Here is a 56,100-nt window from a genome sequence, read left to right as displayed (position 1 = left end):
TCCGTTCCGTCAAGCTGCGCCATCACCGAGGGCCGGTCTTCACCGTGCCTTTCGGCTCGCTTGGCGCCGTCCAGAACATGAGCCGCGACTGGGTGATCGACAAGTTCAGGATCAACGTCGCCTACGACACCGATGTCGCCAAGGTTAAGAAGGTAGTGAAGGGCGTCGGCGCCACGCTTCTCGAGGACCCGGAACTTGCACCCCTGATCCTCGAAACCGTCAAGATGAAGGGCGTCGAGCAATTTGGCGACTACGGCATCACCTTGAGCTTCGCGATGAAGACGAAGCCGGGGACGCAGACGCAGGTGAGGCGCCGAGCCCAGGCCCTGATCAAGGAGGCCTTCGCCGCCAACGGACTCCATTTCGCGTCGCCCACCGTTCAGGTGGCCGGCGACGACAAACACGCGACGGCGGCTGCAGCCGCAAACCGGGATGCGATCGACAGGAAGAACGCCGCCGCGGCGAAGGAGAGCGGGGAAGCCGCTGCGGAGTAGCCGGCACAGATGCCGCCGGCCGGCATTGCAAGAAACACGTCGCGGCTGTACCGTTTGGAGTTACGGACAGCTGCGCAACGTGCTCGGTGTTTCAACCCCTTGCATGAGTAGCCGTGAACATGGAACTTGTGGTCGCCCTCGGTCTGATTGCCTTCAAGGTCGCGTTGCTGATCGCGATCCTGCTGTTGCTCCCTTTGCCGCTGACCTGGATGGAACGAAAGATCGCCGGTCACATGCAGCAGCGGATGGGGCCGATGCGCGTCGGTTGGCACGGGTTGCTGCAGCCGATGGCGGACGGGATCAAGCTCTTGACCAAGGAGGACCACATCCCGACCGAGGCCGACCGCTTCCTCTTCAAGCTGGCGCCGATCCTGGCCATGGTCCCTCCCTTCGTGGTCTTCGTCGCGATACCCTTCGGCGAGACGGTCTCGGTCCTCGGCGCCGAGATCACGCTCTACGTCTCCAACATGAATGTGGCGCTGCTCTTCGTCTTCGCGGTGATCGGTCTCGAGGTCTATGGGGTCATCTTCGGCGGCTGGGCCGCCAACAGCAAATATGCGCTCCTCGGCAGCCTCCGGACCTGCGCGCAGATGATCAGCTACGAGATCCCGATGGGGTTTGCAGTCATCGGCGTTGTCATGCTGGCGCAATCGATGAGCCTCCTCGACATCGTGCGGGCGCAAGCCGGCCTTTGGAACGTCGTCTACCAGCCGGTCGGCTTCTTCGTGTTCTTCGTCGCCGGACTTGCCGAAGCGCAGCGCATTCCCTTCGATCTGGCGGAGGCGGAAGGCGATCTGGGCGCGGGGTTCCACACCGAATACAGCGGCATCCGCTTCGCCTTCTTCATGGTCAGCGAATACGTGATCATGGTGCTGGTATCGGTCCTGGTGGTGATCCTCTTCTTCGGCGGCTGGAACGGCGTGCTGATCCCCCTGCCGCCGCTACTCTGGTTTCTCCTGAAGGTCGCCTTCTTCGTCTATTTGTTCATGTGGTTCCGTTTCACCTTCCCCCGCTACCGCTACGATCAGCTGATGACCATCGGCTGGAAAGTCTTGCTTCCTCTGTCGTTGGCGAACATAATCATAACAGGCATTTTGTTATCTTAGGCCGCAGCGAGGCGACGATGTCGCGCGCACTCGACAGAGCTGGATCATGGGTCGGCTGGGCTTTCTTCGCCGATCTCGCGAGCGCGCTCGGCCTGACCTTCGGCTACATGTTCTCCAGATCCGTGACCATGCAGTATCCGGACAAGGAGAAATGGCTGCCCTATGCGCGCTATCGCGGGCATCATTTCCTCAAGCGCGACGCAGAGGGCGAAATCAAATGCGTCGCCTGCGAACTCTGCGCGCGCATCTGCCCCTGCGACTGCATCGAAGTCGTTCCCTATGAGGATGAGAAAGGGAACCGGCGCCCGGCAATATTCGAAATCGACACGGCGCGCTGCCTGTTCTGCGGGCTCTGCGAGGACGCCTGCCCGGCGGACGCGATCGCGCTTGGCCAGCAATACGAATTCTCGAGTTTCTCCTCGCAGGACCTGGTGATCGGCCGCGACGATCTGCTCCTGAAGCCGGGCAAGGCCGCGACCGGCGGTGGCGTGGTCGCCGCTCGCCTGCACACGGAGGAGACCGGGCTGGTCGAGGCAAACGAGCCGCGGGGATACAACTGGTGGCGCAATATCCGGCGAACATGAAGCGCGCCAGCTGTCAAACCGGAGCCTCGCATGTTTCCTTAGATCGGCTCCGATTTAAGGAAACATGCGGCGATTGGAAGGGCTGCAACGACCTTCATGTGTCCGAGGTGACGCACGGCGCTGCAGGAGAGGAGGCGTGGAGATGTTTGTCGGCGAAATCGTAAAGGGCAAGGGATCCGGAGTGGTCTCGGTCACGCCCGATCAGTCAATGGTGGAGGTCCTGCGGCTGTTTCGCGATAGGAATATCGGCTTCGTGGTCGTCAGCGGCGGGCCCGGACAGTATATGGGCACCCTGTCGGAACGCGATTGCTGCAATGCGGTGGCGGCGCACGGGGCGGAGGCGGTCCTGATGCCCGCCGCCGACATCATGACCCGCAGCGTGGCGACCTGTTCGACAAACGATATGCTGCCTTTCGTGATGGCGATCATGACCGAGCGGCGCACGCGCCATGTGCTCGTCAGGGATGGCGAGGATGTTGTCGGCGTCGTCAGCATCGGCGACGTGGTCAAGCACCGGCTCGACGAGGCGCTGCGCACGGAGCAGGACCTGCACGACTACATCTGCGGCACGAATTATCGCTGACGGGATCAGGGCGAGCCGGCCACGCCGCCGCCGAAATCTTGAGGCTTGGCCGAGCCGGCCAGAGGAGCAATGCCATCGCTGGCGCCGGCGGCGCGAACCTCCACCGGGCAGGGATATTCACCCCGCCGCATCAGGCTGTTGAGGCACAGCGCCCGATAATTCTCGGGAACAAACACGAGGCCCCGCGGAAAGCGCCTGTTGACCTTCAGCTTCGCCGTCAGTTCGCCCCGAGCGGATTGCACCACCACCGGATCGCAATCCGAAAGGCCAAGTTCGGCAGCGTCCTCTGCACTCATCTCGACATAGGGATCATCCGCAACCGTGTTCAGGATTTCCGAGCGTTCGGATTCATAGCCATTGTGGAACAGGCAATTGCCGGTGATCAGCATCAGCCGGTCGGCCGTCGCCGGGGCAGGCGGCATCGCAAAGAAGGTGGCCGGCGGCGGCTCCAAGGCCGATCTGGTGAATGCGCCGTCGGCGCCGAGCCCGTCCGGCGTCAGTCTCGCATAGGCCGGAACCAGCCGGGCGATCTCGCCAAAGACCTCGTCCTCGGTCGAGGGCTGCAGCGGCCGATTGCCGAGCGCCGCGACGAAATCGAAGATTGCGAGATTGTTCCGCGCCTCGAAGGCGGGCTGGCGGAATTTGCGGACCCTCTGGGTTCGGCCTTCGTTGTTGGTGAAGGTGCCCGCTTCCTCGCCGTAACCCGCCGCCGGCAGCACCACATCGGCAAGGCCCACGGTCTCGGTCAGGAACGCGTCCTGCACGATCAGGAGATCGGCGGCATCAAGGGCCCGCCGCACGAATTCCCGGTCCGGATAGGAAATCAGCGGGTCGGTTCCGACGATGTAGAGGGCGCCCATGCTCCCGCCGGCACAAATTTCCAGCATAGCGTCGAAATCCACGCCCGGTTCAGGCGGGATTTCCGATCCCCAGACCCGTTCGAACGTTGGGGGCGCCTGACCGTCGGCGAGCGCCTGCAGCCCCGGCAGCACCTTCGGCAGAACCCCCATGTCCCAGGCGCCCAGCTGGTTCGCACGATCGAAGAGGAACTGCATCGCCGGGCCTTTGCCGAGCAGACGGAGAAGCTGCAGCAGATTGGCAAGCTGCTCAAGTGTCGCGCGCGCCTCCGGGGATCGCAGCAGGTCGACACTCACCAGCACGGCGACGCTGCGACTTTCCGCAAGCGCGCTCGCCATCCGGTCGATCCCCGCACCGGAATCTTCCGCCGGCCCGCCGATTGCCGAGCGGATCTCGGCAAGCCCCCCGCCCGGCAAGCTCTCACCCCCTGCGAGCGCCGCCGCCAAAGAGGCGAGGCTCCGGGCCTCAGCGCCCGGCCGCAGCCGAACGACCGCCTGGGCATCGGCGTCCAGCCGCGATGGCCGCGCCGAGAGCATCAGCAATCTGGTGCGCCGCCGCGCGGCGTCACGCAGCAGATATTCGGTGACCGGGTTTTCCTCGGTCACATTGCCGCCGATCACAAGCACGGTGTCATTGCCGATCACCTCTTCGAGCGGCGCACGGCTGTAGAAGCCTGCCATCAGCGGGACCAGGGTGTCGACCGGGGTGGACCAGCGCGATGAGCAGTCGATATTGTTGGTATGGAATACCGTCCGCATCAACTTCTGGAACCGATAGAGCACCTCGTTCGGCAGACGCGGCGAAATGAGTCCGCCCGCTGCCTTCCCGTTGAGAGCCGCGAGGCGCCGGGCCAGATAGTCGCCCGCCTCCATCCAGGAAACCGGCGTGAGCGTGCCGTCCCGGCGGATCATCGGCCGCTTGATGCGGTCGCGGCCCTCGATGAAATCGAGCCCAAAGCGGCCGCGCACGCAGAGCGTTTCACGGTTGACGCCGTGCTCCCAGTCCGAGCGGACCCGCAGGAACTCGCCTTTTCGGGCCCCCACGGTGAGCTGGCAGCCGGTGCCGCAATGCGGGCAGATCGTATCGGTCTCCTGGAGGTCCCAGGGTCGCGCCTTGTAGCGATAGGGAAAGCTCATCAGCGCGCCGACCGGACAGACCTCGACGCAGTTGCCGCACTGGTCGCAGCTCGCGAGACTGCCCTCAAAACCGGTGACGGCGGTATCCATGCCCTTTTCGACCGTGCCCAGCGCCACCGCACCGACGACATCCTCGCACATGCGCACACAGCGCTGGCACTGGATACAGCGGTTGACATTCATGATGATAACGGGGCTCAGACGAAGGTCCTTCGAGTGGAACACGCGTTTTGGGTCGCGGAATTGGCTTTCGCGCGGCCCGTAGGCCATCACCATGTCCTGAAGCTCGCACTCGCCGCCCTTGTCGCAGATCGGGCAGTCGAGCGGGTGGTTGGCGAGCAGCATGTCGAGCATGGACGAGCGCGTTTCCTCGATCAGGGGCGTGTTCGACCGCACCACCATGCCGTCCGCGACCACGGTAGCGCAGGACGGCTGCAGCCGACGCAGCCCCTCGATCTCCACCAGGCACATGCGGCAGGAGGCGAGCGGCGGCAGCCGCTTCCAATAGCAGAAGGTCGGAATCTCGATGCCCAGACGCTCGGCGGCCTGGAGCACCGTGGAGCCGGCCGCGACTTCGAGAACCTGTCCGTCGATCGTAACGCTAACCATGCTTCCTCCTAATGCATGTCTCCTTAAATCGACTTCGATTTAAGGACAAAGACATGCAGCAATTCAAAGTACTACAGCGATCTTTGCGCGTCTGATAAGACGCGCGGCGCTGTAGAGCTTGCGCCGCCTCGTCAGTGGAACGGGCACCTGCGCTCCTCGATATGGGCGACGAACTCGTCGCGGAAATGCTTGAGTGCTGCCCGCAGCCCCATCGCCGCGCCGTCACCGAGCGCACAGAAGGTGTTGCCGAAAATGCCATTGCAGAGCATGTCCAATTGCTCCAGATCGCCGGCCGTGCCCTCCCCCGCCTCAATCCGGCGCAAAACCTTGACGGCCCAGTTCAATCCTTCCCGGCACGGCGTGCACTTGCCGCAGGACTCATGGTGGAAGAACTCGACGATCCGGGTGGCGACCTTGACCATGCAGGTCGTATCGTCGACCACGATTACGCCCGCTGAGCCGAGCATGGAGCCCACGGCGGCGAGCGAGTCGAAATCCATCCCCACCTCCAGCCCAACCTCGGGTATGACCGGCGCGGAGACGCCGCCCGGGATCACCGCCTTGACCTTTCGGCCCGGCAGCGTTCCGCCGGCATGCTCCTCGACCAGTTCGCGCAAGGCGATGCCCATCGGCAGCTCATAGAGGCCGGGTCTGCGCACCTGGCCGCTCACGCAGTAGAGCTTCGGGCCTGGGCTCTTGTCCGGCCCGATGCCGCGAAACCAGTCCGCGCCCCGGGTGACGATATGCGGCACGCAGGCGAGCGTCTCGACATTGTTGATCACCGTCGGGCTCGCATAGAGCCCGGCCACGGCCGGAAATGGCGGTTTCAGCCGCGGTTGCGCCCGCCTGCCCTCGAGCGATTCCAGCATCGCAGTCTCTTCGCCGCAGATATAGGCGCCGGCGCCGCAATGAATATGTACATCGAAATTGAAGTCCGAACCGAGGACGCCCCTTCCGAGATAACCCGCATCCCGGGCCTCTGCGATCGCCTGTTCCAGGCGGCGGATCGCCGTCACATATTCTCCACGGATATAGACATAGGCGGTTTCCGCCCCGATCGCATAGCCGCTGACCGCCAGCCCCTCAATGAGCTGGTGCGGGTCGCGCTCCATGATGATCCGGTCCTTGAAGGTGCCGGGCTCGCCCTCGTCGGCGTTGCAGCACAGATATTTCAGCTTGTCCGATTGCTTCGGCACGAAACTCCATTTCATTCCCGTCGGGAAGCCGGCGCCGCCGCGACCGCGCAGGTTGGACTGTTTGACGAGTTCGACGACCTCATCGGGCGTATGCTCACGAAGCACCTTCGCAAGCGCCTCGTAGCCGCCGCCGGCCGCGTAGGTCCGCAGCAAATGGCCGTCCGGCAGATCGACATTCTTCAGGAGGACCCGCTCGAACATGGCACTATTCTCCCGCAGGCCGGGCGGAAGCAGGCGCGGGATTTGCAGCCTGCCCGGCCGCCATCGCCCGAAAGTCTTTCAGGAGAGCCTTCAGCCGCGCCACATCGAGGTTGCCGTGGTAGTCGTCGCCGACCTGCATCACCGGTGCCATCTCGCAGGCGCCGAGGCACTCGACCGTATCGAGTGTGAACAACCCGTCCGGCGTGGTCTCGCCCTTGCCGATGCCGAGTGCCGCCTCCAGATACTCGAGCAACGCCTCGGCGCCGCAAAGCATGCAGGAGACATTGTCGCAGAGTTGCAGGTGAAACAGCCCCACCGGCTCCGTATGGAAGAGCGTATAGAAGGTCGCAAGCTCGTAGACCCAGATTCGCTCGACGCCCAGAATATCGGCGACCTCTTCCAGCACCGGGCCGGGCAGATGACCATACTCCCTCTGCGCGATCAGCAGCGCGGGCATGATCGCCGAGCGCCGGCTGGGATACCGCGCCGCCACCGCTTCGATATCTTCGCGCATCGTCATCGCATCCGAGCCCCTTCTACTTGTCCACCTCGGCCATCACCGGATCGAGACTGCCGAGGACGGCGATCATGTCGGCGAGGTAGCGAGCATTGCTCACGCCGAACAGCGCCTGAAGATTGACGAAGGAGGGGGCCCTGACCTTCATGCGGAACGGCTTCGGCGACCCGTCGCTGAGGATGTAGAAGCCGAGTTCCCCCTTCGGAGCCTCGATCGCCGAATAGACCTCTCCTTTGGGGACGTTGAAACCGTAAGCCGAGAGGTCGAAATGCTGGATTAGTGCCTCCATGGAGCAGTGCACCTTCTCCTTATCCACGGGGAAAGCGATGGTCGGCATGTCGATCTGGAACGGCCCTTCGGGCATCTGTTCGGTGCATTGTTCGATGATGCGGATGCTTTGGCGCATCTCGTCGACCCGACACTGCCAACGTGCGTAGCAATCGCCTTCGCCGCGGGTGATGACGTCGAAGTCCAGCCGGTCGTAGATTTCGTAGGGTTCGTCGCGCCGGATGTCCCAGTCGACACCGGAAGCGCGCAGGTTCGGGCCGCTCAGGCCCAGATCGATGGCGTCCTCGGCGGAGATCACGCCGATCCCCTGCGTGCGACTGAGGAACACGCGGTTCTTCTCGATCAGCCGCTCATAGTCGCGGATCCGGTTCGGAAAAATGCCGCAGAACTCGCGGACCTTCTCCATGAACCCATCCGGCAAGTCCTCCCGCACGCCGCCGACCCTGCAGTAGGAGGTGTGCATGCGCGCGCCGGTGAGCATTTCCAGGAGATCCATGATCATCTCGCGCTCGCGCATGGCGTAGAGCAACGCGGTCATGGCGCCGAGATCCATCGGCAAAGCGCCGGTGATCAGGAGATGGCCAGAGATCCGCGCGAGCTCCGCCGTCATAACGCGGATATATTGCGCCCGGATCGGCGCCTCTATGCCGAGGAGTTTCTCCACGGCAATCGCGAAGGCGAGATTGTTCGAGGGCGGACAGAGATAGTCGAGCCGGTCCGTCAGCGGAAAGATTTGCGTGTAGGTGAAGCTTTCCGCCAGTTTCTCGGTGCCGCGGTGGAGGTAGCCGATATGCGGGTCGACGCGCTCGACAAACTCGCCATCCAGTTCGAGGACGAGCCGGAGAACCCCATGGGTGCTGGGGTGCTGGGGTCCGAGATTGAGAAGCACTTCCTTGGTATCGAGCGCTTCGCCCTCCGGTCTGATGAGCTCGGTGACTTCGGTCATATCAAGGGTCCAATCTGAAAGCGGCCTCCTTTATGGGATGTCCCTGGTGGCAAGATCGGGCTGCGTCGGCGGCGGGCCTTCGGCGCCAAATGGGTTCAGCTTGTCCTTGTAGCCCCGCAACGGGAAATCCTTGCGCTGGGGAAAGCCCTCGAAACCTTCCCACATGTAGATCCGGCGCAGGTCCGGGTGCCCGGTAAAGCGGATGCCGTACATGTCCCAGGCCTCGCGTTCGTGCCAATTGGCAGTGCGCCAGACGCCGGTGACCGAGGGAACCTCGGGCGGATCGCCAAGCCGGCACTTAATGCGGACCCGCCATTTGTTCGGCAGCGAATAGAGGTGGTACACGGCCTCGAAACGCGGCGTTTCGGGGTGGTGATCGACCCCGCAAATATCCGACAGGAAATTGAACCGAAACGCCGGATGGTCTTTCAGGAAACGGCAGACCTCGACGATCGTCTCCGGCGGAACGGCAAAGGCGTGAATGCCGTGTGCGTTGCCCAGATCCTCGATTGCTCCCTCGAAGCGCTTCATGATCAAGGCGCGGTCGAGGGGCTCGCCGCTCATGATGCCACAACCCGATCGAGAGGCGTCCCTGCCAAGGCGCGGGTTCTCTTGATCTTCTCTTGCAGCATGAGGAAGCCGTGCATCAGCGCCTCTGGGCGCGGCGGACAGCCGGGCACATGCACGTCGACGGGTACGAAGGTTTCCGATCCCTGCACCACCGCATAGGTATTGTAGACCCCACCGGAAATCGCGCAGGTTCCCATTGCGATCACCCAGCGCGGTTCCGGCATCTGATCGTAGAGCCGCCGTACCACGGGGGCGAATTTTCGGGTGACGGTTCCGGCGATGATCATCACGTCCGATTGCCGCGGCGACGGGCGAAATACCACGCCGAACCGGTCGAGGTCGTAGCGCGCGCAGCCGGCGGAGATCATCTCGATGGCACAGCAGGCGATGCCGAAGGTCTCCGGCCATAAGGCCGACCTCCGACTCCAACTGATGACGCTATCAGCCGTGGTGAACAATACGCTGTCGCGGATCGCGTTGCCTATTCCTCCCATTCCAACGCTCCCTTCAGCCAGGCATAGGCAAAACCCACAAGCAGCAGCGCTATGAAGACGAACATCTCGACATAGCCGACTAGGCCGATGTCCTTAAGCACGACAGCCCAGGGAAAGAGGAACATCGCCTCGACATCGAAGATCACCAAGAGGATCGCGACGATGAAAAACGGCACCCGGAAGCGCCCCCCGGCAGCCTCACCCGCCGGGTCCATGCCGCACTCATAGGGCATGTTCTTCTCGGGGTAGGGATTGGACGGGCGCAGCAGCGTAGAAACGAAAAGCGTGCCCACCGCCACCAGAACGATTCCGGCGACCATGAAAAGAACCGGCAGGAACTCCATTGCCGTCATAGCACTCGCCTCGCAATCCGCGAGGGGCTTTGCTCAGGCCGCGACCACTCCATTCGGGCCGAAAATGCCGTCGCCTCGGGAGGCGGCTTGGGCAATCCTTTCTCTGGTTAGGACTCTATTCCGTCGTACGGATCATTGCAAACTCAATCGAGCGGCGCCCGTATCTGGAGCGCACGCAAGCGGGCCGTTCCCGGAGCGCGGCGCCCGCGCATCGGCCTGAAAATCGGAACCGATTTTTGGAAGCGCGAAGCGCAATTCAAAGAGTTTCAGCGACTTTTGCGCCTGTGAATAGACGCGCAGCGCTGTGGAGCACTTAAATTGCTGCATGCCTTTTTCCTTAAATCGAGGTCGATCTAAGTTGGCATGCAGCATTCCGATATGAGGGCCCCTAAACCTCCGTATAGGTCATCCCCTGCTCGTTGGTACCCGATCGTTCCTCCTGCTCAATAGTCAGGGCGGGAGGCCCGCTGCTATCGTGAGCATAATCTTCCCGCGGAGCCGTTTCGCAATGAAGTGCAGAGCCGCCTGGGAATGCGGAGGCGCTGCTTGCAGCGGCTCAAGAACTCGATCGAAGGGGAGCTTCGTAAGCGAAGCAGCCCTATTCACCGTCGAGGTGCGGATCATGAGCAGTCCAAGGACTACTCTTTTTGTACTCGCCATCGCTGGGCCCGCAGCGGCGCATGACGTAACGCCGACAGCGGCACAGCCGAACGGATGGACGTATCCGTTTTCATGTTGCAGCGGGATGGACTGCCGCGAGATCAAGAGCCAAGCGGTTCTCGAAGGCCCTCGCGGATATGTCATCAAGCTTACCGGGGAGCTGATCACGCCGCACGACACGCGCATCAAGAACAGCCCGGATGGGCAGTTTCATCACTGCACGGTAGCAGGCGAGCCCGCGGGCCGCACCATCTGTCTCTTTGTTCCCCCACGTTCCTTTTGAGGATTGCCGCCATGACACAGGAACACAGCCGCATCGAAATCAATCTGGTCCCATTGGAGCTGTTTTCCGAGAGCGCGTCGGAGGGCTGGATGATGGTGCCGGGCAATCCGGTCCAAATGTCGCAAGACTATTCGTCGCGGCCGAATTTCGGTTTCGAGGAGCATCTGATGGCGTTTTCCGTCACGCCACGAGAGACAGCGGCACCTCTCGGAGGGCAAGTTCTGCAATTCAAGCAATCTGCATTTACGCTGTACGTGACAGGACAATTGTTCGGTCTTTCGCTCTACTCGTTCGAGCTTGTTCGCCTCCTGGAGGATTTCGACGAGCTTTGTCCATCGGAGTATTCCCGGACCGTCCATTGAAGGATAACTCCGAAGTTCTTTTGCCATGAACATCAGCTCGGCGGCCGAGGCGGCGGCGAATGGCATCGCCGCCGAACGCGGCTCGAATCGAGGTCAGCTTACTGCTGTTCGGTGCTGGCGTCGGGTTCTGGAGTGGTGCTGCCGGTGGTGGCGGTTGTGTCGGTCATATTCGCCGGCGGATTGATCAGCATGAGGACCCTGTTGCCATCCTCCGTCTGCGCTTGGACCAGGTAAGCGGCGTCGAGGACCGTTACCTCCTTGAAGCCGGCGTTGGAGAGCTGCGTCTTCAGCTTCTCAGCCGTCATGGCCATGACCTGGTCCTGCTGGCCGGTCCCGGTCGCCGGTGTATCACCGGACTGAGCGAAGGCGGGCATGGCGAATGCCGCGATCGTGAGGGAAAGAAGTAAGGCTTTCATCTAGGTTCTCCTTGCGGTTTGATGGTCAACGCCAACGCCGGCCGGATGGATCGGCGGTGGAGCCTTGGCCCTTGCGGGCCGGTGCTCGCCGAAGGCGCACGCCTGCCGACGAACTTCTTCGCCAGCCCTCTGACGAAGCCTGTCCGAGGGGCTTGAGGGCTCCTCGATCTACGGCGCCGCGCGTCCTTCCGGGACGTACTACGGACGCCGTGACTCTTTGAACCTAGCCGACGCGCTAGCGCCGCGGCGCGGTCAGTCGCGCTCGATCACGCCACAGGCAATGGGGTCGCCGCCAGTTCCCGCTGGTTGCGACCGGTAGTCGTCGGCTGTGGCATGGACGACAAGAGCCGCACCGTCGTCGTCGAAGAGCGACATCTCACCGTCGAAGCTCACCCGTTCGTTGAAGACTTCGACAAGCATCGTTCCGTCGTCGCGAGCGGTCTGGTTGGCCAGGTCACCGGCATGCGGTCCTTCCTCGACCATGAAACCATGCGGTCCCGAGCCGAGGTGGCCGCCGGCCGACTCGAAGCCAGTCGCGGGGTCGCATGTTCCGACCTCATGGATGTGGAAACCGTGGATTCCGGGCGGCAGGTTCGCGAGCTTCGCCTCGATCAGCACGCCGTTCGGCGTTGACTTCAAAGTCGCCGTGCCGATCGACTCGCCCGACGTGTTCAGGAATACTGCGCGCGCGACACTCGGCGCAGTCGTGGCCTGCTCCTGCCCGGCTGCGGGACCGGCGAGAGCAAATAGGAAGGCAAAGACAACTCGCATCTTCGAGCTCCTCCGTTTGCTGGGCGGCGCTGCTCGAAAAGCAGGCCCTTTATTTCGGGCCACCCAACTGCGGGGTCCGACGAGTGTTCCAGAGGAAATCGAAAAAACAACGGATCGGCGCGATCGACCGCCATAGCTGCCGTGAGCGGCTGCACACGCCATCTCTCTTTGCGCGCTGTAGCCCGAAAATGGGCGTCAAAAACGAAGAATTCGCACCGGTTCGGTTGCGCTGCCAGGACGTCCGGGGGTTCTTGAATTTGCCTCCCCGGCCACCAAATATCTCTCGGTGTGCAATCCCATTGACGGCATAGGAAGGAGGAAAAAATGCTTCTCAATGAGATTCCCTGGACAATTCCTCTCACGGTGCGACTTGCCAATGGCCTGACACGCACCTTCACCTCGGTCTATGAGGCCGTCGATTTTCTCGAGAACGAGTGGCCGCTGCGTAAGGGAGAGCGTTACGAGCGCGCGGTGCGAACCTGCCGGCGGGCGCTGAACCGTATGACCCCGGCGGCCGTGGCGCGGGAAGCTTTCGTTTCCGCTTGCCTTGAGGCGGGAATGGCGTTGGTGATGACCTCGCCGGCTCCTGGACCGCAAGGTGCCGAAAATACCACTCGATCTTCGGCGACCACCCGCGCATGAACGCTGCGGCGCCCGCTCACGGGCGCTCGGCAAAGCGCGGCAAGCCGGTCTACGACGGCTCCGGACGCCGAAAAGGCATCCGGAGCCCGCTCGTTGTCGATCGACCGTAGATGTGCCGCGGGCCCCTCCTGCTTCCCGGCATATCCCCGGAACCTATCCGGCGCATTCAGGTTGGAACGGAGAGCTTCCTCAGGAACTTAACTCCCGAAGGGATTTCAGCATGGCGTCGGCGGCGCCGCGGGCCGTCAACCGGGTGTAGCGAAATGGAGCTGGGATTTGACCTCGAGCGACTGAATCAGGATCTGATCAAGGTCATGATCGCCTTCGCATTAGCCCTCCCGATCGGATGGGAACGGGGCCGCGGCCGCTACAGCGTCGGCTTCAGGACTCTTCCGATTGTCTCCGTGGCGGCTTGCGGATTCGCGCTCGTCGCTGGCACTGACTTCCCGGGGAACGCGGAAGCCCAGGCGCGCGTGCTCCAAGGCGTTGTGACCGGCATCGGTTTCATTGGGGGAGGTGCGATCGTCAAGCTGCGGCACAATGTGAAAGGTCTCGTTACCGCCGCCAGTATCTGGAACGCCGGCGCCATCGGCGCGGCCGTCGGGCTGGGAAACCTGAACATAGCGGTCGTTCTGAGCATCATCAATCTGACCAGTCTGGTGGTCCTGGCTTATCTCAATGCCGACGGCGATGATGATGAGAGCAGCCAGAGCTAGACCATGTTTCAGCGATGGAAAGCCTTCCAGGGACCGTAACTGTCGGCATCACACCATGTGCATTTCTGAGATCGCCGCCGCGGGTACGGCAACACGGCGAAGGCCGACGCAGCCGGCTGCTTTGTCTCGAGGCTGACGGATCCCTCGGCCTCGTACCACATGACGTCCCGCGGCAAGCTCGGCAACCGGTGGAAGGGAGAGTGACATGGCACCATCGCCTGATCCGCAACAGGAAGGTTCTCCCGATCAGCATGAGCGCTGGGAGGTCCTAAGACAGCTGGAAGAGTCGCTCGAAAGGCCAATGCTAGTTCTCTCGTTCCTCTGGCTGACATTGGTGCTCGTCGAACTGGCGTGGAAGACGTCGGGCGTCTTCGAGCTGCTTGGAACCATCATCTGGATCATCTTCATACTCGAGTTTCTTTTGCGCTTCGCGCTCGCACCGCGCAAATGGCCGTTCTTGCGGAGCAATCCGGTCACGGTGATCGCCCTTGCCGCACCAGCGTTCCGCTTCCTCAACGCGCTGCGCTTCCTGCGCATCGCACGGGGCCTACGATTGGTCCGCATAGTGGGCACGGCCAATAGAGGGCTGATGGCCCTGCGCAAGAGTTTCGACCGGCGGGGATTGGGCTATGTGCTCCTGGCGACGGTGATCGTCGTGCTGCTTGGTGCGGGCGGAATGCTCGCTTTCGAGCCGGCACCGGTTGTAGAGGACGGCTTCCGCGGCTATGGCGATGCGCTCTGGTGGACGGCGATGCTGATCACCACGATGGGATCCGACTTCTGGCCGGAAACGGCGGAGGGAAGGGTCTTGGCCCTGCTGCTCTCCCTGTATGGACTGGCCATGTTCGGCTACATCACCGCGAGTTTTGCCACTTTCTTCGTCGGTCAAGAGGCCCAGGCGGCCGACGGCGAGATCGCCGGCTCCGTCGAAATCGCCGACCTCAGGAGAGAGATAGCACTCCTTCGAAGCGAGTTGCGAAAGGCCGCAACAGGCGATGAAGAAGAGTGAATCTGTAGCCGGCGAATCGTGGCGCGAAGAAGGCGTTTGGTTCGAGGTGATCAGAACTCCAAAATCGCATAGGGCCGCCCGGTCGGCTTCTCGACATGGGCGGCTACGTTGTAGACGGGCGCGCCGCCGGGTGTCTTTCCCCTGAAGGTGCCCCTGTGGGCGTGGCCGTGAACGACGGCACTCACACGAAAGCGGTCGATGGTTTCGGCAAAGCGCGAGCAACCGAGAAACGGATAGATCGCCTCCGGCTCTCCGGCGACCGTTTCCGCGATCGGGGCATAGTGGAGCACCACGACGGAGTGCTGCGCACTGGTCTTTCGCAAGGCGTTCTCCAGGCGCATCGCCTCGTCGACGGTCTCGGAGACCATCGTTTTGATGGCGGGCTCGCCGAAGGAGCCGAGCATGTATCGGCCGAAGCCGCCCAAGAAGCCTTTCGTGCCGGCAAAGCCGACGCCGGCGATTTCTACCGCCTGTCCGTTGAGGAGGTGAACGCCGGCCTTCATCAAGATCGCCGATATCTCCTCGACCGCATTGCATTGGTGATCGTGATTGCCGAGCACCGCCACCACCGGAACCGTGCAGGACTTCAGCTCGGCGGCGAGAAGTTCGGCTTCCGCCGGTTTGCCCAGGTCGGTGAGGTCGCCGGCAATCACAAGCACGTCTGCCACGCGCGAGATCTCTGAAAACAGCTCCGTGTAGGAGACCGAGCCGTCCTCCTTCACGTGAAGATCCGCGACCGCTGCCACTTTCGTCTTGCTCATCGCGCTACTCCTTGCTTCCTGTGCGCATCTCGACATCGCCGCCGACGTCGGCAAAACCCCATTCCGTGACGTCCACTTCATAATCAGCTCGCGAGTACATTCGTCCGCGGCAGATCTTCGTCTGCGGCAGCGGCAGTTCCCGCTGCGAGGCCAGCCGACGCAGGAGCTCGTCGATCAGCCACGGCGGAACCCGGTCGCGTTCGGAAGGATAAATCCACCGGAAATTGAGCACATGGACCAGCAGGACCTCCCAATGCGCGTCCATGTAGTTGAGCAGCCTGCGCCAATCGATCTGATCGTGGGTCTTGAGGATCATGTGCGCCACGTCGGCGCCATCGTAGCGCTCGCGAAGCTGAATGAAGGATTTCGACCAGACCAGTTCCGTCGGTGCGACAATCGGAACGGAGCTGGCATTGATCTTCACCGTCAGCGCATGTTCGAACCAGGCATCGCTGACAAACATCGTGCCGTTCGAGGAGGAGAATATGACGTCGAAGAAGAGCTTGCCCTTGTAAACCTTGCCCAGCCAGCGTTCGTCCTCGATCTCGGCGGTATAGCCCAGCGACTGGAAATGGTTGAGTATGCGGGTGTAATCGCCGGCCTTGCAAAATATGTCCAGGTCCTTGGTCAGGCGCGAGATGCCCGTATAGGCGCTGACGGCGAAGGTGCCGGCGACCAGGAACGGGATTTTCGACTTCACGAGCTCGGTGATGGCAGTCGCGACGAAGTCCTCGGCCTCCGCACCGGCCAGTCGGGGCAGGGCCAGCGGAGGCCGGGCGCCGCGAGCGGATTTCTGCTGCGATGACCTCGCCATGTTCTTGCCTCCGACGACGGAATTCCTACGAGAACAGTCGAGAACTCGAGTAAGTTCCCCTCGCTTGGACTCTGGACCCGCCAACTGCTGGGCAACCCGGTGAGAGGCACAAGGTCGCTGCAGCACTTTCAGCCGCCCTCTCCGCGCAAAATCTGGAAAAGCCAGCGCGTTGCAGCCGTTGCTTCCCCGCCATGCACAAAAAGCATTTACCCTCGCCGACGTTTTCTCGAAGGGGAATACCGGAATCGCGGAATCAGACCTTCCTTTCCGATCAAACCACAGATAGCGTCTCTGCGTAGCTGCATCTGTAGGCTACGTCCCCGCTTCCAACGAAGGCAACAGGAGGCGGGACTTGCCCCGCCATCGCGCGGGGCTTTTTCGTCGCTCGTGGGAGAGCTGGTTTTGTTCAAGCGGCGCGTCTGTTGTTCACTGCGAAAGCGCCAGTGGTAAGCTCACTCAGGCAGAGTCCAACGTCGTCGAACGAGGGTACTTCGCCGCCCTGGAGATGCGCCGCCCAGTGCTTCACCGCGTCGACATTCTCCTTCACAAATTCGATTGCTCACTCCCGCCACCTGCCAGGGCTCATGGAGCGGCGCCCGTCAGCAGGTTATGAACCGCAACGGCGGCAATCTCCCCATGCGCCATGGCCACGCCGAGTTGATTGAGGCCGGTTACGACATCACCCGCCGCGTAGAACCGCTCGACGTTGGTGCGCTGATGAGCGTCGGTGGGGATCCGCCCTTCTTCGTCAAGTTTGACCCCGACGCTGGCGGCAAGGCTGGAGCGGGGCCTATAGCCGAGCGCGGAATAGACCGCCACAGGCTCCAGCCGCCTGCCCTCCGCCAATTCCAGCGAAAGGCGATCGTCGGCCGTCGGGCCGTGGGACAGCAATGGGGACGTGGCGAGGCGCAAGGGCTCCCGCACCTCGGCGGCACTGATATCCTGCAACTCGGCTCCCAAGGTCGCCAGCGTCACATCATCCGTGAACGAGAGGAGGAATTCTGCTTCCTTCAGCGCGTGCCGCGTATGGCCGATGACGACGACAGCAGCACCGTTGATCTCGTAACCATCGCAGATGGGGCAGATCCGCAGATTACCTTTTCTTACCAGCTCCGGTGCATCGCGCCACGGCGGGAGGATGTCCACGAGACCGGTCGCGCAGATCACCGCGCGGCTATCGACAATGCGTTCCGCGACCGTGCATTGGAAGCCACCGCCCACCTGCTCGACCCGATCCGCACAGTTGGCGATGTGCTCGACGCCGAGCTTTTGGATTTGCGCATGCATTCTAGTGAGCAGGTCTCGTCCAGGAATACCGTCCGGGAACGCCGGATGGTTGAATGATCGCGGGATAAGGGAAGCGCGGCTTCGCCCGCCGTCCGCTATGATCACCCGTCGATTGAGCCGCGCAAGATAGATGCCCGCGACGAGCCCTGCGGGGCCGCCGCCCAGAATGACGCAATCATACATCGGTGACTCCGCTTGGCTGACGAGGGCTCAGGCGTGGAAGTCGAGCCGGACGCTATCGGATCGCCGGGATGCTGCCAGACCGCGGAACCGTCGAGGTGTTCCCGGAAACGCGCAGCGGGGATGTCCAGTTCCTCGACACCCCTCCCGTATTCACGATTACGCCACTGCTTTTGTGCCGCTGCATGCGCAGATTCAAAAGCTACAGCGACCTTTGCGGATCTGAAAGTGCGCGGCACTGGGGCCATTTGATGCATCTCTCGGTGACGCCTGCGAGCGGGAAGAGGCCGCGGCGGCGCGTCGCGAGGCGCTGAGCAGGCTCTCTCGACAATCCGCTATTCGCTATCCAAGGAACATGTTCCATCCGGCACCTGTTGGAACGGTGAAGTGCAAGAACGCGGGCAATGGCCGCAGCGGTGCGGTCGCGTGCTCGCCAGTGACCGAAGGATAGACGATGAGAGTGCTTGTGGTAGGGGCTACCGGCCTGATCGGCTCGGCCATTTGCGCGAAGCTTCTTGAGCGTGGCATGACGGCGGTGCGCGTGGTTCGTCCGGGCTCTTCCCGGTCATGGACCGGCGAAGCCGTGGAACTCGATCTTACGCGGGCCGTCCGGCCTGAAGACTGGCTGCCCCATCTGTCGAACATAGCCGCCGTCGTAAACTGTGCAGGCACGCTTCAGGACGGGCCGCGCGAGGATACAACCGGCGTCCACATCCGCGGTCCCTCGGCGCTGTTTCAGGCTTGTGAACAGGCAGGCGTGCGCCGCGTCATACATTTCTCCGCGATGGGGGTCGAAAAGGAGCAGCCCTCCTCGTTTTCGCGCACCAAGTTCGAAGGCGACAAGGCGCTGATGGCCCGCGACCTGGACTGGGTCATTCTGCGCCCCTCCGTCGTCCTCGGCCCCGGCGCCTTTGGCGCCAGTGCGCTCTTCCGCGGTCTCGCGGCCCTTCCCGTCCTGCCGCTCATGCCGAATACAGGTCTCCTTCAGGTCGTGCGCCTCGAAGACGTTGTTCACACCGTCGAGATACTCGTCCAGCCGAGCGCCCCCAAGCGGCTGATCCTGGAGGTCGCGGGGCCAGAGGCCCTGTCCTTCGAAGATGTCGTAGGCGCTTACCGGCGCTGGTTCGGCTGGCGCCCTGCCCGCCCCCTCGACATTCCTGCTCCGCTCGCTCATCTCCTCTATAAGCTCAGCGACCTTGCCGGAGCACTCGGCTGGCGTCCCCCAACGCGGAGTACGGCGCAAAAAGAGATCGCCCGCGGCGCCACGGGCGACATCCGGGCCTGGTCGGAGAGCACGCAGATAGAACCGATATCGCTCTCGGCGGCGCTGGCGAGAACGCCGGTTTCCGTTCAGGAAAGATGGTTTGCCAAGCTCTACCTCCTGAAGCCGGTCGTCATTGTCGTATTGTCGCTGTTTTGGATCAGCACCGGCATCATATCGCTGACGGCCGGATACCAGATCGGCATCGATCTCATGGAGCGCACCGGCGCTGGTGTCCTCGCCGGCCCCAGTGTCATCGCCGGAGCGATCGCAGACATCGTCATCGGACTTGCCATTGCGGTTCGTCGAACCAGCCGCGCCGGGCTCTACGGTGCCATTGGCCTCTCCCTCTTCTATGCCGTGGCCGGGACAATCCTGCTTCCCGAATTGTGGAAAGAGCCGCTCGGCCCGCTCATGAAGATCTGGCCGATCATCGTGCTTCACCTCGCCGTCCTGGCGATCCTGGAGGAGCGGTGATGCTCTATCTCGCCCTCAAGTATCTGCACATCATCGGCGCCTCCGTGCTGCTGGGGACGGGCGCGGGAATTGCGTTCTTCATGCTTGTGGCGCATCGGACCGGGCGCGCCGATACCATCGCGGCCGTGGCGCGCATCGTTGTCCTCGCGGACTTCCTGTTCACGGCCACCGCCGTCGTCCTGCAGCCGATAACGGGGAGCGCGCTCGCCTGGCATCTCGGTTATGCGTTGACGGAGGGATGGATTTTGCTGTCGATCCTCCTGTACCTGATAGCCGGTGCATTCTGGCTGCCGGTCGTATGGATGCAGATGGAGATGCGCAGGCTCGCCGAGGCCGCCTATAAGAGCGGTCGGCCCTTGCCCAAACGCTACCACCGGCTCTTTCATCTGTGGTTCGCCTTCGGCTTTCCGGCCTTTGCCGCGGTCCTTGGGATTTTTTGGCTGATGATCGCCCGACCCGAATTAGAGTGGTAGGCGCACCATGCCGCATGACCGGTGCGGAAACATTTCGTTCATTTCCTCGTTCGTATTCTGGGTTCGGCGAGCGATCACCGGTTGAACCCCGAGACATGAACCTGCAACCACCGCAGAATGGCAGGTCTTCCCTTCGAAATTCGACACGGGAGGTGAAGGAATGGATTTTCTATCCAGGCTGGAACGCGAGATTGAGCTACTTCCGGAGTGGGTCTTGAGCGCGGCAGTGCTTGCCGCTTTCATATCCGCGGGCCTTCTTGTCCATCGGCTCGCTTTCAGCGTTTTGCAACGGCTCGTCGGCCCCAAGGATCTATTCTGGCGATCGCTCGTCACGCGCACGCAACGGCCGGCAAAAATGGTGGCGGTCGTGTTCGGCCTCTATGCCGGCGCCTCGGTTGCACCACTCACGTCGAGCCAGGCCGGCACTTTACGCCAGGTCCTTCTGATTTGTTGCATCATCCTGGTGGCTTGGATCATGCACACTGCGATGCACATCTGGTCCATCGTCTATCTCAGGCGATTCGAACTCGATGCCGAGGACAACCTGCTCGCACGGAAGCACGTCACCCAATTCCGGATTATGCGCCGCATCGCCAATTCCCTGCTTATCGTGCTGGCGGCAGCGGCTGTGTTGATGACCTTCGAAAACGTGAGACAATATGGGGTGAGCCTTCTTGCGTCGGCCGGGGCCGCCGGCATCGTCGTGGGTCTCGCCTTGCAACCGGTCCTGAAGAACCTCCTGGCGGGCGTACAGCTTGCGATTACACAGCCCATCCGCATCGACGACGCCATCCTCGTCGAGGGAGAATTCGGACGAGTCGAAGAGATCACCTCCACCTATGTTGTCGTGAAACTCTGGGACTGGCGCAGGCTCATTCTTCCATTGAACTATTTCATGGAGCATCCCTTCCAGAACTGGACACGCGAGAGCGCTCCGCTGATCGGTTCGATGATGGTCTACCTCGACTACACGATGCCCGTTGATGTCGTTCGCAGAAAGGTGGAGGAGATTGCGTCCCGATCGGTCAATTTCGATGGCAAAGTCCTGAACGTGGCGGTAACGGATTTGCGCGAAAACGTCATGCAGATCCGCGTCCTCGCCTCGGCCGCCGACTCCGGCCGCGCCTTCGATCTGCGCTGCGAAATGCGCGAGCAGCTTATCGATTTCGTGCAGCAGAAGTTTCCGAACGCGCTGCCGAGGTTGCGTCTGGAGGAGACGCCCTCCACGCCGGCGAGTCCGCATCATTGACCACATGAATTAGAACGGACCTGTCGTGCAGCTCTGCCCTGAGCGATAGCGATTACGACAATACACTGGCCATTACCTCAGGAATCGGAGGCGATGCTCGCTGCCGTCTTGCCGTGCGCGCGCATGCCAGCGACGTCGGAGACGTCGCTACGCGATGGCGATGATTTCAAGCTCTTGGTTGCCTACGCTCACGACGTCCCCGACAGCTTTGCCCATCAGCATCTTTGCGACCGGGGATACGTAGGAAATGGTTCCGCCTTTGGGATCCGCTTCATCCTCTCCCACGATGCGGTATTTCTGCACCCTTCCATCGTCACGGCTGAAGGTCACCGTGCTCCCGAAGGCAACGGTATCAATTGACGTGGGGTCGGGGACGACCTGGGCCGTGCGAATTCTTTCCGCAAAGTAGCGGAGGTCGCGCACCGGACTTGCTGCCTGCCGCCGCCTTTCATTCACGTCTTCGATCGTGGCGGTCGCGTCATAGGCCTGGCGCGCTTGTTGGAGCTGCAATTCCAAGGCCTTCAATCCCGCTTCCGTAACAAGGTTCGGATGAGGCGAGACGGGGCGGTCGGGCAACAGGGTTTCCGAAGCCGTTTCGGCACTTTCTTCCTTGGTGAAGGCGACGCTCAATTTCGAACTCCGTTCAGACGCGGTGCACTCTTAGCGCATCGGTACCCGAAAATCGGACAGACGCACGACACCGATGCAGTAAAATTAGTCGGTATCGGAAACGAAGCAAGGCGGTTTGCCGTCGTGATCTCCACGGTCGCGAAGAAACGCAGCCGCGTGCTCTGCCGGCGCGTGACGGGTCACCGCAACACCTGGGTCTCCGGGTGCTCGGAACGAGTGGGATGCCAGCGGTTCTCCCTGTCAACGGTGGTCAGCCGTTCCATCGACTGAACTGCTGTGTCAGCCTGAGCCGCCGTGGCTTTCTCACGGCGATGACGGACAAGGAGAACGTGCTGACCGGGCTCAGGGCAGGCGCGGCCGATTTTCTGACCAAGCCCATCGATCTCGACATCCTGATGGCCAAGATCGCCGGCTGCGTGATGCAGATCGAGAATAACAAGAAGACGGGCCGGGCATTCTGAATGCTAGCAGCCGGAGGGGTACTGTGACGAGCGCAACGAACTCCGCCCTTCCACAGCGCCAGACGCTGCTGCTTATCGGAAACGTGGCGCTGAGGCTGGGATCGGCGATCGACCGCCATACGGGCGGGGAGCGCCTGGGCCTCGTACGAGCGGAAGACGGGCGCGCTGGCCTGGCTCTCGCCGATACTGGTTGCGCGCTGCATCTCATCATCCTCGACATGACCCTGCCGGACATGAGTGCAGTCGAATTTTGTCGAACCCTGCGCGAAGACCCCGCGGCTCCGGCGCTGCCGATCATCGTCGTTGCCCCTGCGGAAGACGTCGAGCTGAGGATCGCCGCTTTTGCCGCAGGATGCACCGATTGCGTTGCGCCTGCGACACCGATCGCTGAGCTTTTGGCCCGCATCGACGCCCATATCGCCACGAGCGGAGCCCACACGCAGCTGCTACAGCGCAACGAACAGCTTCACACCGCCCTTGCCAGCCTCGGTCACGGCGTTTGCTTCTTCGATCGGGACGGGCGGCTGATCTTCTCAAACAGGCGCTATGCCGAAGTATACGGGCTCGATCCCTCCGTCATCCGTCGCGGCCAAACTCTCGAAGAAATCCTTGCTCTGCGCCGTCAGGTGGATTCCTGCCCTCGCATGACGGTGGCGGAATACCTTTCATGGGCGGAGGAGACCAATGCCGGCGACAAGCCGCAGACCTGGGTGCTGGAATTGAAATCCGGTAAGGTCGTTCGCGGCCACCATCAGCGGACCGCCGATGGGGGTTGGGTGTCGACCCATGAAGACATAACGCAGGCATGGAAGGCCGAAAAGGCGCTGGCGGAAGCGCACGCCCAGGCCGCGCACGCCGAGCAGCAGGCACGGGCGGCGCATGCTCGACTTCTCGATGCCTTCGAAGTCGTGCCCGAGGGGTTGGCGCTGTTCGACGCCGAGGATCGGTTCGTCCTCTGGAACCGCCGCTATGAGCAGATCTACACCGAAAGCGGCAGTCAGATCTTCAAGGGGATGTCCTTCGAGGATCGCCTGCGCGCCGGTTTGAAGCATGGCCAATATCCCGAGGCCGTCGGCCGCGAAGAGCAAAGGCTGGCGGAGCGGCTGGCGCTTCACGCCGCGCCCAAAAGCGCACACGACCAGCGCTTGCCTGAAAACCGCTGGATACGGGTCGACGAACGCCGCACATCCGATGGCGGAAGCGTCGGGATTCGGGTGGACATCACCGATCTCAAACAGCGCGAGGCGTCCTTTCGTCTCCTGTTCGAGAGCAACCCTGTGCCGATGTGCGTCTATGACTGCGAAACGCTTGGCTTTATCGACGTGAACCAGGCCACGCTCGACCATTACGGCTATAGCCGGGATAGGTTCCTGTCGATGACCCTCGTCGACATGCGGCCAGGAGACGAGCCGAATGTAGGCGAAGGCCGGGACGCTGAACGTGGAAGCGGTGAGGTCTGGCGGCACCTCAAGGCCGACGGCACCGTCATCGAGGTGATGATCTATTCCAGCCGGCTGAACTGCAAGAGCCGTGCCGCAGCGCTGATCGCGCTCGTCGACGTCACCGAACGCAAGCGCGCCGAAGCGGCCCTGCTGCAGCATCGGGATATTCTGGAAGAGACGGTGCGCAGCAGAACGGCGGAACTTGCAAGGCAGGCGGAAGAGCTCGAACGGATGCTGGAACAGGAGCGGCAGATCAACGAGTTGCAGCGGCAGTTCGTTGCCATGGCGTCGCACGAGTTCCGCACGCCCCTGGCCATCATAGACGGGGCTGCACAGCGCCTTGTCCGGCGCAAAGGCGGTCTCACGCCCGACTTCCTGGCCGAGAAGACCGATCAGATCCGCGCATCGGTGTCGCGCATGCTCGAACTTATGGAGAGCATCCTGGCCGCCGGCCGGCTTGACCACGGCCGCATCGACGTCGAACTTGTACCCTGCTCACTCGCCGAGGTCATCACGACCTGCAGCAAACATCAGCAGAGCATACGAAAGTCACACCGTTTTCTGCTGGACCTGGTGCGGCTTCCCCCGTCGATCGAGGCGGACCGTCCCGCGCTCGAACAGGTCTTCACCAATCTGTTTTCCAATGCCGTCAAATATGCTCCGAACGCTCCAAACGTTCATGTCGTCGGCTGGCGGGACGAGCAATACGCCTATGCAAGCGTGCGCGACGAGGGCATCGGCATCGATCCGATGATCTGCCGCGAATGTTTCAGCGGTATTTCCGCGCCAGAACCTCGACAGGGATCGCGGGCACGGGCATCGGGCTCAATCTAGTCAGGCAGATCGTTGAACTGCACGGCGGCACTATCGAGGTGGCGAGCCAGAAAGGAAACGGAACGACATTCACGCTCAAGATCCCGATTTCCGCCAGGAATACCTGTGGATCGGATGCGGTATCGGCCAACGTGAAAACAGTCGCGGCGCAGTAGGAGCCCGCAACCCACAGGGTTCCCTGGCTATTTGCGGCACGTCCATTTTTCGCGGTGCGCCCGCCGTCGCGGTGCTTTACGGCTGGCGCTGGTTCCTGCTGCACCGGCGGCCGTGGCGGCTGACCGCGGTCACGAAGGTGGCAGACCGGATGTGGGAGCTCGACCTTCAGCCTGTCCGCGAGAATCCGGGCTGGACCTATGAGGCCGGCCAGTTCGTCTGGATGACCGAGGGCCGGCGACGTGCTGCTGTTGGCGGGCGGCGTCGGCATCGCCCCGATCATGGGGCTGCTGCGCGAAATGGTGGCGCGGCGCGATCGCCGGCCCGTTCGGTTGGCCTATGCCGCGGGTCAGCCCGCAAACTTCGCCTGCCTGTCGGAGATCGACGCTGCAAAGACCGTGCTCGACCTGCGGGTCATGCTTCTCAGCGAAGAAGGCGCGGAGGATTGGCCCGGCCTCATCGGACGGCTAGATCGCGGCCGGCTGGCCGAGCTGCTGGAGGGCTTGGCCGCGAAGGAGACCGTCGCGCTCATCTGCGGCCCGGGCCCGATGGTCAGCTCGGTGTCGGACACGCTCCTGGACCTCGGCATGCCGATGAATAACGTCGTCTACGAACGCTTCGACTACGGCGGCGGCATGAGCTCGCGCCAGGACCGTCGGCGTTCGCTCCAATTCGCCGCGACTGGCCTCACTCTGGCCTTGGTCTTGGCGCTATTCGTCGTGATGCGCTGACCTGCAGGCCCCCTTCGCTCCTGCCAGAGGGACCGCCACGCGTCTGGAATGGACGCGCGGCGCTGCGATTCAACGAAGCTCAGAATTTCGTTGTCAAATCGCAGATGCGGTATCCGGTCCGTGGACATTGGCTCAGTCATCAAAACGACTCCCAATTGTCAGCCGCAACCGCAGCATTGCCGTGGAAGGCTGCGGCCACCTTGGTTGCCATGGCCCGCGCCGGAGATGTGACCGGCTTCGAGGCGGCGGTTGCCTCGGTAATCCGCGTCTGGCGCGCAGCCGTGCCGCTTCCGACATTGAATTGGCCCAGCAACCGGAAAAGCGACTCGGCCTCTCTGGCAAGATTATGGGCGGCGGCCGTCGATTCTTCGACCATGGCCGCATTCTGCTGCGTGCCCTGATCCATGGTGTTGACCGCCTGATTGATCTCCTTGATCCCGGTCGCCTGCTCCCTGGCGGCTTCGACGATCGCCTCGACGTTGCCGTTCACCTGTTGGACCTGCGAGACGATGGTATTGAGGACGGTGCCCGTTTCTCCAACCAGCGCCACGCCACTCTTCACGTGCGCGTTTGAATCGGTGATCAGTTCCTTGATCTCCTTGGCGGCCTTGGCGGAGCGCTGGGCAAGTTCGCGCACCTCCTGGGCGACGACGGCGAAGCCTTTCCCTGCATCGCCCGCACGCGCAGCCTCGACCCCAGCATTGAGCGCCAGGAGATTGGTCTGGAAAGCGATCTCATCGATGACGCCGATGATGTTGGAGATCTCCGACGACGAGCTCTCGATCTTGCCCATGGCCTCGATGGCGCTGCGCACCACTGCCCCGGAATGCTCGGCATTTTCACGCGTCTTGCGGACAAGCGCGCCCGCTTCTTCCGCGCGGCGACTGGTGTCGGTCACAGTGGTGGTGATCTCTTCGAGAGCGGCGGCCGTCTCTTCCACCGATGCGGCTTGCTGCTCTGTCCGTCTGGAGAGATCGTCGGAAGCCGAGCGAACCTGCTGCGAGCCGGCGGAGATTGCATCTGCATTCTCTGCCACCGTCTGCATTGCCGTTCGCAGCTTCTCCATCGCAGCATTGAAGTCGACACGAAGCTTTTCCAGCGTGGGTATGAACTGGTTGCTCAGGTTCTGCGTCAGGTCGCCGTCGGAGAGCTTGTTCAGGGCGGTTGCGAGCTGGTCGACATTATTCACCCGAGCGGTGACGTCGGTCGCGAATTTGACGACCTTGAAGACCTTGCCGTTCATGTCGAAAATGGGATTGTAGGAGGCCTGGATATAGACTTTTTTCCCACCCTTGCCGATGCGCATGAATTCGTCGGCGACGAATTCGCCGCCCGACAGGCGCTGCCAGAAACGGCGATAATCCTCGCTGCCCGCATAGGTGCTGTCGCAAAACATCGAATGATGGCGGCCCTGGATTTCCGTGAGCTGATAACCAAGCGCCGAGAGGAAGTTCTCGTTCGCCGTCAGGATCTCGCCGTTCGGGGTGAACTCGATGATGGCCTGGGCGCGCGAAAGCGCGTCGAGCTTGCCGGTATCCTCGGCGCTCTTTAGCTTCTGCGCCGTGATGTCGGTAGCGAATTTGACGACCTTGTACGGCTTGCCGCCTCTAAAGACCGGATTGTAGGAGGCTTCGATCCAGACCTCTTTGCCGCCCTTGCCGACGCGCCTGTACTGGCGCCGATCGAACTCGCCGCGATCAAGCCTTGCCCAGAAGTCGCGATACTCTTGGGACGAAGCTTCTGCCGGATCGACGAACATGCGGTGATGTTGGCCGATGATCTCCGACGCCTCGTAGCCCAAGGTGCGACAGAAATTGGCATTGGCGGACAACACCTTGCCGGTCATGTCGAATTCGATGATCGCTTGCGACTTGTTCATCGCAGCCAGGACGGCCTTGGCGTCCGAACCAAATCCAAATGCTATTGCCATCATGTTATTTCGTCCTCGCTCGGCGGAGCCAGCTGTGACCGCTCCCGTCAATGCCGCTCGCCCACGTCGGTTTGTCACCCGCTGCAGGCAGCAGCGAGACTGGCTCGTCGATGTGGGCCAGGGCAGCGGTGTTTTTATTGATGATACGAGAAACTCGCGCAGCGAAGGCCGCCGCCGTCATGGCAGGTGGGACGCTATGATGCGTCGCCTCGCTGTCCCCAAATTGGGACGCGATAGTTTCCAAATAATGAAAGAACTATCTAATTTACGCATTTATTTTTTTAGCATTAGCTAACCGGTGCATAGTGAAGCGGTTCGACGAGAGACGCCAGCATTGCCGGCCCATCTGTTCAAGCTGGACGCCTAGCCGCTGAAATCGGAGGGACACGGCCCTCATCGTTCAGATGAAGCGCGAAGCCGTTCGCGTCCGCCTCACCCACGTCAGGACGAAGCTGCATGCTGGGGATCAGGTAGTCGCCGCCGTTCTGCTGCCGGTAGGGGATGGGCGGGGCGGTGGCGAGACCGCGCATCCTCTCGCGCAGGCGCTCGGCGACAGGCTCGAACCCACTCTCATCGAGACGATCTACCCCGTAGGCCACGAAGGGGGCAGGACGTCGTAACCCGGATAGTCGCAAGAGCCCTCTTCTGGAGAGCGCTCGTGCGACAGAACATGGCGATTTTCCCGCACAGCCAGAAGTGTGGCGATCAAGTACTTGCCGGAATACGGGCGATGACCTTTATCTCAAAGTCGAAGCCGGCGAGCCAGTTTACGCCGAGTGCAGTCCAATTCGGGTAGGGTGGCCGGCTGAAAATCTGTTGCTTTACAGCCATGATAGTTCCGAACTGGTTTTCAGGGTCAGTGTGGAAGGTGGTTACGTCCACGATATCATCCATCGTGCAGCCCGCTGCGCTCAGCGTGGCCTTCAGGTTTTCAAAGGCCAGCCGGACTTGGCGTTCGAAATCGGGTTCGGGCGTTCCATCGGAACGGCTGCCGACCTGTCCGGACACAAACAGAAGATCACCGGATCGGATAGCGGCGGAATAGCCGTGTTCATCGTAAAGGGCGTGCCGGTTTGCAGGAAAGACTGCTTCGCGTTGGGTCATTCTATCTCTCTTTATTGTTGGCTAACAACCGATGAGCGCTGGAGTTACGGTTCACAAGCTCGCGCTCCATTTGATATACGATACGTATGTGGAATATTCTGCATACGTACCGTATGTCAAGTTAGTATACGCATCGTATGTGAAGTTGAGGATTGAATGGCGAAAAGACGTAGCGAAACGATGCAGGAAACCCGCGTCAAGTTGATAGCGGCTGCGCGAAAGGCTTTTGCGGAAAAGGGGTACTCCGCAGCGTCAATGGACGAGCTGACGGCTGACGTCGGTCTGACGCGGGGCGCGCTTTATCACAACTTCGGAGACAAGCGCGGGCTCCTGGCGGCGGTTGTCGACCAGATTGACACGGAAATGGCGGCGCGCGCTAAAGAGATTGGCGCTCGGGCGGGCAACGATTGGCAGGGCCTGCTCGCCGAGGGTGCGGCCTATATCGAGATGGCGCTTGATCCGGAAGTCCAACGCATCGTTCTGCTCGACGGACCTGCGGTATTAGGTGATCCCTCGAAGTGGCGCAGCCAGAACAGTTGTCTACAGGTGACCAAGAGCACTGTGGAGCGCCTTATCGCACAAGGCATCCTCAAGCCGCTTGACGCAGAGGCGGCGGCCCGGCTGCTTAGCGGCGCGGCTCTCAATGCTGCTCTCTGGATCGCCGCGAGCGAAAACCCGCAGAGCGTGCTGCCGAAGGCGGTCGAGGCTTTTCGTTCCTTGGCGGCAGGTCTGCTTTTGGAGCATTTGTGATCTACGATAGGCCAAGGTCGAGCTTTCAGATTGAGACTTGGCTTCGCAGAATGCTCAATTGAAGCTACAGCCTTCAAGACCGCGGGGGCTTGCGACTGGAGCAACTTCCGCTTCTGGCTGCATCGCAGCCGTCGCTGCCTGGTTGACCGGGCGACACCTGAGACGCTCGACAGCCGACGCAGCCGCGCTCTCGGAGTGCATCCGTCGCCGTGATGGGAATCGAACCGCGGCTGGTGGAGGCAGCATGCCGTAACCTGGCAAACAAAAGGCGTCCGGCAGCGCCACCATCTATACCAGCGTGTAGGCTGTCTTGACGATCGTGTAGAATTCGGCGGCGTATTTGCCCTGTTCGCGCGGGCCGTAGGAAGAGCCCTTGCGGCCGCCGAAGGGCACGTGGAAATCGACGCCGGCCGTCGGCAGGTTGACCATCACCATGCCGGCTTCGGAATTGCGCTTGAAATGCGTCGCATGCCGGAGGCTCGTCGTGGCGATGCCGGAGGAGAGCCCGAAGGGCGTGTCGTTGGCGACGGCGAGCGCCTCGTCATAGTCCTTGACGCGGATGACCGCGGCGACCGGGCCGAAGATCTCCTCGCGGCTGATGCGCATCTGGTTGGTCGCCTCGGTGAACAGCGCCGGCTGCAGGTAGAAGCCGGGCGTGTCGCGCCTGATCAGCTCGCCGCCGAAGGCGAGCTGCGCCCCTTCCTGCTGACCGATGGCGATATAGTCGGTGTCCTGGCTCAACTGGCCCTGGTCGACCACCGGTCCGATATGGGTGCCGGCCTTCAGCGCATCGTCGACGACGAGGCCCTGCATGCGCGCGGTCATCGCCGCGACGAACCTGTCGTGGATGCCCTCGGTGACGATGATGCGCGACGAGGCCGTGCAGCGCTGGCCGGTCGAGAAGAAGGCGGAGTTGACCGCCGCTTCGACGGCGACCGAAAGATCGGCGTCGTCGAGCACGACGAACGGGTTCTTGCCGCCCATCTCCAGCTGGAACTTGCGATGGTGCTCGACCGAGGCGAGCGCCACGCGCTTGCCGGTGGCGGTCGAGCCGGTGAAGGTGATCGCCTGGATGTCCGGGCTGTCGAGCATCGCCTGGCCGACGACCGAGCCCTTGCCCATGACGAGGTTCAGCACGCCCTTCGGCAGGCCGGCGCGGTGCAGGATGTCGACGATCGCCCAAGAGCAGCCCGGCACCAGTTCCGCCGGTTTGAAGACGACGGTGTTGCCGTAGGCGAGCGCCGGCGCGATCTTCCAGGCGGGAATGGCGATCGGGAAGTTCCAGGGGGTGATGATGCCGACGACACCGACCGGTTCGCGGGTGATCTCGACGCCGATGTTCGGGCGCACCGAGGGGATGACCTCGCCGGCCAGCCGCAGGCACTCGCCGGCGAAGAACTCGAAGATCTGGCCGGCGCGCACCGTCTCGCCGATGCCTTCGGCAAGCGTCTTGCCCTCCTCGCGCGACAAGAGCCGCCCGAGTTCGTCCTTGCGCGCCATGATCTCGTCGGCGGTTTTCTTGAGGATCGCATGGCGCTCGAGGATGCCGGAGCGCGACCAGGCCGGAAAGGCCGCCTTTGCCGCGGCGATTGCGGCCTTCGCATCCTCGGCGCTCGCACGGGCATATTCGCCGACGACGTCATTGGTGTTCGACGGATTGATGTTGGCAATGCCGTCGCTGCCGACCCATTCGCCGGCAATCAGGTTCTGGTGAAGTGTCATCCGGCAAGACTCCCATTCCGTGGTCGCTCGGACCGATGCGCATCAGCACCCTCGCCCGGCGCATCCGCGCCTGGCATTAGATCACGATGATTTTATGTCGGATCGACCTAAAATCATAAACGTGATCGATTCTAAGAAGTTAGCGCGGGATGCGGGCGGAAAACCGCACACACTTTTCCTCATCCCTCGCTAGCCATTTCGGTTTGGGCACTGCCTTGAGCAGGCTCTGCGTGTATTCGTGGCGCGGCGCCTTGAACATGGTCTCTGTATCCCCCTCCTCGACGATCTTGCCTTGCTTCATGACCAGGATGCGATCGGCGAAATGGCGCACGATCGGCAGGTCGTGGGTGATGAAGACATAGGAAAGACCGAGTCTCGTGCGGAGGTCCGCCAGCAGATCGATCACCTGTGCCTGGATCGAGACATCGAGCGCGGAGACGGCTTCATCGCAAACGATCAGTTGCGGCTCGCTCGCGAGCGCCCGGGCGATGGCGATGCGCTGCCGCTGGCCCCCGGAGAACTGGTGCGGGTAGCGCTCGGCATGTTCAGGCTTCAGCCCGACCAGCTCCAGAAGCTCCGCCACACGGTCTTTCCAATGGTGCTTTGGCAGGATGTCGCGGTGGATGACCCAGGGCTCGGAGATGATCGAGCAGACGTTCATGCGCGGGTTCATGGAGCCGAACGGGTCCTGGAACACCATCTGGACCTTGCGGCGAAACGCCATCAGGCCCATTCCGCTCATTTCGAAGATGTTCTCGCCCGCGTAAATGGCCTTGCCGGAGCTGGGTTCGTTCAGCCGCAGGAGCATGCGTGCGACGCTCGACTTGCCCGAGCCGGATTCGCCGACGATACCGAGCGTCTCCCCTTTTTTCACTTCGAAGCTGACGTCGTCCACCGCCCTGAACGTGCGTTTCCCGGCGAACGCGCCGGAGGCAAGCACATAATCCTTCGTCAGGTGCTCCACTCGGAGAAGCGTTTCGCAGCCGATGCTCGTTGCGCGCCTGCTCGAGGTTTCCGCCGCGTCGCCATGGGGCAATGCGGAGATGAGGCGGCGTGTATAGGCATGCCGCGGATTTGTGAGGACCTCCCTCCCCTGGCCGGCCTCCACGAGCTTGCCGGCATTCATGACGATGATCCGGTCCGCCATCGAGGCGGCGACCTCGAGATCATGGGTGATCATGATCAACGCCATGCCGGTCTCGCGCTGCAGGTCGCGCAGGAGATCGAGGATCTGGGCCTGAACGCTGACGTCCAGCGCCGTCGTCGGCTCGTCGGCGATCAGGATGTCCGGCTTCAGCGCGATCGCCATCGCGATCATGATGCGCTGGCGTTGACCGCCGGAAAACTGGTGCGGATAGTCGTCCACGCGCCGCTCCGGATCGGGGATGCCGACGCGGCGGAGCAAGTCCGTTACCTGCGCGCGCACTTCCTTGCCGCTACCGGCGCCGTGGCTCTCGAATACCTCCTCGATCTGGCGACCGACGGAATAGACGGGATTGAGGTAGGCGAGCGGATCCTGAAAGATCATCGCAATCCGCCGGCCATTGATCCTCCGACGCGCCTCGGCATCCAGGCGAGAGAGTTCGGTGCCGTCGAACAGGCAGGAGCCGGCAACGATATCGCCCGGCGGGCAGTCGATGAGGTCCATCACGGTGCTCGTGCTGACGCTCTTGCCCGAACCGCTTTCGCCGAGGATCACCAGCGTCTCGCCGCGATCGACGTGGAACGAGACGTTGTCGACGGCGCGCACAGGCGCCCCGTCGGAGAGGAAATCGACCGTAAGTCCCTCGATCCTGAGAATGGGATTGCTTACGTTCTTCATCGGGCGGCCTTTCGCAAAGTCTGCAGACGCCAGCGTTGTTGCGGATCGGCGACGGTTCGCGCCCAGTTCGAAAGGATGTTGAGCGACAGCGTCGTCAGCATGATGGCAAGACCTGGCCAAAAGGCGATCCACCAGGCGGTCGAAAGATAGCCGCGGCCGTTCGCCACCATCGCGCCCCATGTGAAATCCGGCGGCTGAATACCGAGCCCAAGGAAGCTCAAAGCCGATTCCGACAGAATGACGGTCGCGAAATCGATCGCGGATATCGTCACAAGCGTGGGCAGGACGAGGGGTGCGATGTGCCTGAGGACGATTCGGGCAGGACTCGCGCCCATGGACCTTGCCGCGCTCACGAACATGCGCTCGCGCAGTTCCAGCACTTCGGCACGCGCGGTCCTGAGATAGATGGGCATGCGCGTGATGGCCAGCACGATCACGAGATTGGTGATGCTGGGTCCGAGTGTATAAAGCACGATGAGCGCGAGCAGCAGCGAGGGAAAGCTCATTACCACGTCTGCAAACCGCTGAATGAGATGGCTGTACCAACGCTCCGAATAGCCTGCCACAAGACCGAGAGCCCCTCCGACGAGCATCGACGAAAAGACCGCCGCCGCGGCAATGCCGAGTGTGTTCTGGGCGCCGACGATCAGCCTTGCGAGGATCGGTCGGCCGAGGGTGTCGGCGCCGAGGAAATAGACCCAGGCATGCTCCAGCGAGAAGGGCGCGAGATTTCGCTGGCGGAGCCCCAGCCGTGAAGCCGCGTCGCCGACGAGCCAAGGCCCGAAGCTGGCCGCCAAGACGAAGAGCGTCAGGAAGATCGCCGCGGCCAGCGCAAGCCTGTCGCGCTTCAGATAGGCGAAGAGGATACGGCCGGTGCCGGGCGCCGCCGTGGGGTTGGTTTTGGGAGTGATGGAAGTCATGGCATCAATACCGGATGCGCGGATCGAGGAACGCGTAGAGCAGATCGATCGCGATGTTCAGGATGAAGATGGCGGTCGCCGTCACCAGGATCGTCGACTGGACCACGGCAAAATCGCGCTGGATTATCGCGTCGATCATCAGCTTGCCGATGCCCGGCCAGCCGAAGATCGACTCGACGACGACGGCACCGTTGACGAGGCTCGTCGCGAGATCCCCGGCGACCGTGACGACGGGCAGGAGCGAGTTGCGGAGGGCATGGCCGAAGATGATCTTGGTTCGGCGAACGCCCTTGGCACGCGCTGCCTTGATGTAGGGAGAAGCAAGGGCCGACAGCATGGTCCCTCGCACGACCTGCACCAGGAGGCCGAAGGGACGAAGCGTCAGCACGAAGATCGGCATGATCCAGTGCGCCCAGCTTCCGGTTCCGGAAGTGGGCAAGAGTTCGACGCCGACCGCAAAGACGAGGATGCCGACGATCGCGACCCAGAAGTCCGGAGCACTCGCGCCGGCAAGCGACGCGACGCTGGCGATCCGGTCGAAGAGGCTGCCGGGGCGAGCTGCGGCGAGCGCGCCAACGAGGATCGCCAGCGCTGTCGAGAGCGTGATCGCAACGATGGCCAGCTTCAGGGTCTCCGGAAAAGCCTGGAGCGCGACCTCCATCGCCGAGCGGTTCTGCCGCAGCGACTGGCCGAAATCGAGCTGCAGCAGGTCCTTCAGGTACTCCGCAAATTGCCAGAAGACCGGCTGGTCCAGCCCATTCAATTTCGCAAATGCAGCTCGCGCCTCAACCGTCGCGTCAAGCGGCAGGTACAAGGCCGACGGGTCGCCGGTGAGCCGCGTCAGGAAGAAGACCAGCGTCAGCAGACCGATGACCGACAGGATGCTGTGAGACGCACGGCGCCCGATGTAGCTAAACATTGAAGATGCCCTTTGAAGGATAGCGCCACAGCCGACGGGGTGCGGGGGCGGTGTTCGCCGCCCCCGCACCCCCCTGATCAGTCGTTGAGGCGGATATTGGCCAGGGGGATTTCGCTGTTGGTCGTGATATCCGGCTTCCAATCAAGTCTCGGACCGACACGCGTGTAGCCGATCATGTGGAACATCGGGATGTCCGCCACCACCTCCTTGCGTGCCTTGTCGAAGAGCGCCTTGAAGCTCTTCGCGCGGTCTTCGCCGGTGGCCGCGAGCGCAGCGTCGATCTCCCGGTCGAGCGCGGGATCGGCGAGCGTCGAGTAATTGCCGCTCGAACGATAGAAGATCGGGATGGTGAAGGCCGCATCGCCCTTGTTGTTGTCGTGCATCATCTGCAAGAGATTGGCTCCACGCTCGGCCGGGAAAGGCTTTTGGAGGTATCTGAGCCAGTCGGCGACGTCGAGCATGGTCAGCTTGACGTTGAGGCCCACGGCCTGCCACATCGTCATCATGGCTTCCATCGCCTCGGCGCCGTTCGGATAGATGCCGTTTCGGCCGATGAGCTTGATCTCCGTATCGACGGCAACCCCGTCCGCCGCCGCTTCACTGAGTAACTTCTTCGCCTCTTCCGGATCATAAGGCCAGGCTTCGAGCGCATCGTCGTGGCCGTTGATGCCGGGAACCACCATCTGCGATGCGCGCTTGACGTCGTCGCCGAAGAGCTGGGCGAGGCCTTCCCAATCGATGGCCAGGTTCAACGCCTTGCGCACGCGCAGGTCGTCGAGCGGCGGCTGAGCGGTATCGATGCGGATCGCCGTCGTCTCCGAGTTCAGATAGGCGAAGTCCGTCTCCGGATTGCTCGCGTCCTGGATAGCGATCGACGGCGTCAGATCCGCCTCGCCGGTCTCGACCATGGCGGCACGGATCGAGGATTCGGGGCGCCAAACGTAGGTCGCCCTGGTGATCTCAGGTTTCTTGCCCCAATAACCGTCGAAGGCGTCGAGCACGACGGTCTGCGGCGAAAAGGTCGAGAGCTTGAATGGGCCGGTTCCGACCGGATCGTTGACGGCCTTATCCGCCGCCGTCTTCGGTGAGACGACCATGACCACGCTCAGCAGTGTCGGCAGGATCGGCTGGGGTTTGTCGGATTTGATCTCGACAGTCAGATCGTCAACGGCAGTAACCGTCAGCTTCGCGTCGCCGAACTTGGCGATGTTGCTGCAGGTGATCGTTCCGCCGGTCATGCGGTTGATCGAGAAGACGACCGCTTGCGCATTGAACTCGGAACCGTCCTGAAACTTCACGCCCTCGCGCAACTTAATGCGCCACGTCGTCGGATCGACCTGCGTCCATTCGGTCGCAAGCTTCGGCTGGGGCTGACCTGTTTTCGGGTCGATGACCGTCAGCGGCTCGACGACGTTTTGGCTGAGTATTTGACCGACATTGGTGATGATCGTGCCGCAGGGCTCCAGATTTGCCGGCTGTTCCGGCAAGACGACGCGGATTTCCTGCGCCCCTTGCGCGATCGCCGATGACGCCGTGCTCGCCATCAGGATGGCGAGCGCTATCGTAAGCATACGTGTCCTGTTCATGTTTTCCTCCCTTGGTGTTGCTTCCCGGCTTGTCCGGCGGGCCCTCGTCCCGTTCGCCCGCCGGCCTGCCGAACCATCTCGGTTAAGCTGCGGCCTTTTCGATCAGGTCGCGCAGCGCCTCCTTCTCCTGCGGCTTCAGGTCCGTCAGCGGCGGACGAACCGGGCCCGGCGTCCGGCCGATAAGTTCCACGCCCGCCTTGATGATCGACACCGGATAGCCCTGCTCGCGATCGCGCAGTGCCGCGAAGGGGAAGAAGAATCGGTGCAGGATCTCTTCCATGGTTGCCCGGTCGCTCGCGCGCATCGCCTTGTAGAAGCGTTGCGCCAGTTTCGGCACAAAGTTGAAGACGGCAGAGGAATAGGTCGTGACACCGACGCCGTTGAAGCCTTCCGCAAACAGCTCATGCGTCGGCATGCCACCGACATAGCAGAGCCGGTCGCCGAGCTTCGCCGTCACGTGGCGGACGAGATCGACCTTTCCGGTGCCGTCCTTGAAGCCGATGAGGTTCGGACAAGCTTCCGCCAGGCGCGCCACCGTCTCGGCATTGGCGACCAAATTGGCGCGGTCGTAGATGATGACGCCGAGCCCGGTGGACTCGCACACGGTTTTCACATGCCGATAGATACCTTCCTGGGGCGCCTCCATCAGGTAATGCGGCAGAAGCAGAAGACCATCGGCGCCGGCGGCTTCGGCCTGCCGGGCGGTTTCCACGGCAAGCGCTGTGCCATAACCGCAGCCGGCAATGATCGGCACGTCGCCGGCGGCTTCCTTGGCCGCGCGGGTCACTCGGCCGACCTCTTCAGGCGTCAGCGAGAAGAATTCGCCCGTGCCCCCGGCGGCGAATAGCGCGGCCGCCCCGAAACCGGAAAGCCATGCGACATGCTCGCGATAGCTTTTGAGGTTGAGACTGAAGTCGTCGTTGAAGTGCGTAACGGGAAACGACAGCAGCCCCGCACCGATGCGCGACTTGATTTCATCTGGCGACAAGGAATTCCTCCCACGAAATAATATGATGTCATGGGCAAATTCATATGATGACTTTCGGAATGAGTCAACCGCTCTTTTCGCGGTCCTCCACCGAGCGACGGATCATCAATGCGCGATAGCGCTTGATGCCGGTGACAAGGTGGCGGCGCATCGCCTCGCGCGCTTTCTCCGGATCGCGGGCGAGGATCGCTTCGGCGATTTCGCGGTGTTCCTCGAGGATCGGCTGGTCGCGGCTGGGCAAAGGATCGACGCCGCCCATCACCGTCTTGAACTTCACCCGCGGAATCATCCGACGGCCGACGTGCTCGAGGAAAGCCTTGAACCTTGCATTGTTCGTCGCGGCGGCAATTGCCATATGGAACTGGAAATCCGCCTCGTCGGTAGGTTTGCCTTCGGCAATGAGATCGGCGAATTTGTCGACCTGGGCCTGGATCTCGGCCTCTTGCGCCGGTGAACTGCGGGCAGCGGCCAAGCCTGCGGCTTCAACCTCTATGCCGATGCGCAGTTCCAGTTCCTCGATGATGTCGGAAATCTTGTCGGTCTCGTCCGTGAACAGCTTCAGGCCTTCATCGGTCGGCTTCGGGCCGATCACGAACACCCCCGCCCCCTGCCGCGACTCCACCAGCCCATCGGCACGCAACGCGGCGATCGCCTCGCGTATCACGGTGCGGCTGAAACCGAAGCGGTCGATGAGGGCAGGTTCGGTCGGCAACTTGTCACCGGGCGCGTAGAAGCCAGCTTCAATCTGCTCGCGCAGGGCTTCCGCTACCTGTGACGCGAATGATCTGCGCGACGTTGGACGTTCGGCCCGCTGCATGATTCCTCCAGATCTGGCGCTCTTAGGATCATGCATACTCCCAGCGGGCGCCAAAGGCCAGAGCATCCTATGAAATCCGCTTTTTCGTTCTTGAATTCATATGATGACTTTAAGCACGCGGAAAGTCGGTTTGAGGCAACAGAGGCCGGCTACGTGCACCGACTGCAACGGCGTTCCTGCGTTTCGGATATCCTCATTCACGGGTCTCCTCGTGCGACCGCGCACGGGTTTGTTTCCCAGAATTCCGTCGGTCAATGCCGTTCGGTGTGGCGGCTGCCCTTCATTGACCGAAGACGTGCGCCGATCCGGCATCGAATCTCAGCCAGACGGCATCGCCGCGATTGAGCCCTGAAATCGCTTCGTGCCCGAATGGAAGCCGGACGGACAAATCGTTGCCTTTGCCGGTCTTGGTGGCCACGTGAACGTTGTTGCCGAGGAAGGTGATGTCGCTGACCGTGACGGGCAACCCCATGTCGGGCTGCGTCTTGGACAGGAGCAGCCGCTCCGGCCTCAGCATGAGTGCCGCCTCGGCCCCGGAGGATGCAGTCCCATGGAGCGGGACGTTGGAAACGGTCATGCCATCGCAGATGGCGATCTCGGCCCGGCCATCGGCCGTAGAGACCACGCTGCACGGCAGAAAGTCGCTGTCGCCGATAAACTCGGCCACGAACCGGGTGGCCGGATTGGCGTAGAGCTCCGGCCCCGTGCCGATCTGGTCGATCACCCCTTTCGAAAAAACGGCAATGCGGTCGGAAAGGCGAAGGGCCTCCTCCTGGTCGTGCGTGACATAGAGGATGGTCACTTCCGTCTGCTGGTGAATCCGCCGGATTTCGTGCTGGATTTCCTCGCGCAGCTTCTTGTCGAGCGCGGACAGCGGCTCGTCCATCAGCAGCACAGGCGGGTCATAGGCAAGCGCGCGCGCCAACGCGACGCGCTGCTGTTGGCCGCCGGACATCTGCGCAGGCTTGCGGTCCTCGAAGCCCTCGAGCCGGACGAGCTTCAGCATCTCGCGCACCTTGGCATCGATCTCAGCCTTCGGCCGCCGCCGGACTTTCAACGGAAAGGCGATGTTTTCGCCGACGGAAAGATGCGGGAACAGCGTGTAGCGCTGGAACACCATCCCGATATTGCGCTTGTGCGACGGCGTCGCCAGCAGCGATTCTCCCTTGAGCAGGACGTCGCCGCGCGTCGGGTTCTCGAACCCGGCCAGAATGTAGAGCGTCGTGCTTTTTCCCGATCCCGAGGGCCCGAGAAACGTCAGGAACTCCCCCTGTGCCACATCGAGAGTGACATCCTGCACAGCCGTCACCGGACCGTATTCCTTGCGGATGCCCCGGATTTGCAGGAAGGGTTCAGTCATGATTTCAATCCTTTGCGAATGACGGCGACGAGCAGCATCAAGAGCACTGTCAAGAGGATAAGAAGGGTGGAGGCGGCCGCGACAACCGGGGTCAGATCCTGCCTGAGCGTCGCCCATATCTTCACGGGAAGCGTCTGAAGCGTCGGACTCGCCATGAAGATTGCGACGACCACCTCGTCCCAGGAGGTGAGGAACGAGAAGATCGCCGCGGAGAAAATGCCGTGACTGATCGCCGGCAACGTAACCCGGATCTTTGCTTCGAGCGGAGACGCGCCGCAGAGCACGGCCGCGTCCTCGACCGATTTGTCGAACCCCTCGAGTGCACTGGAAATCGACAGGATCGAGAAGGGCAGCGCCAGCACGAGGTGGGAAATGACGAAGCCGGTCAGGGTTCCGTTGAGGCCGATCTGCAGGAAGAATGCATAGAGCGCCACCGCGAGCACGACCACCGGCAGGATCATCGGCGTCAGGAAAAGCGCCTTCAAGCCCTCCCGAAACGGGAACCGCCCGCGCGTCAGGCCGAACGACGTGACAAGTCCCAGGAGAACCGAGAGAACGGTGACGATGATCGCGATCTGGAAGCTCGTCCATGCGGATAAGAGCCAGCGCGGATCGGCGAGAAGCTCCTGATACCATTTGAACGTCCAGCCGGGCGGCGGAAAGATCAGCCATTGCGACGAGCCGAAGGACAGCGCCGCAATGAACAGGATCGGCAGAAGCAGGAAGGCCGTGGTCGCGAGCGTGATGCCGATGAGCACGAGCTTCCACCAGCCGAGGCGATCGAAATTCAGAAGCATCTCAGCGCCCTCCCATGCGATCGGTGCCGAAGAAGCGGAGTTGGACGGCATAGAGCGCCAGCGTGACGATCAGCAGCACCAAAGCCGCGGCCCCGCCCATGCCCCAGTTGACGAGAGACTGGACGAATTGCGCGATCAGTTCGGCGAGCATCATATTTGCGGTACCGCCGAGCAGCGCCGGAGTGACGAAGTAGCCGAGCGACATGACGAAGACCATGAGCGCGCCGGCCGCCATGCCCGGCATTGCAAGCGGCAGCAGAACGCGGACGAGCGACTGCCAGCGACTGGCGCCGCAGAGTGCGGCCGCCTGGAGGATTGCCGGATCGATCTTCCGGATCACGCCGTAGAGCGGCAGGATGATGAAGGGCAACATGATGTAGGTCATGCCGATCGTCACGCCGGTGAGATTGTTGACGAGCGGAAGCGGCTGGTCGATGAGCCCCATTCCGATCAGCATCTTGTTGATGACACCGGTGCGCTGCAGCAGCACCATCCAGGCATAGGTCCGCGCAAGAAGGTTCGTCCACATGGACAGAAGCAGAATGGCGAAAACGACCGAAGCGAAGCGGTTAGGCATGATGGCGAGCGCCCAGGCGACGGGAAAGCCGATCAGCAGCGAAACGAAAGTGACGAGGCCGGAAACGATGAAGGTGTTTGCGAATACCTGCAAATAGGTCGAAGAGCCCAGCAACTCGGCATAGTTTCCAAGCCCCGGTACCGGCTCGGTGACACTGCGCGTCAACAGGATGGCGACGGGCAGCACGAAGAACAGTCCCAAGAGGCCGAGCGCCGGCAATGTCAAATCAAAGTCGGTCGGCCGCCGGGCGCGCACGGGCGCATAGTGTCTCGCCCTCTCGGTTTCGGTCTGCGCTACCATTGCTGTCTCTCCTCCCGGTAAAGAGGCAGGGCGCCGTCTGAAACCAACGGCGCGCCGCCTCTAATGCATCTCGCCCAAAAGTGTGCAGCCGTTTTGGGACAACGACGTGCATGAAAACAAGGAACTAAAGCGCGTTGCACGAATACGATTAAGCGCGACGCGCTTTAGGCCACCAGAGCAACCGGAAGAACGCGGCAACGTTCTTCCGGCCTTTCCGGTGGTTACTTCGTCTGCCAGGCGTACCAGCGCTCCCCGATCGCATCGCGGTTTTCCGCCCAGTAGTTCATGTCCGCATTCACCTGGTTCGCCGTCTGCGCGTCCGGCAGCGTTTTCGCCAATTCCGCATCCATCAGCTTCGGGGAGTCGAGATTGATCGGCGCGTAGCCAGTCGCCTTGGCCAGATCGGCTTGAGCGTCTGCAGATGTGGCCAGCGCGATGAACTGCATCGCTGCTTCCTTGTTCTTCGCGCCCTTCGGCACGACGAGCGAGTCGGCGGCGGTGATGTTCTGCTCCCAGGAGGTCTCGACATTGATGCCGCTCTCGGCAAGCGCGGTCATGCGGCCGTTCCAGAGGCTGCCATAGGGTGCCTCGGCGGAAGCGAGAAGCTGCTGCGACTGGGCGCCGCCCGACCACCAGATGATGTCCTCTTTGATCGTGTCGAGCTTCTTGAAGGCGCGGTCGAGATCAAGTGGGTAGAGTTGATCGGCCGGCACGCCATCCGCGAGCAGCGCCGCCTCGATCACACCCGGCGCCGACCATTTGTAAAAGGCCCGCTTGCCGGGGAACTTCTCCGTATCGAAGAGGTCCGCCCAGGTCTTGGGGCAGGACTCGACCGCATCCTTGTTGCAGCCGATGACGAAGGAATAATAGAAGCTGCCAACCGAGTAGTCGGTGACGAACCGCGGATCGAGCTTGGATTTGTCGATGACGGAGAAATCGAGCTTCTCGAGCAATCCGTTCTTGCCGGCCTGGGCGGCGTAGTCGCCCTCCACGTCGACGACATCCCAGGTAACGGCGCCCGCCTCGACCATCGCCTTGAGCTTGCCGTAGTCGGTCGGCCCGTCCTGCAGGACGTTGATGCCGGTCTTTTCGGTGAACTTCTCAGCCCAGGCGATTTTCTGTGCGTCCTGCGTCGTGCCTCCCCAGCTCGTGAAGACAAGATCCGCGGCCGTTGCCGGCACGGAAGTTGTGATGAAGGCGGCGGCCGCCGCCAAAGCGAATATCTTCTTCATGTTCCCTTGCTCCGTGGTTCGGGTTTTTGCTTGGTTGTTCTATGACGCGCAGCCGCCCAGAGGCGAAAAGCGCGCCGACCTCATGATCTTGTTGTCCGCGACTTCTATGAGGTCGCGTATCTTGGGAAGGAAAGCCTGCCAGTCCGGATCTTCCATCAGCGCGGCCCGGCGTCTCTCGCGCTCGTCGAGGCTCGGATAGGCCCAGATGTGGACGATCTCGTTGATCGGCCCGATTTCGGAGAAGAAGTAGGCGACGAGTTCGCCGAGATGCTTCCTCTGAATGGCAATTCCCTCTTCCTCGACCACTTTCAGATAGGCGGGGATCGCGCCGTTCTTCAGCCGATAGGTGCGGATCTCGTAGAACATCGCCGTCACCGCATTACGAATGGATCAGGGATCGGATCGTCCGACGTCCGGAGCCAGACGGTCTTGGTCAGCGTATAATCGAGTGCGGCCTCGAGGCCGCCCTCGCGCCCTTGGCCGGAAAGCCCGAAACCGCCGAATGGCGCGATCGGGGATACCGCACGATAGGTATTGACCCAGACGATCCCGGCGCGGATCCCCTTCATCAACCGGTGCGCCCGGGTGAGGTTCTGGGTGAAGACCCCGGCCGCAAGCCCGTAGCGGGTGTCGTTGGCGAGACGCAGGGCTTCGTCCTCGGTCTCGAAGGACAGGGCAGAAAGCACGGGACCGAAGAATTCGGTGTCGAGAGACGGCGATACGCTGCCGTCACAATCGAGAATGGTCGGCCGGTAATAGAAGCCGGCGCCCTCCGGCGCAGTGCCGCCGGTCACCAGCTTGGCGCCGGCGGCCAGCGAGCGTGCGACGAGGGCTTTAACGTGGTCGCATTGACGCTGCGTCGCGAGCGGCCCGACCTCCGTCGCCATGTCGAGCGGGCTTCCGATCCGGATCGCCTCCGCCTTGGCCTTGAGGATCTGTAGGAAGCGATCCTTGACGCTTCTCTCGACGATCAGCCGCGAACCCGCGACGCAGCTCTGGCCGGTCGCGGCAAAAATCCCGGCGACCTGCGCATTGGCGGCACTTTCGAGGTCGGCGTCGGCGAAGACGATGAAGGGTGACTTGCCGCCGAGTTCGAGCGAGGTCGAGGCGAGATTTTCCGCCGAATTGCGCACCACATGCCGCGCGGTCTCCGGCCCTCCGGTAAAGGCGATATGGTCTACGTGCGGATGACGGCTGAGCGCCGCACCGCAGGACGGGCCGAAGCCGGTGATGAAATTGACGACGCCCGCCGGGAAGCCCGCCTCGTGCACCAGCCGGGCAAATTCGAGCAGCGGCGCCGGCCCGTCCTCCGAAGCCTTCACCACCATGGTGCAGCCGGCCGCAAGCGCCGGTCCGATCTTCACCGCCGACAGGAAAAGCTGGCTGTTCCAGGGCACGACCATGGCCACGACGCCGATCGGTTCGCGGCGGAGCCAGACATCCATGTCCGGCTTGTCGATCGGCAGATAGGAACCTTCGATCTTGTCGGCGACCCCGGCGTAATATCGATAATAATCCGCGACATAGGCGATCTGCGCCGAGGTCTCGCGAATGATCTTGCCCGTGTCTCGCGTTTCCATCTCGGCGAGCTTCCCGGCATTCTCGGCGACGAGATCGGCAAGCCTGTAGAGAAGCTTGCCTCGCTGGGTGGCGGAAAGTTTCGGCCACGGCCCATCGTGAAAGGCTTTGTGTGCAGCCTCGACGGCACGATCGACGTCCGCTTCCCGTGCCTCCGGCATCTCCGCCCAGGCAAGGCCCGTGGCGGGGTCGATGCTTTCGAACCGGGCTTCGCCATCCGCGAATTCACCGTTGATGTAATACTGGAAGCGCTGCATGTGCCCTACTCCGCAAATGCCGGCATAACGTTGGCGATGAAACGCTCGAGCGAGGCCTTCTTGCGCTCGAAGCTCATGCCCGTATCGATCCAGAAGGAGTATTCATCATACCCCATCGCCTCGTAGCTCTTGATGCGAGCGATAACCTCGTCGGCTGCGCCGACGACGTTGTTGCGTCGCATCACCTCGGCCGAGAGCATGGCGTTGGCGGCAATTTCCTCATCCGGAATCCGCTCGATGAGGCCTTGTGTGATCGGCCTTTCGTTCTTGAACCAGGCGAAGAAATAGTTGTAGTAGACGCTCATCTCATGCGCGGCTCGCGCGATATCCGCCTCGTCGGAGCCGACATAGGTGTGGCGCAGCAGCATGATCTTCGGCCGCTCGACCTCAGGGCTCTTCGCGCAGGCGTCGTTGAACCGACCCATCAAGCTCCGCACCTCGTCGTCGTCCTGCCAGAGCGGGGTCACCTGCACGTTGCAGCCGTTCGCAACGGCGAATTCGTGCGAGTTCGGATCGCGCGCGGCGACCCATATCGGCGGATGGGGCTTCTGCAGCGGCTTCGGCGACGAGGTCGTAGCGGGGAATTTCCAGAACTCGCCGTCATGGGCATAGTCACCCGCCCAGATCCCCTTCACCGCAGGAATAAGCTCGCGCATACGCTGCCCGGCACTCCAGGCATCAAGGCCCGGCAACAACCGCTCGTACTCGAAGGAATAGGCGCCGCGCGCAATTCCGATGTCGAGCCGCCCGTCGCAGATCAGATCCGTCATCGCGGCTTCGCCGGCAAGCTTGATCGGATGCCAGAACGGGGCGATCACCGTGCCGGTTCCAAGCCGCGCAGTCTTGGTGCGGCGGGCAAGATCGGCAATCGTAACGAAGGGGTTCGGCGCAATGGTAAACTCCATTCCGTGATGTTCACCGGTCCAGATCGCATGCATGCCGCCCTTGTCGGCGATCTCGCAGAGCGCGACGAATTCTTCGTATAGCGTCTTGTGGTCCTGCGACGCATCCAGGCGCTCCATGTGAACGAAAAGCGAGAATTTCATGAACGTGCGTCCTTCTTCGCGATCGGGCGTACCGTGCCGCCGGTCTCGTCGCCGAAATACATGCCGAAATTGCCGATCGTGCTTTCGAGCACGAAACGATTGATGATGTCGGCGATCGCGGTGCTGCTGAATTTCGCCGCGGCGGCGTCCTCCGGCCTCAGAAACCGGCCTTCCCGTGGCGCCCCATCGCCGGCAAGCGCGTGATAGACGATGTGTTGGCGTCCATCGCTCTTGTCTTCGTAGACCGAATAGAGAAAGCCGATGGTGACGGTGAGCCCGGTCAATTGCTCGAGATGCGCCGCCAGCGTCCGGGCGGGGTCATCGCCTTCCACAGTGCAACTCGGGATCGACAGCGTTTCATCGCCCAAGAGATAGACCGAGCCCTGCTGCTCGAGCACTGCGCCGAGACGAATTTCTCCCCCGACGGCCGCCGACACGGCCTTGCCCGCCAGCCTGGGTGTGAAATAGCCGCCGCGGGCATAGCCCAGGCCATTCAGACCACTGTTTTCGAAGGCGGTGACGCGCCCGATCATGACGACATGATCGCCGGCGTCGATTAGGTCCTGCATCGAACATTCGAACCAAGCCGCCACCTGCGAAAAGATCGGGCAGCCATTCGGCCCCTTCCGCCAATCGACGGCGGCAAACCGATCCTCCACGGGCCGGGCAAATGTATTGGAGACGTCCTTCTGCGTCTCGGACAAGATGTTGACGGCGAAGCGCTCCGCGCCGGTCATCGTCGCATAATTGCGCGAGGTCTTGGCCAGGCAGACGAGCAGCAGCGGCGGATCCAACGAGACCGACGTGAAGGAATTGGCCGTGAAGCCGATCGGCCGGCCCGCCGCATCGTTTGCCGTCACCACCGTCACTCCGGTCGCAAATGCGCCGAAAGCGTCACGCAAGGCTCTCGGTTCGAATTCTTGGACGCTCATACCGGTTTCTCCCTGCAAGTCAGCCATTCCGCCATCAGCGCATTGACGGTCTCCGGTGCGGTCAGATTGACCATGTGTCTGTGGCCATCGACGATGCGCACCCATCCGTTCGGCGTCCGGGACGCCATCTGCTCGGCCATTTCCCGTGTCGAATTCGGGTCTCCGGAGCCCGTGAGAAAAAGGGCGGGGCAGGTGACGGAGGGCCAGCAATCAGCATAGGTTTCATCGCCGCTGGCAAAGGCGGTATAGGCGATTGCGTAGCCCTCCGGATCGACCCCCTCCAACCAGGCACGGGTGAGTTCGCGCGCCCGCTGGCTCTGCGGATCATCGCCGAACCACCTGAGCAACGGCCCCTTCGTGTCGACGCCGCTGGTGCGGATCGCCGCCGCGCGCGCCAGAACTGCCGCCTTTGCCGCCGGATCGCGGCGATAGACGCCGTTGAGATAAGCGAGGCGGATGATCCGGTCGGCAAAGCTTGCCGCAGCGCCGCCGGAAATGAGCGCTCCCATCGAATGTCCGGCAATATTCGCACGTGCGATCCTCATGTCGTCGAGGAAGCGGCCAAACCACGCGACGAAGTCCGTGACTGTACTTCCCGCGGGGATTTTTTCGCTTCCGCCATGCCCGGGCATGTCCACCGCGATGACCCGGTGGGTTTTTGCGAAGGCCGCGATCTGCGGTGCCCAGGCCTCGAGCCGCATGCCGACCCCGTGGATGAGGATCAACGTCTCGCCGTCGCCGGCTTCGAAGTAAGCGGCTCCCCGCGCAGTGGTCTTGCGCGGGAGGGACGCGCCGCACACCTCAGACGTGTTTGACGTGACCGTGTGCATCGAAGCGCCCGCCGCTCAGACGCCGGCCGGATTGGCGACGTCCTGACCGAGATCCTTCAGATCCTGGTAGCGGTCGCCGATACGATGGTGAGGGCGTCCGCCGATCGAAGCGCCAAGGGCCACGACGATTTCGTCGGCGGCCGGCGCATCGGGAATAGCGGTCTGGATCGTCAGGTAGTGGGAACGGCGCCCCTCGTCCTTCTTGTCCATCAGGGGGATCATGACGGGGGCATTGGCGGGACCGCGCGTATTGGAGAAGGCAAGGTATGACTTGGCGCCGACCGCTTGGCGATAATGATTGCCGAAGCGCAGCGTGTGGATGAGCGCCGAGGCATGCTCGATCTCACCGTCAAGCCCGACGACGGCAGCCTTGCCATAGGCTTCGACTGCTTCGCCCGAGCCAACGGCATCGATGATCATCCTGGTCAGGAGCTCTCCGAGCACGGGTGCTGCCGCGTGGATCTCCGGCTTGAGATCTTCGACGAAGCCCCGCCCGGCCCACGGATTTTTCACCACCGCCAGCGCCGAAAACAGCTTCAACGGCTGCGGGGCGGCCTTGCCTCCCTCAATCAGGGTTGTCTCGGTCTGAAGCAACGTCTTGCGGATCTGAATGGGCATCGGGCATCCTTCCTGTGATATGGTCTTATGGTATACCATAATATTAGCACGTCAAGACTCAAGTTTGGGTAGCTCCGCCGGGACGTCTTGTCGGCGATGTTGAACAGAGCAGCAGCTTGGGCGGGAGCGTTCGGTGGCAGCGAGCCAGGGTGGTGTACGCGCGCGTCAGAGTGCGTTGAAGGGGTCAACGTGCTCGCGTGGCGCGGCGCTTGCTCGCTGGCAGCCGTTTGCCAGGCTCGAAACCGGATGGTCGGTAGCACGGCCTTTCGACCGCGGATGTTTTTTCCTATCAACTGTCTTGAGGAAGCCACGACGCAAAGGTGGCCGTTAAGCAGCGAAGACTGCCGCACAAGCCGCGAATGCCGGACAATGGAGAGCCGCCCAACGGGGGCTTTTGCCGACGCCGTTGTTCGTCAGGGGCGGCAACCCCTTTCTGCCTTACGGCGCCGCGCCTCCTTGGGAACGCCCGAAGGACGCTGTAGGCCCATCAACCTCCGCATCGTGCTTTCCGAAAATCGGGTCCGGGTTCGGGCCGATGCGGCCGAACCGCAATTATTCTTGCGTCTGCTGTGCCGCCAGAAGCGCTTCCGCGATCGCCGCAGCACGGGCGACATGGTCAAGGGCAGCCTTGTGGGCCGCATCGCCATCCCCCCTTCTGATCGCGTCGACGATCCGTTGCATCTGCGCCGGGCCCTCGACGTTGCGGTTCTCGGTCTTGATCGTCATGGAGCGCAGATGGTTGATCCGGACAGTCAGAAGGTTCACGACGCCCCAGGCGACGTGCCGATCGACCTTGGTGAACAGGGTCTGGTAGAATGCATTGGTCTGGCTAAGAACGCCTGCCATGTCCTTCGCAGCATAGCACAGCCGAATTTCCGTCAACGACGCCTCAAGGGCTTCGACGATTGCCGGGTCGCCGCGCTCAGCGCACAGGCGCGCGGCCATTGCCTCCAAGGCGCCGCGGATCTCGTAAATCTGCTTTGCCTCATTCAGGTCCAGAAGCGCAACGATCGGTCCCTTGTTCGGCAAGTTGGCGACTAGCCCCTCGGACTCGAGATGCCGGAGCACTTCGCGAACGATCGTGCGGCTGACGCCAAGTTGGGCACAGAGGTCGCGCTCCACGAGACGTTCGCCAGGTTTGAAGTAGCCCTCCACAATCGCATCCCGGACCTTCTCGAGCGCCAATTCCCGTAGCGTTTTGGATGGACGCTCCACGCGTATGTGGGTTTCCCGCAAATCAGCGTTCATCATCTCACCTCAATTTTGGTCGGCCGGACAATTGTCAGTTGAGGAGTGTAGCATGTATATTACGGTGTACCATAATATTATCGGTATGCGTTCTCCAAAGCAACTGCAGTGAGCCGCCTGACGACGACTCGGCGCCATCCGATCGGCAGCTTGCAATCGCCTGTGCCGGCGAGTTGGGGCTCGCTACAGCACGCCCCAGCCGCGATAGCGGCCCCTGCCGGTCATCTCGCGTAGCCCGAGTTCGCGCACGAGATTGAGCGCGCCCCGCGGCGTCACGCCGAGCCGGCGGGAAATCAGCGCGGTCGAGACGATCGGCCGCGACAGAACGAGTTCGATCAGCCCCGGCAGGTTGCTGTTCGAGCGGCGGTCCCTGATCCTGATCTCCATCTGCGTCCTTGCGAGCGACAGCCGGTCGAGTTCCTTGAGGCCGAGATCGGCCGTTGCCGCCAATGCCTCGAGGAAAGCATGGAGGCGGGTCAGCCTGTCCTTCGACCGGCGGCGATCATGGCGGATCGTCTTCAGCCCAGTATTGAAGGCAAGGACATGCGACGCCGTTTTGCCGCGAAAGCTGAGATAGGCCCCGACGAGAAGTGAGCCGAGCCAGTGCTGGCGACGCAACGGCTCGAGGCGTTCCCAGGCATCGAAGAGGATTGCGGCCCCCAACGTCGCCGGCAGCTGATCGGCCGTCGGCAGGACGGCACGCCAGGCGTCAAGCCGGGCGGCCTCGTCCCAATCCTCCTCGAACAGCAGTCCGAGTTGACCGGCGGGTTCCTGGCTTTCCCTGGATACAGGCTGCGACAGCGCTCCGGCCTCGGCGAAACTCTGGCCGTGGCTCTCCAGCAACCGCTGCGAGCGCGCAAGCGCCGCATCGAGTTCGGCAAACTCGCCGGCGAGCGGGTTTTCCTCCGCATCCTGGTCCGCAAACTCCGGCTGGTTCATCGCGTCCTGACGGCTGGCGGCGAGCTCTGCCCCTTCCTTTTCCGCTCGGCCGCCCTGCTCTCCCCGCAGCGCATCGAGTCCCTGCGCCGACAGTGCCCATCCGGGCTCGGCCAATTCGAGCCGCCGCCGCGCCCGCAACACCGCATGTGCAATCGTCAATTCATGGGATGGCGCTCGCGCATCCATATGCGAATCATGTAGAACGAGATCCTCGACATGCACCAATTCGCCTGCGACCCACAGGGCGGCAACGGCATCGAAGAATTGCCCGCGTTCGCGAAAGCCTTCGGCGACGGCATGCCGGGCCGCCCTCTCATCGAGGCGCGCAAGCCCGTCCTCCGCCGCGATCAGGGCCGGAAGAAGGGTCGGATGCAAAGGATCGAGGATTTCGTATCTCATTAAAATAGCGTTGCTTCGGCGGCGAAACGGAAAGTAACACGCGATTCCTTTCCGTCACAGGTACTGCGGGAATTGCCCACCGAAATATCGTGTCAGGGCTGAATTGACCCGCACCTGCCCGCCGTGTCCATCTCGCATGTCGGGGGCCCCTTCTCTGGCCGGTATGAGCCGAGGCGTAAGGCCGAAATTTCGGCTTCTCGCCGCCTCGTCTGAGATCGGGCACGGAGCCGCGGGTATTCCGCCGGCGTTCGGCACAGAGTTGACAGCTGTCAACAGCGCCGCCCGGTCGGCAATCCGCTACGCAGCCGATCGGCCATGGACGCCCCGTCGCTCTTCGCCTTTGCAACGGCCGGGATGTTGACAGCTGTCAACCGGCAACGCTTCTCGCATACGGCCGGAGACGAGCCGAACCCCGTCCGCTCGAACGATAACTGGTACACCTCGCTTAGCCTTGTCTGCTTGCCAGATGACTTCCTTCCTGCTTTAAGACGCACTGATTAAAACAGCGTTTCCAAGAGCCTTCCGCTGACCTCGTTCACTGCCGGCCTGTCCAGCAAGAATTATCCGCGCTTTGCGCAGAGGCACTTTGCGGGACGGTGGTGAAGAAAGCGGCGACAATGGCAAGCGTCCTGGCGGCAAGCGGCGGCGTCAAGCAGGTGATCTGCATCAATTGGGGCACGAAATACGGCGCACCCTTCATCAACAGACTGTACGCGATGGTGGCCCGCAACATAACGCCGCCCTTCACCTTCACCTGCTTCACCGACAGTCGCGACAATCTGCGAGCGGAGATTATCTGCGAAGACCTGCCGCCGCTCGACGTGGCGAAGATGCCGGAGAACACCAAAGGCATCTGGCCCAAGGCGCGGCTCTGGGGGCCCAAGCTCGGAGACCTCAAAGGGCCGGTATTGTTTCTTGATCTTGACGTCGTGATCGTCGGATCGCTCGACAGTTTCTTTGAAATCGGCGGCCCGGACGATGTGGTCCTCGCCAGAAATCAGACAACGCCCTTCGAGCGGCTCGGGCAGACTTCGGTGTTCCGCTTCACGGTCGGCAAGCTCGAACCGCTGCAGCATAAGTTTAGAGCCGATCCGCAAGGGGTTGCTGACGAATACGAGTTCGAGCAGAGATTCGTCACCCGAAATGCTCCGGGCGGCGCGAAACTCTTCCCGCGGCGCTATGTCCTGCACTTCCGACAGGACTGCCGCTGGCCGTTTCCGCTCAATTATTGGTTCGTACCGCGTCTGCCCGCCGATGCACGCGTCGTTCTCTTCCCACGAGGACTGCTGCCGCAGCATGCGATCGATGGGCAATATGGCTATAAAGGCCGCGCAACGGCGCCCCTTGATCATTTCCGCGGACTGCTGTCGTCGGACCGGCGGGAGAAAAACCCGCTCCGCTATCTGCGGCATTACATTCGCCCGACGCCCTGGGTCGCAGAGCATTGGCGCGAATGACGGGCTGTTGACAGCTGTCAACAGCCCCTGCTCCGCAAGGTTCCAACAAATAGCCGCAGCCAGCAAGCATGGGAAATCCTCGGTCTCCCAGTTTGAAACGGTCCGGCGTTTGGCTAGACAGGCCTGTGCGGTACCTCCAAGGGCATGCTCCCGGACGTCGGCTTGTCGAGCTTCATTCGTCGGTTGTGAGTTGCCACACGCATAGGGCCCACTGCAGCGTTCAGTCGCCTCCATAAGGGAGTGCCGGAAGAGCGGTTTACCCAGTGACGGACTACGCCGGAGTGCGCTTCGGGTCCCTGTTTTCTGTGAATCTCGGCATCCGGCGATCGCGGTATATCTCGGGCCATATGCACCGAAGCGAGGATCGCTCCTGACCGTCCACGTGACGGAAACGATTAGCGAGATAGCTTCCGCTTCGTTGGGGGACGCCTTTTATGCCAATGGTTTACGATAGGCGCAAAATTCTTAAGAAAGACATAGAGGACCGGCAATCGGCGAATCCGGAACGGTTCAGAGTGTCCGCCATTTCCTGCCGCAAATCAACATCCGCAGACGGTGCTTGCTCATTCTCCACAGCGGCACCCCACCGGCCGAACGGGTGAAGGAGAACCCATTATCCGCGGAAGGCGTGGCAACGGCCGCGTCGACGCTGCACAAGAATCGAGACTGGCAGAACGCTCGCCCAATACTTGCCTCTCGGCGCGTCGGAAAAGCCGTCACCCGTTTCTCTCCAAGGTGATCCAAATACGTTCGGACAACGGCAGCAGATCAGGTCGCCATCAGCGTTGCTTCCCTTCTGGCGCGGCTGAGCGCTCCGACCATTGGCGCGATCGAAAAGGACTGCGATCTTGCCCGCCGTGTGAGATCCCTCAGATAGCCGCCCGGCGAATTGATGCGGTCGGCGCGCTCGAGGATGCAGGCGATTACGGTTGCCGTATTCTCGTAGCCGAGAACCGCGCAGGCATCGTCATAGGCGTCGGCGCTTACGTTCAACATGGTTCTGACGACGACCGCGGCCGTCATCAGGTCCCTCCAGTTCGAGACGCGGCCCGATGGTGCGTAGTCGGCGATTTGCGGACAAGCCTGCAGAACGGCGGGTAGCGGAATGTCACGGGCGAACGGCTCGGCCGGCCGGAGCTTCTGCGCCGGGCCATGGATCGGCGGTGGGAACTGCGCAGATTGGCGCTCAACGCCCGCGTCCGTCGCTTTCGTGCCGCGGTTCTCGTCGCTTGCCGGTCCCTCCCCTTTTTCCAAGCGACGTTCAGATTCAGATTGGGAGTCTGGTTGTGAATTCTGTATGTGGCAGCCATTCTGGCGATCATTGGCGTCCGTATTTGACAAATTAAGCAGTGTTTCCAAGCGATTGGTGAGTTCGTTCCGGAGTGACGCCAGTTTTGCAAGAACTGCTTCGAGGATGATGGAAGAAGGTTTGCGAGGGAGGCTGGCGACGAGCGCTTCGAAACGCTCCTTGTATGGTTGCCAGTCGTCATCGGGAGCGCTCTCGTCTGTGAGCTCGATAAGCTTGAGGATATCGCGGCGGCAGAGGCTCAGGCGTTCGCGCAACAGGCGTAGATGTTGCTGTTCGGCTGCAAGCTCGGCGGCAACGGTCTTGAACTCCCCTGCCCGGGCCAAGAGCGGCGAGAGATCGAAACCGAATGCTTCGCCGATCGAGCCGCTGCGGTTCTTGCGGGCGTAGCGCTTGCCGTTGGGGCTGTCGCGCCGAATGATCAGCCCGGTTTCCACGAGGCAGGCAAGATGCCGCCGCAGCGTCGTTTCGGCCATGCCATGGGTGCGGAGCGAAAGCTGCGCATTCGATGGGAAGACGACGAGGCCGGTGTTACCGGAAAGCTCTGCGCCCGGATAGAAACTCAAAAGGGCGTTGAGCACGGCAAGCGAGCGGTCGGACACGCCGATTACCGTTTTCGCCTCGCAGAGAGTTCGAAACAATTTCCATTTGTCGATCGACTGCGCCGGCGCAACTCGGCCGGCCGTGATCTGACTTGCGAGCATGCCAAACGTCATCGCCCGCCGCCCAAAAGGCGTCGTCACATTTCCACGTTCCATTTTTCTTCACCTTTTCCAAGGCAAAAGAAATCCGTTCGCCGAAACGACGTCAAAAACGCTTGACACTGATTCGCGGAAATGGGAATCTCAAGTTGCTACACGAGAGAAGGGTTTCCGCAGCGCTAGTCGTTCGGAAGCCTTTTTCTTTTGCTCTGTCTAGTCTCCTGTTTCCTGTTGATATTCGAGGTAGAGCGCCTCGAGCCTCTGCCTCACGAAATCGCCAAAACCGGGTGCCGCCCTCTTGCTGAAGGCAAGAGTCGTCTCCGCATCGGTTTCGCGGATTCGCACCGCGCGCACACGATCGGGGGCAAGCCAGGTTTCCGTCCTTGGCCGCTCCTTGGCGGCGCTGAGCAAGGCGAAGAGCTTTTCGAAGCGCTGATCGCTGTTGAGCGAGCGGAATGCCGGCAGCCGCACGTCCGCAAGTGCCTTCGCCTCCGTGCCTTCGCGCTCGACGAGGTCGGCGAGCTCCATCCAGCGCCGGCGCCCGAACGAGGGCGCGGCACCGATGGCTTCGATGATTTCCAGCGGCAGGCGGCGCACGACCGCGATCATCTTCGAAAGCGCCGCCTTGTCGACGCCGAGGGCCGACATGATGGTGTCGCGCGAGAAGCCGCGATCCTCGAGCCGGGTCGCGAAAAGCGAGCGCTCGATGAAGGACAGATCGGTACGGGCGTTGTTTTCCTGGCCCTGGGAGATGACGAGCTGTTCGTCGGTCAAATCGCGGATGACCGCCTTGACCCTGCTGCCGATCTCGCGGAGCGCGGCGAGCCGGCGGTGGCCGTAGGCGACCTGATAGCGGCCCTGTACCGTCGGATGCGGCCTGACGAGGATCGGCACCTGTTGTCCGTGGTCGCGGATCTGCTGAACCAGAGCGGCCTGTATTTCGGGGGCCACGGCGAGCCGGTCGACAACGAAGGAGGCGTCGATCAGCGATGGCTCGAGTTCGACGATCGCCTGGCCTTCCGCGAGCCGCCGCTCGAGTTCCTGGGCACGCTCGACTTTTTCGGTGATGTTCGACAGCGAGCGCGTGATGCCGCCTACGAGCCCGCTCGGCCGCTGCGCCGGTTGAAGCCCGGCGATCGGCCGTTCGATCGTCGGGCGTTCTCCGTCGCTTGAAACTGCCGGGTTGTCGGAGATGCCGATCAGGTTCTTGCGCGCCATCGGTTACTTCCTTCCCCAGACCTTGCGGATCATCTCTTCGATCTCCGCATTGACGAGCGAAAGCGACTCCATCGCCCGGTCATAGGTGCCGCGGATGAATTGCGAGCGCTCCACCTCGTAGAGCGTCTGTTTCGTAACGCCGGCATCGGAGATGGCGGTCGATTTCACCATGGCGTTCAGAAGCATGCGATTGCCGAAGATCGCGCGCATGAAGCCGGTCATCTGGCTCTGCGGACCGTCATTCGGTTCGAAACGCGTCACAAGATAACGCATCCAGTCGTAGCTCGTGCGTCCGCCGGCCTTCTCGACGACGGCCATGAGCTCGCTCGTCATCGACAGGAATTGCGACATCGACATGACGTCGAGCATCTGCGGATGCACGGTGATGAGGACGGATGTCGCGGCGCAGAGCGCCGACATGGTGAGAAATCCGAGCTGCGGCGGGCAATCGATGACAACGATGTCGTAGAAGCTCTCGATCCCGGAAAGCACCTCGCCGATACGGGCGAAGAACAGCGTCTCAGCCGAGCCGCCGATCATCGCCTTTGGCGTTTCGTGCTCGAATTCCATGAGCTCGAGATTGCCGGGGATCAGGTGGAGGTTAGTCGTGTAGGTCGAGCGCACGACATCGGCGATAGGGCGGGGGTTCTCATAGCGGATGGCGCCATAGAGGGTTTCCGCCTCGCCGACATCGAGCTCCGGCTGATGACCGAACAGGGCGGAGAGCGATGCCTGCGGATCGAGATCGATTGCCAGCACGCGATAGCCGCGGAGCGCCAGATATTGGGAGAGGTGCGCCGCCGTCGTCGTCTTGCCCGACCCGCCCTTGAAATTCATCACCGAGATGACCTGAAGCTTCTCATCGGTCCTGCGATGGGGAATGTATTTGCCGGCTTTGCTGCCCTCGTCGAGGACGCGGCGGATGCGTTCGATGTCCTCGACCGCATACATCCGGCGGCCGTTTGACAGCGGCTGCGGCCCGTGGCCTTCTGACGCGATCTGACGCAGATAGCCCTCACCGATTCCGATGAAGGCGGCGGCTTCCGCCGGGCTGAACAGCCGCATGGTTTTCTGCGCCGACGGGGAGAAGATCTTCTTCTGATGTTCCTGAAGTTGATGGGCGAGTTCCTGGGCGTCGGCCGCCAGCATGGAGGGCAAATGCTCCTGCTCATCGACACCCTGGATTCTCTGCTGCAACAT

Annotated in this window: 53 protein-coding genes and 2 pseudogenes (1 of these 55 only partly in view); 16 read left to right on the top strand and 39 right to left on the bottom strand. The window is 62.2% G+C overall.

Translation table 11 applies throughout. The features are described from left to right. From SJ05684_RS18015 to SJ05684_RS18000, 4 genes are all read left to right on the top strand, one after another. Positions 1-494, top strand: partial view of a mechanosensitive ion channel family protein gene (locus SJ05684_RS18015; RefSeq protein WP_034856123.1) — the 3' end only. 1,612 nt of this gene lie to the left of the window's left edge; 494 of the gene's 2,106 nt are visible here — the last part of the coding sequence; its start codon lies off the left edge, out of view; it ends in the stop codon at positions 492-494. Between the two features lie 119 nt (positions 495-613). Continuing rightward, complete coding sequence (gene nuoH / locus SJ05684_RS18010; RefSeq protein ID WP_034856125.1) at positions 614-1,600, top strand: NADH-quinone oxidoreductase subunit NuoH; 987 nt, start codon at positions 614-616, stop codon at positions 1,598-1,600. 17 nt (positions 1,601-1,617) lie between these two features. Continuing rightward, positions 1,618-2,184: an NADH-quinone oxidoreductase subunit I gene (locus tag SJ05684_RS18005; protein WP_034856127.1), complete on the top strand. Its 567-nt coding sequence runs from the start codon at positions 1,618-1,620 to the stop codon at positions 2,182-2,184. Positions 2,185-2,326: 142 nt separating this feature from the next. Next, on the top strand, positions 2,327-2,767 hold the full coding sequence (locus SJ05684_RS18000; protein WP_034856129.1) for a CBS domain-containing protein: 441 nt from the start codon (positions 2,327-2,329) through the stop codon (positions 2,765-2,767). A gap of 5 nt (positions 2,768-2,772) precedes the next feature. Here SJ05684_RS18000 and nuoG read toward each other — a convergent pair whose 3' ends face one another. The 8 genes from nuoG to SJ05684_RS17955 form a co-directional block, all read right to left on the bottom strand. Next, a complete protein-coding gene (nuoG, locus tag SJ05684_RS17995) occupies positions 2,773-5,370 on the bottom strand; it encodes an NADH-quinone oxidoreductase subunit NuoG (RefSeq protein ID WP_034856131.1) in 2,598 nt (865 codons plus the stop codon). Positions 5,371-5,501: 131 nt separating this feature from the next. Next, positions 5,502-6,767, bottom strand: coding sequence for an NADH-quinone oxidoreductase subunit NuoF (nuoF, locus tag SJ05684_RS17985; RefSeq protein WP_034856132.1), 1,266 nt, complete (start codon positions 6,765-6,767; stop codon positions 5,502-5,504). A 4-nt stretch (positions 6,768-6,771) separates the two neighbouring features. Continuing rightward, positions 6,772-7,287: an NADH-quinone oxidoreductase subunit NuoE family protein gene (locus tag SJ05684_RS17980; protein ID WP_034856133.1), complete on the bottom strand. Its 516-nt coding sequence runs from the start codon at positions 7,285-7,287 to the stop codon at positions 6,772-6,774. 16 nt (positions 7,288-7,303) lie between these two features. Continuing rightward, entirely contained in the window at positions 7,304-8,518 is a 1,215-nt protein-coding gene (gene nuoD, locus SJ05684_RS17975) for an NADH dehydrogenase (quinone) subunit D (protein ID WP_034856135.1), read from the bottom strand. Between the two features lie 30 nt (positions 8,519-8,548). After that, a complete protein-coding gene (locus tag SJ05684_RS17970) occupies positions 8,549-9,082 on the bottom strand; it encodes an NADH-quinone oxidoreductase subunit C (RefSeq protein ID WP_034856136.1) in 534 nt (177 codons plus the stop codon). Further along, positions 9,079-9,582, bottom strand: a complete 504-nt coding sequence (locus SJ05684_RS17965) for a NuoB/complex I 20 kDa subunit family protein (protein ID WP_034856138.1) — start codon at positions 9,580-9,582, stop codon at positions 9,079-9,081. The genes SJ05684_RS17970 and SJ05684_RS17965 overlap by 4 nt, the downstream gene beginning before the upstream one ends. After that, positions 9,570-9,935 carry an NADH-quinone oxidoreductase subunit A gene (locus SJ05684_RS17960; RefSeq protein ID WP_034856140.1) on the bottom strand — a complete coding sequence of 122 codons (366 nt, stop codon included), beginning with the start codon at positions 9,933-9,935 and terminating at the stop codon, positions 9,570-9,572. Before SJ05684_RS17960 ends, SJ05684_RS17965 begins: the two co-directional genes overlap by 13 nt. Before the next feature lie 132 nt (positions 9,936-10,067). After that, on the bottom strand, positions 10,068-10,262 hold the full coding sequence (locus SJ05684_RS17955) for a hypothetical protein (RefSeq protein ID WP_034856142.1): 195 nt from the start codon (positions 10,260-10,262) through the stop codon (positions 10,068-10,070). 627 nt (positions 10,263-10,889) lie between these two features. On the opposite strand from SJ05684_RS17955, the gene SJ05684_RS17945 reads away from it, so the two are divergent. Continuing rightward, a complete protein-coding gene (locus SJ05684_RS17945) occupies positions 10,890-11,240 on the top strand; it encodes a hypothetical protein (protein ID WP_034856146.1) in 351 nt (116 codons plus the stop codon). 98 nt (positions 11,241-11,338) lie between these two features. Here SJ05684_RS17945 and SJ05684_RS17940 read toward each other — a convergent pair whose 3' ends face one another. After that, positions 11,339-11,656, bottom strand: a complete 318-nt coding sequence (locus SJ05684_RS17940; RefSeq protein ID WP_034856147.1) for a hypothetical protein — start codon at positions 11,654-11,656, stop codon at positions 11,339-11,341. 252 nt (positions 11,657-11,908) lie between these two features. After that, positions 11,909-12,427: a superoxide dismutase family protein gene (locus SJ05684_RS17935; RefSeq protein WP_034856149.1), complete on the bottom strand. Its 519-nt coding sequence runs from the start codon at positions 12,425-12,427 to the stop codon at positions 11,909-11,911. 324 nt (positions 12,428-12,751) lie between these two features. On the opposite strand from SJ05684_RS17935, the gene SJ05684_RS17930 reads away from it, so the two are divergent. The 3 genes from SJ05684_RS17930 (at position 12,752) to SJ05684_RS17920 (ending at position 14,794) form a co-directional block, all read left to right on the top strand. Beyond that, positions 12,752-13,069: a DUF982 domain-containing protein gene (locus SJ05684_RS17930; RefSeq protein WP_034856151.1), complete on the top strand. Its 318-nt coding sequence runs from the start codon at positions 12,752-12,754 to the stop codon at positions 13,067-13,069. A 314-nt stretch (positions 13,070-13,383) separates the two neighbouring features. Next, complete coding sequence (locus tag SJ05684_RS17925) at positions 13,384-13,785, top strand: MgtC/SapB family protein (protein WP_244426660.1); 402 nt, start codon at positions 13,384-13,386, stop codon at positions 13,783-13,785. A gap of 205 nt (positions 13,786-13,990) precedes the next feature. Then, a complete protein-coding gene (locus tag SJ05684_RS17920) occupies positions 13,991-14,794 on the top strand; it encodes an ion transporter (protein WP_034856155.1) in 804 nt (267 codons plus the stop codon). Between the two features lie 50 nt (positions 14,795-14,844). Here SJ05684_RS17920 and SJ05684_RS17915 read toward each other — a convergent pair whose 3' ends face one another. From SJ05684_RS17915 to SJ05684_RS17905, 3 genes are all read right to left on the bottom strand, one after another. Further along, on the bottom strand, positions 14,845-15,555 hold the full coding sequence (locus SJ05684_RS17915; RefSeq protein WP_034856156.1) for a metallophosphoesterase family protein: 711 nt from the start codon (positions 15,553-15,555) through the stop codon (positions 14,845-14,847). A 4-nt stretch (positions 15,556-15,559) separates the two neighbouring features. Further along, entirely contained in the window at positions 15,560-16,369 is an 810-nt protein-coding gene (locus SJ05684_RS17910) for a nucleotidyltransferase family protein (RefSeq protein WP_034856157.1), read from the bottom strand. 582 nt (positions 16,370-16,951) lie between these two features. Beyond that, positions 16,952-17,839, bottom strand: coding sequence for an NAD(P)/FAD-dependent oxidoreductase (locus tag SJ05684_RS17905; RefSeq protein ID WP_034856158.1), 888 nt, complete (start codon positions 17,837-17,839; stop codon positions 16,952-16,954). Between the two features lie 451 nt (positions 17,840-18,290). Between SJ05684_RS17905 and SJ05684_RS17900 the strand changes: the two genes are divergently transcribed. From SJ05684_RS17900 to SJ05684_RS17890, 3 genes are all read left to right on the top strand, one after another. Then, the gene (locus SJ05684_RS17900; RefSeq protein ID WP_034856167.1) at positions 18,291-19,574 is read left to right on the top strand and encodes an SDR family oxidoreductase; all 1,284 of its coding nucleotides are present in this window, start codon (positions 18,291-18,293) and stop codon (positions 19,572-19,574) included. Further along, complete coding sequence (locus SJ05684_RS17895) at positions 19,574-20,047, top strand: DUF2269 family protein (RefSeq protein ID WP_034856170.1); 474 nt, start codon at positions 19,574-19,576, stop codon at positions 20,045-20,047. The genes SJ05684_RS17900 and SJ05684_RS17895 overlap by 1 nt, the downstream gene beginning before the upstream one ends. Positions 20,048-20,207: 160 nt before the next feature. Beyond that, on the top strand, positions 20,208-21,296 hold the full coding sequence (locus SJ05684_RS17890) for a mechanosensitive ion channel family protein (RefSeq protein ID WP_050980064.1): 1,089 nt from the start codon (positions 20,208-20,210) through the stop codon (positions 21,294-21,296). A 147-nt stretch (positions 21,297-21,443) separates the two neighbouring features. Here the strand turns inward: SJ05684_RS17890 and greA are convergent, their stop codons facing one another. Further along, on the bottom strand, positions 21,444-21,926 hold the full coding sequence (gene greA / locus SJ05684_RS17885) for a transcription elongation factor GreA (RefSeq protein WP_034856172.1): 483 nt from the start codon (positions 21,924-21,926) through the stop codon (positions 21,444-21,446). Between the two features lie 221 nt (positions 21,927-22,147). Between greA and SJ05684_RS17880 the strand changes: the two genes are divergently transcribed. From SJ05684_RS17880 to SJ05684_RS17870, 3 genes and pseudogenes are all read left to right on the top strand, one after another. Continuing rightward, positions 22,148-22,387 carry a response regulator transcription factor gene (locus SJ05684_RS17880; protein ID WP_050980065.1) on the top strand — a complete coding sequence of 80 codons (240 nt, stop codon included), beginning with the start codon at positions 22,148-22,150 and terminating at the stop codon, positions 22,385-22,387. Positions 22,388-22,410: 23 nt separating this feature from the next. Next, positions 22,411-24,818: pseudogene (locus SJ05684_RS31035) on the top strand (PAS-domain containing protein). A gap of 240 nt (positions 24,819-25,058) precedes the next feature. Then, on the top strand, positions 25,059-25,547 hold the full coding sequence (locus SJ05684_RS17870; protein ID WP_050980067.1) for a ferredoxin--NADP reductase: 489 nt from the start codon (positions 25,059-25,061) through the stop codon (positions 25,545-25,547). Positions 25,548-25,686: 139 nt separating this feature from the next. Here the strand turns inward: SJ05684_RS17870 and SJ05684_RS17865 are convergent, their stop codons facing one another. The 3 genes and pseudogenes from SJ05684_RS17865 to SJ05684_RS17855 all read right to left on the bottom strand — a co-directional run bounded on the left by SJ05684_RS17865 (position 25,687) and on the right by SJ05684_RS17855 (position 28,581). Next, the gene (locus SJ05684_RS17865) at positions 25,687-27,480 is read right to left on the bottom strand and encodes a methyl-accepting chemotaxis protein (RefSeq protein ID WP_034856176.1); all 1,794 of its coding nucleotides are present in this window, start codon (positions 27,478-27,480) and stop codon (positions 25,687-25,689) included. 347 nt (positions 27,481-27,827) lie between these two features. Beyond that, positions 27,828-28,105: pseudogene (locus tag SJ05684_RS30450) on the bottom strand (NAD(P)H-dependent oxidoreductase); the annotation flags it as partial. Positions 28,106-28,182: 77 nt separating this feature from the next. Continuing rightward, positions 28,183-28,581 (bottom strand): RidA family protein, encoded by a 399-nt coding sequence (locus SJ05684_RS17855; protein WP_034856185.1) that lies wholly within the window; start codon positions 28,579-28,581, stop codon positions 28,183-28,185. Positions 28,582-28,737: 156 nt separating this feature from the next. Between SJ05684_RS17855 and SJ05684_RS17850 the strand changes: the two genes are divergently transcribed. Then, positions 28,738-29,331 carry a TetR/AcrR family transcriptional regulator gene (locus tag SJ05684_RS17850; protein ID WP_034856186.1) on the top strand — a complete coding sequence of 198 codons (594 nt, stop codon included), beginning with the start codon at positions 28,738-28,740 and terminating at the stop codon, positions 29,329-29,331. Positions 29,332-29,619: 288 nt separating this feature from the next. Here SJ05684_RS17850 and SJ05684_RS17845 read toward each other — a convergent pair whose 3' ends face one another. The 19 genes from SJ05684_RS17845 to SJ05684_RS17750 form a co-directional block, all read right to left on the bottom strand. Then, on the bottom strand, positions 29,620-31,053 hold the full coding sequence (locus SJ05684_RS17845) for an aldehyde dehydrogenase family protein (RefSeq protein WP_095694305.1): 1,434 nt from the start codon (positions 31,051-31,053) through the stop codon (positions 29,620-29,622). A gap of 139 nt (positions 31,054-31,192) precedes the next feature. Next, positions 31,193-32,875: an ABC transporter ATP-binding protein gene (locus SJ05684_RS17835; RefSeq protein ID WP_050980042.1), complete on the bottom strand. Its 1,683-nt coding sequence runs from the start codon at positions 32,873-32,875 to the stop codon at positions 31,193-31,195. Continuing rightward, a complete protein-coding gene (locus SJ05684_RS17830) occupies positions 32,872-33,795 on the bottom strand; it encodes an ABC transporter permease (protein WP_095694304.1) in 924 nt (307 codons plus the stop codon). The genes SJ05684_RS17835 and SJ05684_RS17830 overlap by 4 nt, the downstream gene beginning before the upstream one ends. 4 nt (positions 33,796-33,799) lie before the next feature. Then, positions 33,800-34,714 carry an ABC transporter permease gene (locus tag SJ05684_RS17825; RefSeq protein ID WP_034855434.1) on the bottom strand — a complete coding sequence of 305 codons (915 nt, stop codon included), beginning with the start codon at positions 34,712-34,714 and terminating at the stop codon, positions 33,800-33,802. A 77-nt stretch (positions 34,715-34,791) separates the two neighbouring features. Beyond that, positions 34,792-36,300: an ABC transporter substrate-binding protein gene (locus SJ05684_RS17820; protein ID WP_034855432.1), complete on the bottom strand. Its 1,509-nt coding sequence runs from the start codon at positions 36,298-36,300 to the stop codon at positions 34,792-34,794. A gap of 82 nt (positions 36,301-36,382) precedes the next feature. After that, on the bottom strand, positions 36,383-37,288 hold the full coding sequence (gene kdgD / locus SJ05684_RS17815; RefSeq protein WP_034855431.1) for a 5-dehydro-4-deoxyglucarate dehydratase: 906 nt from the start codon (positions 37,286-37,288) through the stop codon (positions 36,383-36,385). Positions 37,289-37,352: 64 nt separating this feature from the next. After that, entirely contained in the window at positions 37,353-38,105 is a 753-nt protein-coding gene (locus SJ05684_RS17810) for a FadR/GntR family transcriptional regulator (RefSeq protein WP_050980041.1), read from the bottom strand. A 280-nt stretch (positions 38,106-38,385) separates the two neighbouring features. Then, positions 38,386-39,465, bottom strand: coding sequence for an ABC transporter ATP-binding protein (locus SJ05684_RS17805; protein WP_034855429.1), 1,080 nt, complete (start codon positions 39,463-39,465; stop codon positions 38,386-38,388). Further along, positions 39,462-40,262: an ABC transporter permease gene (locus SJ05684_RS17800; RefSeq protein WP_034855428.1), complete on the bottom strand. Its 801-nt coding sequence runs from the start codon at positions 40,260-40,262 to the stop codon at positions 39,462-39,464. The genes SJ05684_RS17805 and SJ05684_RS17800 overlap by 4 nt, the downstream gene beginning before the upstream one ends. A gap of 1 nt (position 40,263) precedes the next feature. Then, positions 40,264-41,139: an ABC transporter permease gene (locus tag SJ05684_RS17795; protein WP_034855427.1), complete on the bottom strand. Its 876-nt coding sequence runs from the start codon at positions 41,137-41,139 to the stop codon at positions 40,264-40,266. A 221-nt stretch (positions 41,140-41,360) separates the two neighbouring features. Continuing rightward, on the bottom strand, positions 41,361-42,371 hold the full coding sequence (locus SJ05684_RS17790; protein WP_034855425.1) for an ABC transporter substrate-binding protein: 1,011 nt from the start codon (positions 42,369-42,371) through the stop codon (positions 41,361-41,363). A gap of 39 nt (positions 42,372-42,410) precedes the next feature. After that, the gene (locus SJ05684_RS17785) at positions 42,411-42,737 is read right to left on the bottom strand and encodes an NIPSNAP family protein (protein WP_034855424.1); all 327 of its coding nucleotides are present in this window, start codon (positions 42,735-42,737) and stop codon (positions 42,411-42,413) included. Between the two features lie 5 nt (positions 42,738-42,742). Next, complete coding sequence (locus tag SJ05684_RS17780; RefSeq protein ID WP_034855422.1) at positions 42,743-44,206, bottom strand: aldehyde dehydrogenase; 1,464 nt, start codon at positions 44,204-44,206, stop codon at positions 42,743-42,745. Positions 44,207-44,211: 5 nt separating this feature from the next. After that, positions 44,212-45,252 (bottom strand): LLM class flavin-dependent oxidoreductase, encoded by a 1,041-nt coding sequence (locus tag SJ05684_RS17775; protein ID WP_034855421.1) that lies wholly within the window; start codon positions 45,250-45,252, stop codon positions 44,212-44,214. Beyond that, positions 45,249-46,184, bottom strand: coding sequence for a flavin reductase family protein (locus SJ05684_RS17770; RefSeq protein ID WP_034855419.1), 936 nt, complete (start codon positions 46,182-46,184; stop codon positions 45,249-45,251). The genes SJ05684_RS17775 and SJ05684_RS17770 overlap by 4 nt, the downstream gene beginning before the upstream one ends. Further along, positions 46,181-47,014, bottom strand: coding sequence for an alpha/beta fold hydrolase (locus SJ05684_RS17765; protein ID WP_034855418.1), 834 nt, complete (start codon positions 47,012-47,014; stop codon positions 46,181-46,183). Before SJ05684_RS17765 ends, SJ05684_RS17770 begins: the two co-directional genes overlap by 4 nt. Before the next feature lie 15 nt (positions 47,015-47,029). Further along, a complete protein-coding gene (locus SJ05684_RS17760; protein ID WP_034855416.1) occupies positions 47,030-47,632 on the bottom strand; it encodes an amino acid synthesis family protein in 603 nt (200 codons plus the stop codon). Between the two features lie 552 nt (positions 47,633-48,184). After that, positions 48,185-48,880: a GntR family transcriptional regulator gene (locus SJ05684_RS17755; RefSeq protein WP_034855442.1), complete on the bottom strand. Its 696-nt coding sequence runs from the start codon at positions 48,878-48,880 to the stop codon at positions 48,185-48,187. Positions 48,881-49,063: 183 nt separating this feature from the next. Continuing rightward, a complete protein-coding gene (locus SJ05684_RS17750; protein ID WP_034855414.1) occupies positions 49,064-50,218 on the bottom strand; it encodes an RHE_PE00001 family protein in 1,155 nt (384 codons plus the stop codon). A 617-nt stretch (positions 50,219-50,835) separates the two neighbouring features. Between SJ05684_RS17750 and SJ05684_RS17745 the strand changes: the two genes are divergently transcribed. Next, on the top strand, positions 50,836-51,675 hold the full coding sequence (locus SJ05684_RS17745; RefSeq protein WP_034855413.1) for a hypothetical protein: 840 nt from the start codon (positions 50,836-50,838) through the stop codon (positions 51,673-51,675). Between the two features lie 768 nt (positions 51,676-52,443). Here SJ05684_RS17745 and repC read toward each other — a convergent pair. The 3 genes from repC to repA all read right to left on the bottom strand — a co-directional run bounded on the left by repC (position 52,444) and on the right by repA (position 56,097). After that, the gene (gene repC, locus SJ05684_RS17740) at positions 52,444-53,739 is read right to left on the bottom strand and encodes a plasmid replication protein RepC (protein ID WP_034855411.1); all 1,296 of its coding nucleotides are present in this window, start codon (positions 53,737-53,739) and stop codon (positions 52,444-52,446) included. Positions 53,740-53,895: 156 nt separating this feature from the next. Next, entirely contained in the window at positions 53,896-54,900 is a 1,005-nt protein-coding gene (gene repB, locus SJ05684_RS17735; protein ID WP_034855410.1) for a plasmid partitioning protein RepB, read from the bottom strand. 3 nt (positions 54,901-54,903) lie between these two features. Continuing rightward, positions 54,904-56,097 (bottom strand): plasmid partitioning protein RepA, encoded by a 1,194-nt coding sequence (gene repA, locus SJ05684_RS17730; protein ID WP_374188710.1) that lies wholly within the window; start codon positions 56,095-56,097, stop codon positions 54,904-54,906. Between the last annotated feature and the right edge of the window lie 3 nt (positions 56,098-56,100).

The organism is Sinorhizobium sojae CCBAU 05684 (genome assembly GCF_002288525.1).
GTDB classification, from domain to species: Bacteria; Pseudomonadota; Alphaproteobacteria; order Rhizobiales; family Rhizobiaceae; genus Sinorhizobium; species Sinorhizobium sojae.
Note: the sequence above shows the minus strand (reverse complement) of the source record. Positions and strands in the feature narration are given on the sequence as shown.

Coding starts and splice junctions, on each gene's coding strand:
- SJ05684_RS17800 (WP_034855428.1), bottom strand. CDS start 40,262: ATGCTTCTGAATTTCGATCGCCTCGGCTGGTGGAAGCTCGTGCTCATC.
- SJ05684_RS17960 (WP_034856140.1), bottom strand. CDS start 9,935: ATGACGGCAATGGAGTTCCTGCCGGTTCTTTTCATGGTCGCCGGAATC.
- SJ05684_RS17845 (WP_095694305.1), bottom strand. CDS start 31,053: ATGACACTTCACCAGAACCTGATTGCCGGCGAATGGGTCGGCAGCGAC.
- SJ05684_RS17745 (WP_034855413.1), top strand. CDS start 50,836: ATGGCAAGCGTCCTGGCGGCAAGCGGCGGCGTCAAGCAGGTGATCTGC.
- SJ05684_RS17795 (WP_034855427.1), bottom strand. CDS start 41,139: ATGGTAGCGCAGACCGAAACCGAGAGGGCGAGACACTATGCGCCCGTG.
- SJ05684_RS17765 (WP_034855418.1), bottom strand. CDS start 47,014: ATGCACACGGTCACGTCAAACACGTCTGAGGTGTGCGGCGCGTCCCTC.
- SJ05684_RS18000 (WP_034856129.1), top strand. CDS start 2,327: ATGTTTGTCGGCGAAATCGTAAAGGGCAAGGGATCCGGAGTGGTCTCG.
- SJ05684_RS17805 (WP_034855429.1), bottom strand. CDS start 39,465: ATGACTGAACCCTTCCTGCAAATCCGGGGCATCCGCAAGGAATACGGT.
- SJ05684_RS17825 (WP_034855434.1), bottom strand. CDS start 34,714: ATGTTTAGCTACATCGGGCGCCGTGCGTCTCACAGCATCCTGTCGGTC.
- SJ05684_RS17965 (WP_034856138.1), bottom strand. CDS start 9,582: ATGGGAGGAATAGGCAACGCGATCCGCGACAGCGTATTGTTCACCACG.
- nuoD (WP_034856135.1), bottom strand. CDS start 8,518: ATGACCGAAGTCACCGAGCTCATCAGACCGGAGGGCGAAGCGCTCGAT.
- SJ05684_RS17980 (WP_034856133.1), bottom strand. CDS start 7,287: ATGACGATGCGCGAAGATATCGAAGCGGTGGCGGCGCGGTATCCCAGC.
- nuoF (WP_034856132.1), bottom strand. CDS start 6,767: ATGTTCGAGCGGGTCCTCCTGAAGAATGTCGATCTGCCGGACGGCCAT.
- SJ05684_RS17780 (WP_034855422.1), bottom strand. CDS start 44,206: ATGCAGCGCTTCCAGTATTACATCAACGGTGAATTCGCGGATGGCGAA.
- SJ05684_RS17900 (WP_034856167.1), top strand. CDS start 18,291: ATGAGAGTGCTTGTGGTAGGGGCTACCGGCCTGATCGGCTCGGCCATT.
- SJ05684_RS17830 (WP_095694304.1), bottom strand. CDS start 33,795: ATGACTTCCATCACTCCCAAAACCAACCCCACGGCGGCGCCCGGCACC.
- SJ05684_RS17945 (WP_034856146.1), top strand. CDS start 10,890: ATGACACAGGAACACAGCCGCATCGAAATCAATCTGGTCCCATTGGAG.
- nuoG (WP_034856131.1), bottom strand. CDS start 5,370: ATGGTTAGCGTTACGATCGACGGACAGGTTCTCGAAGTCGCGGCCGGC.
- SJ05684_RS18005 (WP_034856127.1), top strand. CDS start 1,618: ATGTCGCGCGCACTCGACAGAGCTGGATCATGGGTCGGCTGGGCTTTC.
- SJ05684_RS17925 (WP_244426660.1), top strand. CDS start 13,384: ATGATCGCCTTCGCATTAGCCCTCCCGATCGGATGGGAACGGGGCCGC.
- SJ05684_RS17775 (WP_034855421.1), bottom strand. CDS start 45,252: ATGAAATTCTCGCTTTTCGTTCACATGGAGCGCCTGGATGCGTCGCAG.
- SJ05684_RS17905 (WP_034856158.1), bottom strand. CDS start 17,839: ATGTATGATTGCGTCATTCTGGGCGGCGGCCCCGCAGGGCTCGTCGCG.
- SJ05684_RS17850 (WP_034856186.1), top strand. CDS start 28,738: ATGGCGAAAAGACGTAGCGAAACGATGCAGGAAACCCGCGTCAAGTTG.
- SJ05684_RS17770 (WP_034855419.1), bottom strand. CDS start 46,184: ATGAGCGTCCAAGAATTCGAACCGAGAGCCTTGCGTGACGCTTTCGGC.
- SJ05684_RS17835 (WP_050980042.1), bottom strand. CDS start 32,875: ATGAAGAACGTAAGCAATCCCATTCTCAGGATCGAGGGACTTACGGTC.
- SJ05684_RS17750 (WP_034855414.1), bottom strand. CDS start 50,218: ATGAGATACGAAATCCTCGATCCTTTGCATCCGACCCTTCTTCCGGCC.
- SJ05684_RS17865 (WP_034856176.1), bottom strand. CDS start 27,480: ATGATGGCAATAGCATTTGGATTTGGTTCGGACGCCAAGGCCGTCCTG.
- SJ05684_RS17940 (WP_034856147.1), bottom strand. CDS start 11,656: ATGAAAGCCTTACTTCTTTCCCTCACGATCGCGGCATTCGCCATGCCC.
- SJ05684_RS17910 (WP_034856157.1), bottom strand. CDS start 16,369: ATGGCGAGGTCATCGCAGCAGAAATCCGCTCGCGGCGCCCGGCCTCCG.
- SJ05684_RS17890 (WP_050980064.1), top strand. CDS start 20,208: ATGGATTTTCTATCCAGGCTGGAACGCGAGATTGAGCTACTTCCGGAG.
- SJ05684_RS17785 (WP_034855424.1), bottom strand. CDS start 42,737: ATGTTCTACGAGATCCGCACCTATCGGCTGAAGAACGGCGCGATCCCC.
- SJ05684_RS17790 (WP_034855425.1), bottom strand. CDS start 42,371: ATGAAGAAGATATTCGCTTTGGCGGCGGCCGCCGCCTTCATCACAACT.
- SJ05684_RS17880 (WP_050980065.1), top strand. CDS start 22,148: ATGCCAGCGGTTCTCCCTGTCAACGGTGGTCAGCCGTTCCATCGACTG.
- repC (WP_034855411.1), bottom strand. CDS start 53,739: ATGGAACGTGGAAATGTGACGACGCCTTTTGGGCGGCGGGCGATGACG.
- SJ05684_RS17820 (WP_034855432.1), bottom strand. CDS start 36,300: ATGAACAGGACACGTATGCTTACGATAGCGCTCGCCATCCTGATGGCG.
- SJ05684_RS17935 (WP_034856149.1), bottom strand. CDS start 12,427: ATGCGAGTTGTCTTTGCCTTCCTATTTGCTCTCGCCGGTCCCGCAGCC.
- SJ05684_RS17755 (WP_034855442.1), bottom strand. CDS start 48,880: ATGAACGCTGATTTGCGGGAAACCCACATACGCGTGGAGCGTCCATCC.
- repB (WP_034855410.1), bottom strand. CDS start 54,900: ATGGCGCGCAAGAACCTGATCGGCATCTCCGACAACCCGGCAGTTTCA.
- SJ05684_RS17970 (WP_034856136.1), bottom strand. CDS start 9,082: ATGAGCGGCGAGCCCCTCGACCGCGCCTTGATCATGAAGCGCTTCGAG.
- SJ05684_RS17855 (WP_034856185.1), bottom strand. CDS start 28,581: ATGACCCAACGCGAAGCAGTCTTTCCTGCAAACCGGCACGCCCTTTAC.
- nuoH (WP_034856125.1), top strand. CDS start 614: ATGGAACTTGTGGTCGCCCTCGGTCTGATTGCCTTCAAGGTCGCGTTG.
- SJ05684_RS17955 (WP_034856142.1), bottom strand. CDS start 10,262: ATGCAGCAATTTAAGTGCTCCACAGCGCTGCGCGTCTATTCACAGGCG.
- SJ05684_RS17915 (WP_034856156.1), bottom strand. CDS start 15,555: ATGAGCAAGACGAAAGTGGCAGCGGTCGCGGATCTTCACGTGAAGGAG.
- SJ05684_RS17760 (WP_034855416.1), bottom strand. CDS start 47,632: ATGCCCATTCAGATCCGCAAGACGTTGCTTCAGACCGAGACAACCCTG.
- SJ05684_RS17895 (WP_034856170.1), top strand. CDS start 19,574: ATGCTCTATCTCGCCCTCAAGTATCTGCACATCATCGGCGCCTCCGTG.
- SJ05684_RS17920 (WP_034856155.1), top strand. CDS start 13,991: ATGGCACCATCGCCTGATCCGCAACAGGAAGGTTCTCCCGATCAGCAT.
- SJ05684_RS17930 (WP_034856151.1), top strand. CDS start 12,752: ATGCTTCTCAATGAGATTCCCTGGACAATTCCTCTCACGGTGCGACTT.
- SJ05684_RS17810 (WP_050980041.1), bottom strand. CDS start 38,105: ATGCAGCGGGCCGAACGTCCAACGTCGCGCAGATCATTCGCGTCACAG.